A 57,671-nucleotide genomic window follows, 5' to 3' on the forward strand; every position below is an offset into this window, starting at 1 on the left:
CAACGCAGAGAAACTCCGGCGTCAGCCAGCTGATATCGCCAGGAAACGTTGCCCAGGGATGAATATCCCCGATGTAAAAACGCCAGTTCTGCGGCAGCGCGCCCCAGGCGGCGAAATACCAGAACAAAAGCTGTACCAGCAGCGGTGTATTACGAAACAGGGAAACAAATACCGACACCGCGCCCTGGGCGATCCGCGATGGGCTCAGACGCATGGCCAGCAGCAGCACCACCAACAGTGTGCTGAACAGGCTGGCAATCAGACTGACGTAAAAGGTGGTTAAAAAACCGGAGATAATCCATTGCAGAGGCTGCCCGGTCAGCACGCCTGCCCAGTCGGGCTGCCAGTTCACAGGCCCACCTGCGATTCAGGATGCAGTGGGAACAACACTTTCTGCAGAAAACGCTTGGCGCGCGGGTGGTTGGGACGGGTAAAGAAATCTTCCGGTTTGGCCTGCTCCAGAATTTCACCGCCGTCCATAAAGATCACCCGGTCAGCGATTTCGCGGGCAAAGCTCATTTCATGGGTCACCACAATCATCGTGATACCGCTGCGTGCCAGTTCGCGCATCACCAGCAGCACCTCTCCGATCATCTCCGGGTCAAGTGCCGAGGTCGGTTCATCAAACAGAATGATGTTCGGGTCAGTCGCCAGCGCCCGGGCAATCGCCACGCGCTGCTGCTGGCCGCCGGAGAGCTGCTCAGGATAATGCTGTGCTTTATCGGCCAGGCCGACGCGCGTCAGTAAGGCCAACGCTTTTGCCCGTGCCTCCGTTTTCTTCCAGCCGTGTACTTTGATCAGCGCCAGGCTGACATTGTCCTGTGCGGTCAGATGGGCGTAGAGGTTGAACTGCTGAAACACAAAACCAATATGTGTTCTCAGTTGCTGAAGTGCTGCCCCTTTCAGTCCACGCGTTGGCTTACCGTCAATCAGGATCTCGCCATCGCTCACGGTTTCCAGCTGGTTAATCAGGCGGATCAGCGTCGACTTACCGGAACCTGACGGGCCACAAACGGCAACGACTTCACCGCTGGTTACGCTGAGATCGACCGTGGTGATCACCTGATGGTGACCAAACGACTTACTGACCTGGCGGAATTCGACGGCGGTACTTTGTCCCGGCGATGAATGTGAAAAAACCGCAGACGCCGCTGCGGTTGATACATTTTCTTGCTGCATGTGTGATACCTGGCTGATTATTTTGCTTCGATTTTGAATAACCGGGGTTGTGGCGATTTAGTTTGCGGGCCAAACCAGGTGTCGTAGATGCTCACCGCCTGACCGTTTTTCTCCAGGTTCAACAGTTCGTCATTGACCACTTTCAGCAGGCTGGCTTCGCCTTTTTTCACCCCTACGCCAATCTCTTCCTTGCTCAGTAACTCAGGCAGTACTTTGTATTTGGCTTTATCCGGTGCACCGTCCAGCAGGCCAGCGAGAATGGTGCTGTCCTGAGTAATTGCCTGCACGTTGCCATTACGCAGGGCAGACAGCGCCAGTGGGATATCGTCATACGACAGCACGCGTGACTGCGGGAAACGGTTATGCAGTTCCTGTTCGCCGGTGGTGCCTTTTACGGCACCAATGCGTGCCGTCGCGTAGCCATCCAGTTTATCCGGTGAACTGACGGGCACCAGGAACTGCTGTCCGGTGACAAAGTAAGGCACTGAGAAATCGATCACTTTTGCACGCTCAGGCGTGATAGTGATATCGGCCACAATCAGGTCCGCTTTACCTGACTGCAACAGGGGGATGCGGTTTGCCGGGTTGGTCGGTACCAGTTGCAGCTTCACGCCCAGGGTTTTTGCCAGAGCTTTCGCGAAGTCGACGTCATAACCGACGATTTCGTGGGTTTTGGCATCCACTGAACCAAACGGCGGATTGGCGTCAAAGGTGGCGACTTTCACCACGCCGGCTTTTTTGATATCCGCCAGCTGGTCAGCATGCACGGCAAAAGTGGTGATGCTGGTCAGTGCCAGCAGCAGTGCAGCAGAAAGGCGGGTTTTATGGAATGAGCGGTTGTTGCGTGTCGCCATAATCATAGTTTTTCCTTATGTATAGTCCGAAAGGGGGAATGACCCCGTTTTCCTGAAGGCAGGTGATACTTATTATTTTCTTTTAGGATTGATAGCGTTACATAAAGGAAAAATGACGGCTACAAACAAAAAGGTCTATCACCTGCTAAATTATGCATAAGTAAAATATCTGTATTGCGTGGGTTGCTCCGGTGTTGGCAGGACGTTAGCGGCAGTGAGTGACTATTCAGGAGGTTTTTAATGTAGTTTAGAGGGCAGCAGAATAAACCTAACGGCAAAGGTGCCAGAAATGAACAGAAAAGTAATGTGGTGCCTGACGCTGGCGCTGCTCACCGGATGCACCGCCTCTGTAGGGCAGAACTTTGATGATACCCAGTTGGCAAAAATCCATCATGACGTGACCACAAAGCAGGAACTGATCACATGGTTTGGTCAGCCCTCTTCAGACACACCTTTCCCGCAGGGGCAGAGCATTCTGATGTGGACCTGGAGCCAGGCAAAAACCGGAACGACGACCGAAGGCAGAACGCTGACGATTCAGCTACAAAATGACAAGGTCAAAAACTATACGGTCAGTAAAACCTGAATGTGTTCATGGTTGCGTTGTTAACGGGCTGAGGCAAAGCGAAGAGGGGAAGAACTGGAGCGGCCAACGGGAATCGAACCCGTGTCATCAGCTTGGGAAGCTGAGGTAATACCATTATACGATGGCCGCAGAGCGGGAGGGATACTACCACAGGTCTGGCTGGAAATGTTGAGTCATATCAAAGATAAATCGGTGGGATAATCATTCTTCAGCCGGAAGGTTGTTTTTTCCCGGAAAAAACGCTGTACGGGTCAATTGAAACTTGGGAGTGCTACGTTGGATTGATGTTGACCCTGAGATCGGATTCCGGGTTGGCTAGACGCAAACTCTGCAACAATTGATTAATTTGAGCAGTGGTAAAGGAATTAGTGTGGTAATGCGTCATTTCATAATGCATCAAAGCATCGAAATTATATGTATAAAGTCGCTGATGTAAGAATGTACACAGTTCTGGTCCCAGCACCTCTACCCGTTTGGAATAGATAGTACGCAGAATTTTAATCAAAGAACCTGACTCATTGGGGGTCTGGCTCAGTACCAATTCCAGGCGTCGTTCATGAAGATCGTCCAGGTAGTTTTCCGGGCTGATCACCTCTCTACTGTGGATGTCATAAAGAATGGCGTCCCATGTCATAAGTGTTGTTTTAAACAGACTGTGCGCGCCTTCAAGAGGAATAATATTTTCTTTAAAGGCCCAGGTATCTGACAGGCACCACACATCAAAATCCATATCGTGATAGTGAAAGCGTATACCTCCTAGCTTAGTACAGGTGAGGTTTTGGACATCGATGGTTGAAAGAACACGTAACAAGTCCTCGTGGTTACTGTCGACCACGATATCGATATCGGAAGTGAAACCTTTGTGACCAAAAAGCCCTATGTCGCGGATCATTCCACCGAAGATCCATGCACGATTGTGTTCGGCCAGCGTGTCAATCAACACTCTGGCCGCCTTTCCTTCATAACCGGAAAGGAAAAAATCGTCGATACGGCGTTTAAGATGCTGTTGGTTTTTGACGACTTTCATATTCATAGAGTGATTTTAACTCATCATGAAGATCCATCAAATAGCTGTCGGTCATCCCTGCAATAGCATCAGTCAGCAACTGTGCTTCTTTGTACAATCCTGGTAACGTATTGTTCGGATCTTCAAAGATTCGCCTGTAGTTTTCTGAAATGCGACCATAAGCGTAACGCCCAAATGGCGTCTCTGAGAGATGCGTAGGTTGGGGTGTGAAACCAGACTCACTTTTTGCCCGCTCTTTTTCCTCCTGAGTAGCCGCTCGGGTTTTATGTCCATGGATCCCCACCCATAGCATATCCATTAAGCCCTGAATATAGTTTGACCCTTTCAGCTCAAGTTCCAGAACAGAACGGTGGCGGTAGCCGCGAGTTTTATCGAATTCTTTTAATGCATCACAGAGCTCGGCACCGCGACTTATTCCCATTAAGTCCTTGATGTCGCATTCGTCACGGAGAAGTGACTGGTGATGATCATGGAAAGCATCGACAGCGGCATTGATCAGGGAGCTCGTTGCGTTAACCCGGAACATTTGCATGCTCATATCATTGAGTTCAGCAGGAGAAAGATCGCTTCCCTTTGTTTTCCATCCCTGATTTTTTTCCTCTGTTTTTTTAATAACGGACTTAATTTCCTCATCGTCACTTTTATCCCAACATTGCAGGAAATTAATCAGATCATGGTAGGAGGCCAGGCCTTTTTTCACTGTATCCTCTGCATCCAGAACGGAATAGGCAATATCATCACAGGCTTCCATAATATAGGTGAGCGGATGGCGTAGCCCTTCACTCAATCCGGTTCTTTCCCAGACTTCACTGACAACGTCAGATTCTGAATAGAAGAAACCTTGTTTTTTCCACGGTGTTTTTTTCCTGGTATAAGAAGATTGTGGATACTTAATTAAGGCCGCTAGCGTGGCGTAGGTCAGATTAAGCCCATACTGGTCGTTGAGAATTTGCAATTTGGTGACCAGACGAAACGTTTGTGAATTGCCATCAAACTTGAAGAAGTCATCATAGATTTGTGGGTTGTCCTCTTTCTTGACCAGATGTGTCAGATGTCGAGTAAACCAGGAACGCATTGCTGCTTCCCCCTGATGGCCATAGGGTGGATTACCCAAATCATGGGCTAGCCCAATGGCTGCAAGGAGAGCCGGGACATCACGTTCCACACAGATGTCCTCCAAGTGACCAAAAATTTCTTTTTTCAGGTCAAACGCCAGCCTTATCCCTATCCCTCGGGCAAAGTTAGCCACTTCATGTGAATGTGTTAAACGGGTACGAACACTGTCATTACGGTCCAGGGGGAAAACCTGTGTTTTATCTGCCAGCCGACGAGTTGGAGCAGAAAAAAGGAGGCGGTCGTAATCACGTTCAATTTCCTGACGTCCTTTGCTTAAAGATAAGGTGTCAGCTTGAGCATGAGATGGATTGCTTTTTTCTTTTTCTTTTTCTTTTTCTTTATCTTTACGGCGTGCAGTACAGAGAAGATTTTGCCATTTCATCATCACATCCTTGATGTTTATATGTAAGGTGAAACTATCAAATACAATGAAAGTGGTCTATTTTTTTTGGTGAGTGACGGTGGTAATTGTAATGATGCGCACATTTATATGTAACGGCGTTATGATATTTCACTATGGTGGCAGTGTGAGTGGTGTGTTATTTTATTACGAATGGAATATAATAAACAACAAAAACAAAAAAACCGACTTCATCTGTCGGCTAAATTTTGCAGATACTCAAGTATTATGCCATCAGGTTTACCTGGTTGCCGTCGTCGACATTTCTGTCTCTCCAGCAACCCCCCGACTTCAATTTCATCGGCAGGGCGGTAAAATACTTTAGCAAAAAACATGAGTATTGCTGTTCATGCCTCATCCCTTGAGGGCTAGAACCATACATACGTTGCCAGACAGTATGCCAGTGTCAGTGACAGCAGAATCAGCTCTGCAGGTTTAATCAGGTACATGACAGGTCCGTACAATTCAGGATGAGTGCTACTTACATCGGTCTCTTTCACTGAAACTTTAGGGATACCTGCCCGGAAATCGGCAAGTTCAGGCAATGTATAGGGTCTGCTAAAGCGACTGGCCACAGACCTGACGCTGTTTGCGGCGCCCTTTATCTTCGTACATGGCGGCATCCGCATCGCGCACGGCGCTGTCCGGGGTGCTGAGCGATGGGTCCACGTGAATGATGCCGATGCTGGCACCAGCATAGTCTATCCTTGTGCCCGAGAGATGATAGCGTCCGCTCAACAGTGCCGAAATACGGTTTTTGAATGTCGTCGCGGCTGCGGTCTGAGCATCTGAGGCATCAAGGGTGGCAATAATAAATTCGTCCCCCCCCAGGCGTCCCAGAACGTCATCCTCGTGCACCAACTCTTTCAAGCGCTCGCCGATGGCCTGCAAAAATTCATCACCGGTTTTGTGCCCGTAACGGTCATTAATCTGCTTGAATCCATCAAGATCGATAAAGGCCATCATCAGATGATGTGTATCGTTACGCGCGTGTGCAAACAGCTTTGGCAGGTTGGCAAACACTGCCCGTCGGTTTGGCAGGCCCGTGAGCTCATCGGTGTGGCTCACTGCCGTAAGCGCAGCGTTGGCTTCCTGCAGCTCTTCCAGCAGCTGTTCTTTACGAATGTACTGGGAAATCAGCTCGGCAAAGAGCTGAAGCACCTGTTCAGCGCGATCTGACAGTTCCCGAGACTCTGAGCTTGCTGCGCATAGCGTGCCATAAATCGCGCCGTCACCCAGCCACACCGGGGTACTGACGTAAGTGGTGATCCCCAGCGCTTTCGCGGCTTCGGAATCCCCCCAGACTGCCGGAACATCGCAGGTATAACTGCGGCCCTCGTCCAGAGCGCGTTTACACAGGGTATCTTCCCAGGGAACAGACAGCCCTTCAGGGATCTGCATTGCTTCGCTGTTGCGCGCATAAACGATGTGTTGCTTGATACCGTCTGCATCAATATGGGTCAGGTAGGTGGACTCCATATCCGTGACCAGCTCCAGCATCTCTAGCAGCTGGCGTACAAAACCTTCGAGCGTTTTTTCCGATCCAAGCGCCGTTGAAATGCGCTCAATCAAATTTTCCTTCATAGGTCAGTTTCCCGGACATGGTGTTGATATTCAAAAAGAGAAAGTGAGGCGTCAAAACAATGTTGTTCGTTATAATTTTTAGTTTTAGGAGCGTATATAAATGTGCTCCGGCCGCTCCGGCCGCTCCGGCCTTGTGTCACTGAGTTTATCATCGGACTGAAAAGAAAAACATTGAGGGGAGAATGCAAATTGAGTAGTTGGGAATAATCTTATGGGTAAAAGGGCCGTCATCATCCGGCCCATCTGAGTTTATCGCAGGTTAACTAACGCCATATCTTGTGGCCCTTTAAACAGGTCGTTTTCCAGCGTGGTTTTCTCATCCTCGACCTGGAAGCGGGTGACCGACTGCTGCAAATTTACCACCTGCTGTTGCAGGGAGCTGGCTGCCGTTGCCACCTCAGAGACCAGTGAGGCATTCTGTTGTGTCACGCCGTCCATCTGATGAATGGCAATATTAATCTGCGAGATACCGCGCGTCTGCTCCCCGGAAGCCAGCATCACTTCATCCATGATGTCCACCACTTCTTTCACGTCGACCATCACTTCATTCATGGTGTTGCCTGCCGTTTTCACCAGCCCGACGCCCTGTTCAATACGGCTGAGAGAGTTATCGATCATCGAACCGATCTCTTTCGCCGCCGTTGCGCTACGCTGGGCCAGTACTCGTACTTCAGAGGCGACGACCGCAAAACCGCGACCGGCTTCGCCTGCACGTGCCGCTTCTACTGCGGCGTTGAGCGCCAGCAGGTTGGTCTGGAATGCAATGCCATCAATCACGCCGACGATATCACCGATTTTGGCCGAACTGTGTTCGATGGCACTCATAGTCGACACGACATCAGAGACAACGCTGGCACCGCGTGAAGCCGAGGCTGAGGCTTTTTGCGCCAGTTCGTTTGCTTTGCGGGTGTTGTCCTCATTGTTTTTAACCGTCGCCATGATTTGTTCCATGCTCGACGCGGTTTCATCCAGCGAGGCGGCTTGCTGTTCGGTGCGGCTGGAAAGATCGATATTGCCGGAAGCAATCTCCTCTACGCCCGCGCCAATCGCATCGGTACCGTTACGCACGACAAGCACCATATTTTCCAGTCCGTCACGCATACGCTGCACGGCGGCAAACAGATGGGCGATCTCATTTTTTCCGCTGGCATCAATACGCGCACGTAAATCGCCTTCAGCAATGCGGTCAAACACGGTAACGGCATTGTTGAGTGGTTTCACTACCAGGTTGGTCATCACTGACCAGGCCAGTCCAGCCAACAGCAGGGCACAGGCGATAGCGCAGTAGAGGATGAACTGCATAGTGCTCACCCGATCGCTGGAGTCTTCATACGCCACATCAATGCTTGAGAGCTTAAAGGCGACCAGCGCTTTTGAGGCTTTATCAAAGGCGGCATAGAGTGCCGTCGACTTCCCGGCGCGCTGGCGATAGTCGTCAAGATTACCCGCTTCCAGCGCGGAAAACGCCGGGTCAATAAAGGTTTTCATCAGGGTATCGCGTGCGGCAGCCATTTCTGTGGCAATCACCTGCTCTTCTTCTGATTGCGGATATTTCAGATAGTCCTGCCATTTCGCCCCGGCACTGTCTACTTTACCTCTGGCTCGTTCTAAGGCGACTTTGGCTTTCTCGGTGTCGCCATTGACCATCAGTGATTCATACAGACGCAAATCTAATCGTCCACGCAGCAGCAGCTCGGAACTTTCATTCAGTGCAACCAGCCCTGGCAGCACTTCGGTATCCACGCGGGCAAAGGATTTATTGCCAGACTGCACCGCAACTAATCCCAGAATACCGACAAAAAGTAATAATGCGGCTAATGAAAAAATCATCATGCTCAGTGCGGTACGGATCTTTATTTTACGAAACATAGCGTATTCCCTGTTGCCGGTTTGATAATGAGGAAAAAGAGTGGTGTCGGAAATAAAGGCATAATAAAAATAAAAGACCGGAGGCGACATGGGTCACTTCCGGTCAGGTACGGCTGTTAATTATTCGCGTGTTCCCTGGTGCTGGCTAAAAATGACTTCAGTTTCTCGTTATAAAATTTTGCCGACATCATGGTGCCATGCCCGCTGGTCTCTGCACTGGCCGGAATAAGCCACAGATCGGCCTTTTTAATCTTGTTTAATTCGCGGCTCAGCGTGCCGGTTTCCACCGGATTACGTTCATCATCTGCCGAATTAATGATCAGCATGGGGGCGGTGATACGGTTTAATGCGAGTTGCGCATTATAATTCGCTGACGAACCCCAGATATAAATAAAATCGTTGGCGTCAGCGGTAAGCGGGGTAGCCAGGCGGTCGTCAACCAGCTTATCGGCCAGCGCACGCGTTGGTGCTTTATGCTGCCAGGCCAGTGTGCCGCCAGTGGTGGCAATACTGAACATAATGCTGGCTGTTTTCAGCGCAGGGGGCTGCTGACGGTAATTGCCCTCAGCCCAGGCGGGATCGCCCTTGATGGACTCAATTAACATACGGCGCATCATCCAGTTACGACCGGACAGCTCAGCAGGCTGCGAAGCCATGGGCACCAGGGCATCCATCATGCCAGGGTATTTTTCACCCCAAAGCCAGGTTTGCATACCCCCCATCGAATACCCCATGACCAGACGTAAATGGGAAATGCCCAGCCCTTCTTTGATTAAACGATATTGCGCGGTGACCATATCGTTATAATCGTAGTGCGGAAACGCCATACGCAAACCGTCGGACGGCTTGGATGATTTTCCGGACCCAATACTTTCCGGCATGATAATAAAATATTTGCTGATATCCAGTGCCTGGCCGGCACCAAATAATTCGCCGCCAAATCCCTCGGCTAATAGTGCTTTTATTGGCTGGTTAGTTCCGTGAAGTAATAATACAGCAGGTTTACTACTGTCGCCCAGCGTGTAGTAATGAATGCGCAGGTCTTTCAGCTTCTCACCGCTGTTAAAGGTGAATTCCGGTGCAACCCAGTCGGCCTCTTTCGGTGATAACACCGTGCTGACTGCCTGTGTTAAAGGTGACAGGCTTAACAGAATAATGCCTGTTAATCCTGATACGATACGGTTAGCCATAAAACAACTCATCGGTAAGCAAGGAGTATTGGATGGCCGATGTTAATGTCAATTGAGATAAATCCCAATAAACATAAACATCATCAATGATAAAAACAGATTATGTTCTGATTGTTGCTGTTTACACGAGATGTTTTCCAGCTAATTTTTATTACGTTAACACATCGGATATTCCACTTTAGTCTTCCCTGAATATTTCTTTAGTCACGCTTTCATCTTACTGTCATTTCACTGTCACTAACTGCCGTGTGGAAAAGCTTAGTGAAATATCTTTGTTCCTGCTGCGCGAAATTTCGGGTATCTCTGTCTGTCACCCGACAGGAGGATGGTATGTTTCAGGCAGCATCATTATTAACCGGGGCCGCAGCGCTGCCGGATGTGTGGCGTTCTGCCATTATCAGCAAGATTGGCCAGGCGAATGTGAAACTGATCCGCATGGGCGGAGAGGGGATACCGGATGAAGTGCATGAGCATTTTGCCGAGCTACTGGTGGTGATTGACGGGCAGATGGATCTGGCGATTGACGGGCAGATCGTGGCGCTGAAAAGCGGGGACTATTTTGTGATACCGCCGGGCAGCCCTCATCGGGTACTGCCCGGCAGCAGCGGCACATTACTGCTGGTCGATGCCGATAAGGCCTTACCAGGCGAGTAGTTTTCCGCTGTAATCAATGTAGTGGTGCCCGCCTTTGCCACGCCAGGCGACCAGCTGATCGGCAATGCCACCCGCGCTTTGCGCCACCGTCAGTGGGGCATTTGTCCCACCCATATCGGTTTGCACCCAGCCCGGGTGAACGCAGAGCAGCGTCTGGCCCTGGGCATCCGTCTTCGCCGATAACCCGCGTGCCAGCATATTTAACGCGCCTTTGCTGGCGGCATACAGAGGATACGTAGCGTCCGGATTCTCATTCAGACTGGCGAGCTGCGAGGTCATCAGCGCCAGAATGCCGCTGCGGGGTTTGAGCTGGGGCAGCAGCGCTTCAGCACAACGCAGCGGCGAGAAGGTGTTGGTCATAAACAGCGCCATCAGCTCCTCGTCGCGGGTACGCGACAGCATTTGGTGCTCCGGGCCATAGACGCCTGCGTTAATAAACACTACATCAAACTGCTGGCCAGCCAACTCCGCCACCAGCGCTTCTCTCTGATCCGCCAGGTTAATATCCAGCGTTAGCCAGTGGATGGACACCGCACTGTCCGGCGTGTCCTTGCGCGTCGTGGCGGTAACCTGCCAGCCGCGATCGGCCAGAGTCGTTGCCAGCCCTAAACCGATGCCGCGCGAAGCGCCAATAATCAAAGCCTGTGGGGTTGTCATGAGAATGCCTTATGTCATGTCGGAAGCGTAGGGATCGTGCGGAAAAGCATAGCAAAAATTCAAGCTGTCAGGTGATTGCCTGTGCTAAGTGAGGCGGACAAGCGAATGCTCATCCACCTCTGACGGTCAGCTCAGGCCCGCCCACCACAGCCGCAGCTGCATGCCCCAGCCACTGGTATAACCGGTAGTGGTGCCCACCACCTTGCCTTTATCAATAATCACCAGCGTTGGGGTCACGCTGATATGCCAGTTGGCAGACAGTCTGCCTTCCGGGTCGTTCACCAGCGGCATGTGATACTGCTTTGCTTGTAAATAGCGCTGCACCTTGTCATTTTCACCGGAACGTAGCGCAATGCCGATAACGTTGCGGCCTTGCTGTGCCATATCAGCCACCGTTGGCGTGGTAAAGCGACAGACACCGCACCAGCTGGCCCAGAAATAGACCAGCAGCGGGCGCTGCTGGCTTAACGCCTTTAGCGTGACCTCATGCCCGTCGAGGGTAAGCAATGGCTGGTCAGCAAAGGCCAGCGGTGCCTTTGGCGCGCGCCAGCTGTCCATCACCCACATCCCCCCGGCCAGCAGCAGCGCCAGTACCAGTATCTCACGTGCCCAACGTTTCAGGCGGCTCATGGCGTTTGTGCCAGCTGCTGTTTCACCAGACGCTCCAGCTCTTCATACGACACGGCGCCAGGCAGCAGACGGTTACCTATCAGCGTGGCTGGCGTGCCTTCAATGCCCAGATGCTGTGCCAGCTTCAGGTTGGTATTCACCGTCTCCAGGCTCTGTTTATCCGGCTGCGTTATCGTCACGCCCAGCTTTTTCTCTGCGGCCTGAATACTGGCGTCATCATGGTTGCCCTTCTTTGCCATCAGACGCTGGTGCAGTGCCAGCCAGCGATCCGGCTGCTGTTGCCACAGCGTCAGTACTTCGCGCGCAGCGGTCATCGAGCTTTCGGCACGGTATGGCAGCGGTTTGATGATCACGGCAACGTCCGGGTACTGCTGCACAATTTTTTCCAGCAGCAGATCGAACTGTTTACAGTAAGGGCAGTTGTAGTCGGTAAACGATACCAGCGTCAGCTTCGCATTCTTTGCACCGAGGCGCGGCGATCCGGCATCGTCATACAGTGCCGCCTTGTTCTGTTCAATCACCTGGCCAGTCACATTGGCCTGCTGCGCCTGTGCCTGTTTATCGTAAGCATTGGCGGCTTCAGCCAGAATCTGTGGATTTTCCACCAGTGTTTCGCGGATCAGTTGCTTAATCCGTGACTCCTGCTCCGGGGTAAACGGGGCCGCAGCCCACAGCGGTGTAGCAACCAGTAACAGGGCAATCAGAGATTTTTTCATTGTTCAATTCCTTTGGCATTATTCAGGGTTTTCAGCAGGGTGGCACGGTCAAGCAGCGGAGAAAGCACCACGCCCTGGGGAGCACCCGGTCCATAAATTTGATTAAACGGCACGGCCACGCTGCCGCGCTGTTGCAGGAAATGGGTGATCGTTTCAGACGGACGACTCCAGTCACCGCGCAGGGTCACCACATCATCTGCTAATAGCGCCTGCTGCACATCATCGCGCAGCAATACGTTGTATTTATTGGCTTTACAGGTCACGCACCAGTCGGCAGTGATATCAATAAACACCCGTTTTTTCGCGCCCAGAGCCTGGCGGATCGCCTGTTCTGTCAGCGGCTGCCAGGTAAGCCGATCCTGCATTCTGTGCTGATCTGATGTCGCGCTGAATGTACCCGCCAGCAACACGCCACCGGCCACCAGCAACAGCACTACCGTGACCAGTGCCGCCCGCCGGAGGCCGAACTGTTTCACCAGTGTGACGAGCAATACCAGTACGATCGCGGTCGCAACAGCCAGTGTGGCGAGCAGGCCAATATGATTCACCAGCAGGCTGATCAACCAGAAACAGGAGGCCAGCATCAGCATTCCCAGGGCGATACGTACTCCATTCATCCAGCGCCCGGGGCGTGGTAGCTTCAGCGCCAGGGCGGGCCAGGCGGCAATCAGCAACCAGGGCAGGCTCATGCCGATGCCGAGGGCGGCAAACATCACCCACAGCAGTGGCAGCGGTGCCGCCAGGGCAAATGCCACCGCAGTACCGAGGAAGGGAGCTGAACACGGGGTGGCCAGCAGCGTGGCAAATGCACCCTGCCAGAAATGTTCGCCAGGACCACGGCCAGAGTACATTGCCAGACGGGTATTCAGGCCTGATGGCAGGCGCAGATAGAGCAGGCCAAACAGGTTGGCGCTGAACAGCAGGGTCACCAGTACCATGAAGCCAATAAACCACGGATTCTGGAACTGAATACCCCAGCCCAGGGCGTGATTACCCAGACGAAGTACCGTCATCAGCAGCGCCAGCACCATAAACGAGGTGATAATTCCGGCACTGGAGGCGATAAACTGGAGTCGCACGTTGCGGCGGTCGCGCTGTGGCGTATTAACAATGCTGCCGAGTTTCATGCCCAACACCGGCAGTACGCAAGGCATCAGGTTGAGAATAAAGCCTCCCAGCAGTGCCGTCAGCAGCATCTGCCACAGCGGCAACACCGGGGAGCGCTGTCCCCATCCTTCATCAACCAACAGGGTAATCTGTTGCGCCAGGCCGTTATCCGCCAGTACCAGAGACAGGTTCTTTCCGGTGATATCGGGTGCGTTGTCACCCCATTCATCGCTGACCGGCACGCGGGCTATCAGCATTGAACCTCTGAGGGTAAAGCGTGGTTCGCCAAAGCTGGCACCCTCCAGCCCGTCAAGGAACAGCGCAGGCTGCTGCCAGCCGTCCTGACGTTCGGCAACAATCTGTAGCTCTCCCTGTTGATAACCCGCGACGAGGGTGTCAGCAAGGCCGCGTTCAATCGGTACGCTGCCCATCGCCTGGGCATAATCATGTTCAAACGACGCATCAACAGATGACGTCATATCAATAGTGAACGGATAGTCGGTGAGGATGCAGACGTTGCTACAGGTGGAGAGCGTCAGCGTTCCGACCAGACTTTTCGGGGCCGGGCCGGACAGTTCAATCGGCAGCGTAACGCGCTGATGATAACCCTGAGTGGTGATCCCCGCGACGTTAAAACGTTGCGGCAAAGGCCAGAACCAGTGTGCCTGGGTTACGGCATTCTGCCAGCGAATGGTCGGGGCAATCCCGCCTTCACCCGGCGATCGCCAGTAGGTTTTCCATCCATCCTGTAACTGAATATCCAGCAAGATGCGAGTGCGGTCGGCCTGTGAGGCATCGGCACGCAGGCGAACCTGAGCGTGACTGTTTTGGGGGTTTTGCAGCCAGCCACTGTCAGCGGCCTGCAATGCGGGCAGCCAGAATAGCAGCAGGAGAGCAAAGCTCCTGATAAGCGTAAACATGTTATTTCTCCGTAAATGATTAAAAGACACCGGTGGAACGGTGTGTCATTCGCGGAAATTACAGTTAATCAGATGGATACGGAGTAGCGGCGCACGACAGGGGCGTGCCGGAGGAAAAATCAATGGGAGAAGACAGCACAGTGCCAGTACTAACAGGAGAATGACCGTGGCAGGCAGGACGCTGTCGAACAGCAGCGGGGCAGCCAGCAGCAGCGTTTTGGCGCTGAGTTCACAAGGGGTTATCGACGCGTCATCTGCGTTGTCCGGGGCGGTATTGCTGAGGCTGAACGACGTGGTTGGAGGCATTTGCAGGGCGTGCAGGCTTGCCATGCGCTGTGCCATACAGACCAGTATGACCAGGCAGGCGAGCGCCAGAAAGCCCATTGCGATGCGTTGTCGTGTTGCCATTACCCGCCCCATTTGAAAAGAGCGACCATCTTAATCAAACGGTCGCGTTTAACAATGGTTACGCATGTAAACTTTTGTCTACCGGGGGATTACACCTTATTGAGCGTGCTCCAGACCAAACTCCCCTGATGGAAGGTGGCGGTGCGTGGTGAAATGCGCGCCACCGCTTCTGCCGAACAGGAGGCATCGACCAGCACAAAACTGGCCTCGTCCTGTTCCACGGGCCAGACGCGCTCGCCTTTATCATTTAGCGGCAGGCGGTTCCCGGTAGCAATTGCCAGCGCGCGCGACAGCGCCAGTTCACCCGGGCGCACATAGAGCTGAGCGTACAGGTTGGCTTTCTCCAGCATGTCGCCCAGGCCATAGGGCGACCAGTGGTCGATCACGCTATCGGTGCCGGTCATCACAAAAACATCGTTATCCTGAAGCTGTTTCAGCGGCATATGCAGCGTGCCAATCGGCACCGTTGAGGCGATGCTGATCTGCTGCGCGGCCAGACGCTGTGCGGTCTCTTCTACCTGCTGTGGTGTGAGGGTGGCCAGTGCAAATGCGTGGCTGATCGTGACTTTGCCCTTCAGCTGCGGCGTTTTTTCCACCCGGTCAATCATATAATTGATGGCGGCCACCCCGGCCGGGCTGGTTTCATGCAGATGGATATCCACGCCTTTGCCATAGTCGACGGCGATCTGAAACATCGTATCGAGGGATTTTTCCATATCGCCATCAACGCTGGTGGGATCCAGCCCGCCGACGTAGTGCGCTCCGGCCTGCATCGCTTCGCGCATCAGTGGTTCAGATTTTGACAGCAGCAACCCGTGCTGGGGGAAGGCGACGATCTCGCAGGTAAAACCGGATCGACGGCGTTCCAGTACCGCCATCAGGTTTTCCAGATTTTTCAGTCCGGAAACCGGCTCGATATTGCAGTGACTCCGCGCCACGCTGGAACCTTTTGATTGCAGCAGGTCGATCAGTTTACCCGCCCGCTCCTGTGTGTGGGGCGCCAGCTCTGGCAGCAGGCGATGCTCCAGTGCAATCATCTGTTTAATGGTGGTCCCTGCCGGGCGTGACTGCACGCGCCACGGGCCACCATAGAAGGTCTTATCCAGATGGATATGCATATCGCGCATGGCGGGCAGCAGCAGTTTTCCTCCGGCATCAACCCGCGTCAGGCTGGCATCCGGGCGTACTGCGTTAGCACGTACAGCAACGATCTTGCCGTTATTGATTTCCAGGCAGTGCAACGCGGTGCGGGTGGCGACCACTTCCCCCTCCTGGTAGTGAAAGCCGGTTTCCAGCAGGACGTTATCAAGGTAATAGTGGCGGGCGCCAACGGTGGTCATGGGCGTTTCCTGTTCGGTGAAGACAGACGATCCGGCGGCAATGGCAAGCGGGGGGCCTGCACCGAGGATGGCGCAGGCACCGAGCATTTTACTGCCGTGGCTGAGAAAGGTACGACGCTGCTGATCGGGCTTATTCATCACGGGCTCCTGCATGGATTAACTGTATAGCAATGGCGTCATAACCCAGTGAACGCGCCAGTTGCAGAGGGGTTTTACCGTACTTATCCGTCAGGTGCGGGCTGGCACCGTTATCCAGTAATAGCTGAACGATCTCCTGCTGCTTTGCGCCACCGTCATTCAGCAGGATGGCTTCGAGCAGCGGTGTCCAGCCGAGGAAATTAGTGTGGTTGACGTTGATGGTGGTGCGGGACAGTAACTCGCGCACGATCTCAACATGGCCTTTTTCGCTGGCGGGCGTCAGGCCAATGCCGCCAAAGCGTGTCACCCGGGTGAGGTCGGGTGCCGCAGGCAGCAGCAGGCGCAGCAGAGTGAGATCGTTATTCAGGCAGGCGAGCAAAAACGGATTCAAACAGGTATCGTCCTGCTGATTAATATCGGCGCCCGCCTCGATCAACCAGGCGACGCAGGCATAGTGCTGGTGCTGTGCCGCCAGCGTGATGGCGCTGGTGCGCTGCGCGGTGGTGACGTTGAGATCCACGCCCTGATCCCGACACTGCTGCAAGATATCCTGCTCGCCCTGTTGGGCAGCACGGAGGAAGCGTGCCTGTAGTGTGTCGTTGGAGGTGGAAAAGTCAGGATGTGCAAATGACATACAGATTCCCGGATAAGCAAGTGATGGTCCAGGAAACGACAATAGCAGCCAGTGAAAGACGGTGATATCCGTGTAAAAATAATTCACCTGAAAGGCCTTTCTTGTTGAATAATAATCAATGAAACCGGAACACGAGGGAATGTGCGATGAACTCCATTTTTAGTGAAGAGAATTTGCAGGTGTTTGTCACCGTGGTGCAGTGTGCCAGCTTCAGTAAGGCGGCGATTGAGCTGGGGGTCACCACTTCAGCGGTCAGCTACACCATTAAACGCATTGAAACCGGGCTGGGTGTTCCGCTGTTTGTGCGCCATCCCCGCCGGATTGAACTGACGGAGTCCGGCGACTACTTTTATCGTAAGGCGCTGACGCTACTTAACGATTTCGGTGCCATTCAATACGGTGTCGATGCTATCGCCCAGGGCGTAGAGGCCAGGGTGCGTATTTGCATCAACCATCTGTTGTATACCCCGCATCACACTGCCCGGCTGCTACAGCTGCTGAAAAAGCAGTTCCCCACCTGTCAGGTGACGGTCACTCAGGAAGTGTATAACGGCGTCTGGGATGCGTTTATCCATCACCAGGCAACGCTGGCGATGGGGGCACCGGATGTGCCGCTGGACAGGGATGGCATTGACTGTCTTGATATCGGCTATGTGCACTGGCAGTTTGCGATCGCGCCCCATCATCCGCTGGCCGCATTGCCTCAGCCCATCAGTGAAGGTCAGATGCGGCGCTATACCAATATTATGGTGGCCGACACGGCACAGATGCTGAACCAGCGTGTTGGCTGGCTGCTGCACGGGCAGGAGGCGGTTCTGGTGCCTGATTTCAACACCAAATGTCAGTGTCAGATTCTGGGGGAGGGCATTGGCTTTCTGCCGGACTATATTGTGCGCGACGCCGGGGAGAAGCTGGTAACGCGTGAGGTGATGAACCCCCGCCAGGATTCACGGCTGCTGTTGGCTATCCGCCAGCCCGCCAGCGGACAGGTCGCATTGTGGATAAAACAGCAGTTTGCCCCAGATGGCGTGCTGAGTGAGCTCTATCAGGATTTACTGCATCGCGAAGATAAAACAGACGGAATGTAAAAACTGTGTTAACGTCTTGCCCGTACCAATAAAAATTCCTCTTAAAATAAAAATATGTAGGTCTATTATCCAAAATATTAAATATCAGTGTCCGTCTTGTCACGGATGTCAGTACCGCTTCTCGCCTTTCAGTATCACCGCAAAAAATCCCCATGGTGCCAACTGTATTTTCTGTAAATCCCAGATGGTTTGTCTGCCTGCCACTGCGATACAGAACTAAACCCGTCGAGCGTTTTCCCCTGGCCTGTTGTTGATGTTAACCTTAGCGGCTTATCACTGTTAAATGTCGACATCTCAGGGCCGTATGATGACTACCTCAACCGCAAAACTTCTCTCTCTCTGTAGTGACAGCCTGGCTGCCGCCCCACAGGACATGCACTTCAGCGCCACGGTTAATCCCGCCCTGCTCGAAGAACTGCGTCAACTGCTGGCGATTAAAAACGGCTGCTATGGTTTTGTTTCTGCGCTGCATATCTTTCCCTGGCAGGCAACGGAGAGTGAACCCGGTCTGCAACAGTGGAACCAGCCTGACCTGTGGATTTCAGCGTTTCAGGATATGGCGCTGGATGCGCTGTTCTTTGCTGAAGATATCTTTGGCGTGCAGTTTTGTCTGCGGCAGGACGGGGTGTTCAGCTTTGAGCCGGAAACCGGCGAATTCACCTGGCTGGCGGCAAGTCTGGAGCACTGGAGTGCCCTGATTCTGGAAGAGTACTCAGTGTTAACGGGTTATCCGCTGGCGCTGGACTGGCAGGATCAGCACGGGGCATTACCGGCGGGTTATCGCCTGGTGCCGAAAACACCGTTTATTGTTGGCGGTGAGTTCGTGCCGGATAACCTCCAGGCGGTACGTAGTGAAGATGCCATGCGTACCCGCGCGCAGTTTGCCGTGCAGATCAGAGATCTTCCTGAAGGCACGCGCATTGCCGTCAGCCCGTCAGATCCGGAAAGCTGATCTCAGCTTCCCGGCATTGCCGCGCCGGAGGCGATAAACCACACCAGAAACGCCATCGCAGCAACAAAAATCAGGCCAGGGGCAATTGCTCTTTTATTCACGGCATAACACCTTTCACAATGGGATCGGGGGAAAGCCGGGAGCCAGGCTTTCGGGCGGCGCTGAGTGTAACATAATCAGCCCGCCCTCAGGCATGTTGTTCAGCCCTGTTTCACTGTGCGGTTTTGTGGCAAAATGATAGCGCAAACATTTTAGTTATCGGATGCCAGATGGAAAATCCTGACCCTGCCACGGTAAAAACCCCTACGCTTGAGGATGTTGCCCGTGTCGCGGGATTATCTCCGATGACCGTCAGCCGTGCCATTAACAAACCGCAGGTGGTACGGCCTGCCACCGTTGCCAGGGTGATGGAAGCGATTCAGATCACCGGCTATATCCCCAATATGCTGGCAGGGGGGCTGGCGTCCAAACGTAGCCGCCTGATTGCCGTAGTGATTCCGCAAATTAACAACAGTATGTTTGTCGATACCGTACAGGCGATCAGCGATCGTCTGGCCTTGCGTGGCTACCATATGCTGCTGTGTGTCACCGGATACTCTCCGGACAGCGAAGCGTCTATTGTTGCCACCATCCTTTCGCGCCGCCCCGACGGCATGATACTGACCGGCATTCATCACAGTCCTGAACTGCGCAAAACCATTCTCAATATTGGCCTGCCGGTGGTGGAAATCTGGGATCTCACGCCAACGCCGCTGGACATGCTGGTCGGGTTTTCTCATGAAAAAGTCGGCACCCAACTGGGTCACTACTGTCTGCAACAGGGCTACCTGAGCCTGGGTCTGGTGTGGGCCGGCGATCGTCGCGCCAGGCAGCGGCGTAAAGGGCTATCCGATGTGATGCAGGGGCTGCCAGGAAGCCGTATTCGCGGGGTCAATGCCCCGGTGCCAACGTCGCTCGGTGCCGGTCGACAGGGTTTGCATCAGTTACTTGCTCAGGGGGATAAGTTCGATGCGATTATCTGCAGTTCTGACACCTTAGCGCAGGGCGTGATCATGGAGGCTGAAGCACGTGGGCTGAGTGTACCGGATCAGCTTGCTGTTATCGGCTTTGGCGATTTAGCGTTCGCCGCGGCCAACCGGCCCGCGATCACGACAGTAGCTATCGACAGGGTAAAAATGGGTGAAGATGCCGCGATGCTGCTGGCTAATAAAATAGAAGGCGTCATGCCCGCAGAGGCGGTGGTCGATTTAGGGTTCACCATGGTGGTTCGTGACTCCGGTTAACGTCTGGCAGGCAGTGTTACGCTGGAATGAAACAATCATTATATGACTTTATTTTGTGTGGGTATTATTTCCCACTGTAATCAAATAAGCGCCGTTTTACGGCTTTTTTTTCTTTTACTATCCCTGAATTTCCGATAAATCCCCGGCTTTAATCCCTTCTCTTCATAATGGCATTGTTATGAAATGTTAGAAGAAACACTTCATCTTAAGTTTAAATATCACCACTTCAATTGTTACATTTTGACACTTTTGTATCGTTAACATTGCGGCAATGTAAACAGATAAAAACAGTTCTTTAACCTTAATGACACGTGCTCCATCGGTGTCTTTTTCTGAGTGTGTGAGAGTCGTCAAAATGCTCCTTCAAAAAGAAACTACCCGCCGTAAGTTTTTACTCGGGTCGCTGTTGGCATTGCCGTTAGGTGAGATGGTCTTTAAAGGCCTGACCGCCGCACAGGCAGCCGAGATGGCAGCGCCGGAACTGGCAGATTATCAGCCGATCTTCTTCAGCCAGGATGAGTGGCAGTTTATTCTTGCCGCCTGTGACTGTTTGATCCCTGCCGGAGGCAAAGGCAAAGCGCCGGGCGCGCTGGAAACCAATGTGCCGATCTTTATCGATCAACAGATGCATGGCGATCTCGGTGATGAGATCTATATGAAAGGGCCGTTTGATACCAAAGCGCCTGCCACCATGGGTTACCAGATCCCGTTCCGCCCGCAGCAGATCTATAAAACCGGTATCAAACTGGCTAACCAGTGGTGCCAGCAGACCTACCAGAAACCGTTCCATCAGTTGTCATCGCAGGATAAAGACAGCGTTCTGACCCAACTGCAAAAAAACGATATCCACTTCGCTGAGCTGGGCGAAGCCGACCTGAAAGCCTCTCAGTTCTTCAGCGGGCTGCTGTCCGATGCCAAACACGGCTATCTCTCCGATCCAATGTACGGCGGCAATAAAGGGATGAAAGCGTGGATTGCTATCGGCTTCCCGGGCGCCCGTGCCAGTTATCTGGAATGGGTGAAGCAGCACAACATTCCCTATCCACTTGGCCCGGTCAGCATCAAGGGCGAACGCGCCTGAGTTCACTGAGACTTTTTTCGTATTTTTGTAAATGACACCCAAAATATTTCGTGTTGCAGGAAGGCGGCAATTGAATGAATCCCTGGGAGCTTACTGAAGTAAGTGACCAGGGTGAATGAAGGCAGCCAACGCATCTGCGGCGCGAAAAATGAAGGGTTGAAAGGGTTGAATATGTCACAAATTAATAAAGAAGAAGTCGACGTTGTCGTTGTCGGCCTGGGATGGGCTGGCTCGCTGATGAGCATTGAGCTGGCGATGGCCGGACTGAAAGTGCGGGCGCTGGAGCGCGGAGCCGATCGCGGTTACGAAGAGTTTGCCTACCCCAAGCCAGCCGATGAATATGCCTACGCCGTGCGTAACAAAGTGATGGCCACGCCAGCAGAAGCGGCGGTGACGGTGCGTTACAACATGAGCCAGACCGCGCTGCCAACGCGCAAATGGGGCGCTTTTTGCCCGGGTAACGGCGTGGGCGGTTCGGGTTTGCACTGGACTGCGGTATTGATCCGTCCGACACCGACCGATCTTAAACTGAAAACCTATGCTGACCAGGCCTACGGACCGGGCGTGTTGCAGGACGATATGCGCATTATGGACTTCCCGTTCAGTTGGGAAGAGATCGAACCCTATTACGAGAAGTTTGAGATGATCTGCGGCCAGTCCGGTTTAACCGGCAACCTGCGCGGGCAGATCCTCGAAGGGGGCGATCCGTTCGAAGGCCCGCGTGCTAATCCGTTCCCGCTGCCGCCGCTGGATGACACGCTGAACAACACAATGTTTGTTAAGGCGGCGAAGAAGCTGGGGTATCACCCGTTCCCCAACCCGTCAGCCTGTGTTTCCCGTGCCTGGACAAACCCGTACGGTAACCAGATTGCGCCGTGTAATTACTGCGGCTATTGCAGTAAATACCCGTGTCTGAACTACTCTAAGGCCTCACCGCAGACGGCGGTGATGGATGCACTGAAGCGCATGGATAACTTCTCCTACGAAGTCCACGCCAACGTGATGAAAGTGGTGCTGCATGATGATAAGAAAACCGCGAAAGGCGTGATCTACATCGATAAAGACGGCAACGAATGCTTCCAGCCTGCAAAGATTGTGGTGCTGAGCAGCTTCCAGTTTTGCAATGTCCGCCTGATGCTGCTCTCCGGCATCGGCCAGCCTTATAACCCGCTGACGGAAGAGGGCGTGATTGGACGTAACTACGCTTTCCTCAGCAACGGCGGTGCCACGCTGTTCTTCAAAGATAAAAACTTCAATCCGTTCGCTACGGCGGGGGCCACAGGGCAGATGTTTAACGACATCTCACCGGGCAACTTTGATGGCCCGGGGTTGGGATTCATCGGCGGAGCCAAGATCCACAGTTCACAGGCCACCGGTACGCCGATCAGTACCGCACTGCCAAAAGGGACACCGGCCTGGGGCGCAGGCTGGAAAGAAGGGATGGAAGAGTGGTACGGCCACTCGATGAAGATCAGCATCACCACCACCTGCATGTCGTATCGCGATATCTACCTCGATCTCGACCCGAACTACACCGATGACTATGGCTATCCGCTGCTGCGTATGACGTTCGACTGGAAACAGAACGAGCTGAAATTACAGCAGCACCTGAAAGGCATCGTCAGCAACATTACTAAAGAGCTTAACCCGGACAGTTACAGCGAAAGCTTCCTGCCGATGGATGCCCACTTTGACCTGACCAAATACGTCTCCACCCATAACGTTGGTGGCGCGGTGATGGGCGATAACCCGAAAACCTCGGCGCTGAACAAGTACCTGCAGAGCTGGGATGTGCATAACGTCTTTGTGCCGGGCGGCAATGCTTTCCCGCAGAACTTCCAGGCGAATCCGACCGATACCATCGGGGCGATCACGCTGATGGCGGCGCAGGCGATCAAAGAGATTTACCTGAAAAACCCCGGCCCGATGGTGCAGGCATAAGGAGATGACGATGATCAATTTCAAACGTTTACTGCTTGCGAATGCCGTCCTGCTGGCAGGCACTTTTGCTTCGATGGCCCAGGCCGATGATAGTCTGGTGAAACAGGGCGAGTATATTTCCCGGCTTGGCGACTGCGGTGCCTGCCACACTATTCCGGGTAAACCGGCGTTCTCCGGTGGGCTGGCGATTGAGTCGAACCTCGGTACGATTTACTCCACCAATATTACCCCGGATAAAGCGCACGGCATCGGCAACTACAGTGAGCAGCAGTTCTCGGATGCCGTGCGTAAAGGCGTGTTGCCTGACGGGACGCGTCTCTATCCGGCGATGCCTTATCCGGCTTACGCAAAAATCACCGACGCGGATATGCATGCGCTGTACACGTACTTTATGCAGGGAGTGAAAGCGAGTGACGAGCAGCCGCCAGAAACCGATCTCAGCTTCCCGTTCAGCCAGCGCTGGGGCATGCGTTTCTGGAACTGGGCTTTTGCCAGCGATAAGCCCTTCCAGCCGATTGGCGGCGCAACAGCAGAAGTGAATCGCGGTGCGTATCTGGTCGAAAGCCTCGGCCACTGCGGCAGCTGCCATACGCCGCGTGGGTTGGCGATGAATGAGAAAGCGCTCGACAGCAGCGACAGTACATTCCTCTCCGGCGGTAGCCTGAACGGCTGGGAAGTGCCTTCTCTGCGCGGTCTGCCGCGCTGGAGCGAGCAGGAAACCGTCGAATATCTGGCGACCGGGCGTAACGATAAAGCAGCGGTAGGCGGTGAGATGACCTCGGTGATCGAGCACAGCACGTCGTGGATGACCGAAGCGGATCTGAAAGCCATCAGCGCCTATCTGAAGTTTATTGGCGGTAATCCGGCAGCACCCGCGGCGGCAAGTACGACAGTCAGTGCTACGGAAGCGAAACTGACTGCGGCGAAGAACCTCACCCCAGGTGAGCGTCTCTATCTGGATAACTGTGGTGCCTGCCACTTTGTCACCGGTAAGGGCGCACCACGTATCTTCCCTGAGCTGGATCAGGCGACTATCGTCAATGCTGGCGACCCGACCGGGCTGATCCACACCATCCTGGCCGGGGCACAGCAGCCCTCTACGGCAAAAGCCCCCTCCACGCTGGTAATGCCAGGCTTTGCCGGCCGCCTGAGCGATGATGAGGTGGCGCAACTGGCGACCTTTATTCGTCAGGGCTGGAGTAATAAGGCGGATGCGGTGAGCGCGGATCAAGTCAAAGAGGTCAGGGAGAGTCTGAAAAAATAGCGTGACGTAAGCGCTTCAACATCCCCTTTATTCTCTTGCCTGACAGGCCGACCTTCAGTGATGGTCGGCCTGTGATCGTGATCTGCCCCCTCGAACAAAATCCTTGCACCCCCTCCACGAACATTGCACGATAAAGCGAAATAACAATCATTATCACCAGTAACTTACCCTCACTTATCCCCTGATAACGGGCGGTCACGCACAGGAACGACAATGACAACGCTCAACAATAGCCTCATCCCCGACTGGCAGCGGGCAGGAGAAGCTGCCGCGGCGCAGTTGCCTGACAGCCAGCGGCGTGCGTCGCTGGCTGCTTTTCTCGCCGAAAGTGAAAGTCTGGCACCGCTACTGATGTTACAAACCCTGCAACGCCTGGGATTTTGTGATGCAGGAAGCTGGCACATTGCATCACGCAGCCAGCAGCTGCGGATTGCGGATTGCTACAGCGAACTGCTCCAACACTGGCATCAGGTGCTGGAAGAGGAGGGGATGCTGGAATGTGAGGATGAGCGCTGGTCGCTGGCAGACTGCGCTCCTGCTGAGATGCGGCTGGAACAGGGAATTGATGACGCCCGGCATCGCCTGCGTCAGTTGATGGCCTGGCTTGACGATGCTGAACCGCTGGCCGAGGCGTTGTTCAGCCAGCATGAATGCATCGATGACTGGCTGCGCACGCCTTCTCTGGCTTTGCAGCCAGCCAGCCTGACAGGCCTGCATCAGTTACATCACCATGCGGGGATTATTGATGATTACTTTACCGGGATCATCGCCAGCGTGCTGCCCTGCCTGCTGGATGCGTGCGATACACCCCGCTTATTGACGCTGGGTGCGTGCGCTGCCATTGACGATCTCGCTGGTGCAGTATGGATAGCGGCTGAACCCGGGCAGTCCCTCAACAGCCAATTGCCACAGGATGCCCGGCATGATGCCGTCCTTGCCAGCGATCTGCTGGTGCAGCCTGACGCCGCCCGTCGCCTGTCGGAACTGCATACCTGGCTGAAAGCGAATGCGACGTTAATTCTGGTGGAAAATACCGGTGAGCATCTGCTGCATCGTGTCACGCCTGCGGCCGTGCAGGCGCTGGCGTATGGGCAACCCGCTTTCCGCGGGGGGAGCGGTGCGGAAGCGCACTGTCATCAGGTGCTGCAACAGTCTGGATTTGAATTACTTCAGGTGTGGCCGCAGGCGGCGTCACCCATGGCATTCTGCGGACAGCGCCTGCTGGTGGCGCGCCGCTGTGCCGTCGTTCCCGGTGAAAGCGTCTATACTGGTAGCTGATGTTAAATAACCGGAGGATAACAATGACCATTCATAAGAAAGGACAGGCGCACTGGGAAGGCAATATCAAGCAGGGGAAAGGCACCGTCTCAACCGAAAGTGGGGCGTTAAGCCAACAGCCTTATGGTTTCAATACACGCTTTGAAGGTAAAGCGGGGACCAACCCCGAAGAGCTGATTGGGGCCGCACATGCTGCCTGTTTCTCCATGGCGCTATCGCTGATGCTGGGCGATGCGGGCCACACACCTGAAAGCATTGATACCACCGCTGATGTCTCCCTGGACAAAGTGGAGGGCGGTTTTGCCATCACCAAAGTGGCCCTGCAAAGTAAGGTGAAGCTTCCAGGTATTGAGAAAGCGGCTTTTGATACGATTATTCAGCAGGCAAAAGCGGGTTGCCCGGTGTCAAAACTACTCAGTGCTGAGATTACCCTCGACTATCAGCTGGAAAATTAAGTCTGAACCCGAGGTTCTCACCGCGTGAAGGTAAGGAATCTGTTAAGGCTGTGAAAAAAACACGCTAATTAGCCCCGTTTAGGAGTTCGTGAGATAGGGAAGTGTTGTGGTATCCCCGATATTGATGTTGCGGCAGTTCGCAGGTCGTGAGCAACTGAGGATATCAAGATGAAAAAAACAACACTGACTTTGATGATTAGTCTTTTCACAGCAAGCAGCCTTTTCTCCACCCTGTCCCATGCAGAGGGGCCGGGCAACGGCCCGGATCAACAGTGGCATCAGGATCGCGGGCGCGACAACCGCGGAGACGACCGTCGTGGTGGCGGCGATCATGATAACTATCGTGGCCATGACGATCGGGGTCATGGCGATCGTGGCCGGGGTGGCCCTGATGAGCGTGACCATTTTGCCTGGAACGGTCATGATTTCCGTCGTGGTCATCCTGCTCCCGAGCGCTTTCGCGGGGATGATTACCGCGTTGATGACTGGCACCATCGTGGCCTGTATGAACCGCCACGCGGCGAACACTGGGCCTATGTTGACGGTAATTACGTGCTGATTGCGGCGGCCACCGGGGTGATCACCTCGATCATTCTCGGCAACGTATTAGGCCATCGTTAATCTACCGCTGTCGGTGGCACCCGCCACCGACATTCACCTTCCCCCCTCTTATCCTGATTGCTTACTTTAAACCGTAAATTATTCATTTAATTCGTGTTTATATTTTTCTCGTTGCATGGCGTTACATTCCATTTTCCCGGCGCAGGCCGCAAAATATCCCCTCATCTGGCTTGTTATCGCTCCCTGACTTCACTTATTATTGGCCCTCTCAGTATGAAAAACATTCATATCAGGGAGAAAAAGAATGGATACTCGTGTAGGAAAACTGGAAGGACATGTCGGTAATTTACAGAAGGATGTTGGCTTGCTACAGCAAGATGTTGGTCTGTTAAAGCACGATGTCAGCCGACTTAAAGACGATGTGCACATCCTGAAAGAGGATGTCAGTGAACTGAAGAAGGATGTCGGCACACTGAAAATCGATGTGGCGGTGATCAAGTCCAACTATGCCACCAGGGAGGATATTATGCGGCTTGATAAAAAGATCGACCTTAAAATGGAAAGTCTGCGTACCGAACTGCATCAGTCACTGGCACTGCAAACTAAGTGGTTTGCCTCCTCGCAGCTTGGACTGCTTGCCCTGGGCCTTGGGCTGGCAAAACTGCTGTTTTAATTCTTCATTGCTCATCATTTATCTGCATACTTGCCTCTGTGTACTTAACACTCCTGAATTTAAGCTTATAGACGTCTGGACATGTAGCCATCAATTTATGTAGCATGCAGAGATTAGAAAATTCTGAATGGGAACAGGCCAATGACGCAGCATATAAAGATTCTGGACGGAGGAATGGGACGCGAACTGGCCCGGGTGGGTGCACCATTCCGTCAACCTGAATGGTCGGCACTGGCCCTGTATGAAGCCCCTGAGCGCGTGCGCGAAGTGCACGACAGCTATATTGCTGCCGGGGCAGGCACCATCACCACCAACAGCTATGCGGTTGTTCCTTTCCATATTGGTGACGAACGCTTTGCCGCTGATGCTCAGCGCCTGGCCACCCTGGCAGGGCAACTGGCCCGTCAGGCCGCCGATGCCGCAGTGCATCCGGTACAGGTTGCTGGCAGCTTACCTCCGGCCCTGGGATCCTACCGTCCCGATCTGTTTAACGCGCCACTTGCGCTGGAGATCCATCGCGTGCTGGTCAACGCCCAGGCACCTTATGTGGATATCTGGCTGGGTGAAACCATCAGTTCGATTGCCGAAGCCGAGGCTATTCACGAAGCGATATCCGGTCAGCCCCAGCCTTTATGGCTGTCATTCAGTCTGCACGACGATCCTGACCAGCCGCAGGCCGACAGTACATTGCGTTCAGGGGAAAGCGTCTCCGCCGCTGTCACCCGAGCGGTCGAGCTGGGGGCGGCCAACGTCCTGTTTAACTGTAGCCACCCGGAAGTGATGATCTCTGCTGTACAGCAGGCGGCGACGACCCTGAAACGCCTTGGCTCCCCGGCGGGTATTGGCGTTTATGCCAATGCGTTTGAGCACGGCAGCAACGGTGGCGGGGCGAACGAAGGTCTGAGTGGTTTACGTAAAGACACTCACCCGGAAGGCTATCTGCACTGGGCACAGGAGTGGGTGGGCGCGGGTGCTACGCTGGTGGGGGGCTGCTGCGGGATTGGCCCTGAACATATTCAGCGTCTGGCCTCTGCGCTGAAGTAAATACGCTATTCTTTACCGCTTCGGCGGAAAAAAATAATAAAAAACCAGGAAAAAACAACATCATGAATCGTCGCGACTTTATTAAAACTACCGGTGCGCTCTCCGTTGCGGCGGCCTGTTCCGGTCTGCCATTACAATCGCTGTGGGCGGCTGAAGCCGCACCGGCCACCCCCAAAAAAGGGGGGCATCTGATTGTCGGTATGGATAACGCTTCCAGCACTGACCGCATCGATCCGGCATTCTGGTTTGAATCCTATATGTATTTTGTCGGTTCACAGCTGTTTAACTGCCTGGCCGAAGTGGATGAGCAGGGCAAAATCACCCCCTCACTGGCGGAAAGCTGGGAAACCCACGATGGCAGCAAAACCTGGGTGCTGAATATCCGTAAAGGGGTTCAGTTCCACGATGGCCGCACGCTGACGGCGAAAGACGTGGTTTATTCACTGAATCATCACCGTGATGAGAAATCGAGCTCATCGGTCAAAGGCTATCTGGAGCCGGTCGTCTCGCTGGAGGCTACCTCACCTGACCAGGTGACCATCAAGCTGAAAGAACCCAATGTGGAGTTTATTGCGCTGCTGAGCGATGTCCATTTTGCCATCACCGCAGAAAACGAGAACTTTGATAAAGGCATCGGGACGGGCGCGTTCATCCTCGAAAGCTTTAAGCCTGGCGTGCGCACGCTGGTGAAGCGTAATCCAAACCACTGGAACCCGGCGCGCGGTCACGTTGACTCCGTTGAAACACTGGCAATGAATGACTCCACGGCACGAGTGGCGGCCCTTGCCAGCGGTTCTGCGCACATCATCAACCGTGTGAATCCGCGCATTGTTGATCGCCTGAAAAACATGCCGACTATTCAGCTGCTGCGCTCACGCGACAGCCAGATTTTCACTTTCCCGGGCCTGGCAACTGCAGCTCCCTTTAACACCCTGGATGGCCGCCTGGCGCTGAAATACGCCATCGACCGCGAACAGATCATTAAAACCGTGCTGGGTGGCTACGGTACTGTTGCGAACGATAACCCGATTTTCCCGTCCAGCCCGTACTTTGCTAAAGACATTCCGCAGCGTCCGTATGACCCGGAAAAGGCGAAATATCACTGGCAGAAAAGTGGCTTCAGCGGTCCGCTGGTGTTGTCGGTGGCTGAAGCTGGCTTCCCGGGTGCGGTCGATGCTGGCCAGCTGTATCAGAACTCGGCTGAACGTGCTGGCATTCCGCTGAAAGTGGAACGCGTGCCGGACGATGCCTTCTGGGATAACGTCTGGATGAAGAAACCTTTTGTTTCGTCCAACTGGTCGCTGCGTCCGACGGCCGATGCGCTGCTGTCGCTGGTGTTCACCAGCAATGCCCCGTGGAACGAGTCGCAATGGAAAGAGCCTGCGTTTGACCAGTTAGTCACTGCTGCACGTGGTGAGCAAGATGAGCAGAAGCGCCGTCAGATCTATCATGACATTCAGGTGATGCTGGTGGAGAAGGGCAGTGAAATTATCCCTCTGTACGCCGATGCGCTTGATGCATCCAGTACCAAAGTGAAGGGCTTTGTTGCTATCCCTGGTTTTACCATGAGCGGTAACCGTGCCGCTGAAAAAGTGTGGTTTGCATAACAGCGAATGAGTCATTTTAGTGAACGTCGGGGGAAGGGTCACTTTCCCCTGTTAAAACTGACGGCCCTGCGTTTGCTGGCCGGTGTGGTGATGCTGCTGGTGGTATCGATACTGATTTTTGCTGGCATCCAGTTGCTGCCGGGCAGTGCCGCCACGGCGATCCTCGGTCAAACGGCCACGCCACAGGCGGTGGCCGCACTCAATCAACAGCTGGGGCTGGATCAGCCTGCGCTGGGCCGCTATCTGGCCTGGTTGGGCGGCGTGCTGCACGGCGATTTTGGTCACAGCTTTACCAGCCGTGAAGCGATCGCCCCGGTGCTGCTTGATCGTCTGGCCAATACCCTGTCGCTGGCCTTTTTCACCGCCATTGTCGCGGTGCCGCTGGCACTGACGATTGGCTTTATCTCCGCGCGCTACCAGGGAAGCTGGATCGATCGGCTGCTGAATCTGTTTACTCGCGCTGCCGTTTCGCTGCCGGAATTTTTCTCCGGCTATCTGCTGATCCTGATCTTCTCTATCACCCTGTTCTGGTTGCCGAGTAACAGCAGTATTGCTGACGATATGCCGCTGGGCGATCGCCTGCTGGCCATTGCTTTGCCGTGTATGACGCTGATCTTCGCCATTCTCGGGCATATGAGCAACATGACGCGTGCCGCGCTGGTCAGTGCGCAGAATGCCGCGTATGTCGATACCGCCCTGATGAAAGGGTTATCGCCCTCCGCCATTCTGTTCCGTCATGTGTTACCGAACGCCTGGGGGCCCATCATTAACGTGATTGTGCTGAACCTGGCCTGGCTGATGGTCGGTGTGGTCATTGTTGAAAACGTCTTCGTTTACCCTGGTCTCGGCCAGTACATGGTGGACAGTATCAGTAAGCGTGATATCCCGGTTATCCAGGACTGTGCACTGCTGCTGGCGGGTATTTATATCCTGCTGAATCTGCTGGCCGATGTTGTCGCCCTGCTGGCAAACCCGCGCCTGCGCCACAGTCGCTAACGAATAGTCATGCTATACCCCTGACGGTACTGATTGAGGCTGGCAGGGTTTTACAAGGAACTGATGTGGATGTTTAGGCTGAAACTTGCTGTGTTGCCCGGTGCCATCGGGCTGGTGTTGTTTGTACTGGTGGCACTTCTGGCTCCGTGGCTGGCACCGTATGCGCCCGGCGACGTGGTGGGCAGCGCCTGGAGTGGCGTGACGCCGGAAAACTGGCTGGGCACCGATAACCTCGGGCGCGATCTTCTCTCTCGTCTGATCTGGGGTACCCGTACTTCACTGAGCGTCAGCGCGGTGGCTACGCTGCTGGCCTTTGCCATCGGCACCTTCCTCGGTTTTATTGCGGGCTATTACCGTGGCTGGGTCGATCAGGTGATCTCGCGCGTTAATGATATTTTGATGGCGATCCCAACGCTGATTTTAGCCCTGGTTGTGCTGGCGATGCTGCCAAAAACCATTCCGGTGATTGTGGCGGTGCTGGGCATCCTTGAGTCTACCCGTGTGCTGCGCGTATCACGTTCGCTGGCGCTGGATATCGCGGCACAGGAATTTATTGAAGTCGCCCGTTTGCGCGGCGAACGGCTGGGCTGGGTATTGTGGCGTGAGATCCTGCCAAATGCCTTTACCACGCTGATTGCGGAATTTGCCCTGCGCTTTATCTTCATTCTTTTATTCCTGTCGGCACTCTCTTTCCTGGGCTTAGGGATCCAGCCGCCAACCGCCGACTGGGGTGGCCTGGCGCGTGATAATAAAGATGGCATCCTGTTTGGCGTCTGGGCGGCACTGATCCCCGGCGCGGCAATTGCCCTGCTGGCACTGGCATTAAACAGTGTTGCTGACTGGCTGTTAAGCCAGCATAGCCGTAGCTGGCAGGAGTAGAAGATGAGTGAACAACCGCTATTAAGCGTGAATAAACTGCGGGTGACCGCGGGAGATGCCGTCCTGGTTGACGATATCTCCTTTACCCTGCGCAAAGGGGAAGTCCTGGGGTTAATCGGCGAATCAGGTGCCGGGAAATCGACCATCGGCCAGGCCGTTTTGGGGCATTTTCGCCACGGAATGACCCTGAGCGGTGGGCGAATCCAGTTTGCCGGGCAGGAACTGACTGCGCTATCGGAACGCCAGTGGCGCAAAGTCCGCGGGGTGAAAATTGCCTACGTGGCGCAGTCGGCCAGCGCCGCCTTCAACCCGGCGAAGAAAATCGGTGAGCAGGTGATTGAAAGCACGCTTCGTCACCGGGTGATGAACCGACAGGCCGCCATTCGCCGCGCGATTGAGATCTTCGCCCAGCTACAACTGCCGCAGCCGGAGGTGTTTTTCCACCGTTACCCGCATCAGGTGTCCGGTGGGCAGCTTCAGCGGGCGATGATTGCGATGGCGATCTGCGCCGGGCCGGAACTGATTGTGTTTGATGAGCCGACCACGGCGCTGGACGTGACCACTCAGCTGGAAGTGCTCAAGGCGATTCAGCAGGTTATTCGTCAGACCGGCGTGGCGGCATTGTATATCAGCCACGATCTGGCGGTGGTGGCCCAGCTCAGCCAGCGCATTATGGTCCTGCGCCACGGCCGTGAAGTGGAAAGCGGTGAGACGGTCTCGCTGCTGACGCAGCCCGCTCAGGACTACACCCGCGACCTGTTGCACAGTCACGGTGAACCGCATCAGCCGCGCAGCGCGACATTGCCGCTGTTGAGCCTGCGCGATATCAGCATTGGCTATCATGGCGACCCGGTACTGCACGCGGTCTCGCTCACGGTCGGACGGGGACGCACGCTGGCGCTGATCGGCGAATCCGGTGCCGGTAAATCAACCCTCGGCCGGGCGGTATGTGGCCTGGTGGCACCGTCAGAAGGGGACATCACCTTTAACGGTCAGCGGCTGCCCCCACAGCTACGCCACCGTTCTCGCCAGCAGATGCAAACCATCCAGATGATTCATCAACATCCCGATACGGCGCTTAATCCCCGTCTGACGATTGGTCTGCAAATTGAACGTGCCATGGTCTGTCTGACGTCGCTGACGGCACAGCAGCGCCAGGCGCGGGTGGGGGAGCTGCTGGAGAAAGTCGGCCTGTCGCCACTGCTGGCCGCGCGCTACCCCCATTCGCTGTCCGGCGGGCAGAAGCAGCGTGTTTGCATCGCACGGGCGCTGGCGGTAGAGCCGGAGCTGATTGTCTGTGACGAACCCACCTCGGCGCTCGATCCGCTGGTGGGACGTGAGGTACTGGCGCTGTTGAAAAAACTGCAACAGGAAACCGGCGTTTCACTGCTGTTTATCACCCACGACCTGCATGTGGTCAGAGCCGTAGCCGATGAAGTCATGGTGTTACGTTATGGCAGCGTGGTGCGCCAGGGACGTCTGGAGCAGGTATTCACCGCACCGCTGGATGATTATACCGCGCAGTTGCTGCGGGCAGTGCCGGAAATGCGCCCCGGCTGGCTGGAGGAAGCCAGCGTGGCTGTAACCCAAATGTAAAAATAAAACGTAAACCAACGGTAAATGAATAAAGTTACGCCGCTGGTTTACCGATAACCCTGTGCTGATGGACGACAAAGATCGTCCAATTTATCTGTAAACACACCGGGGATTTCCATGACCATAACGAAACGGCTGTTCTTGATTTTCACCTTACTGGCGCTGTCATTAATCGCGCTGTCGGCGTATTCCCTCTCAGCGTTAAGCGGTTTCCAGTCCCGTTTTGAATTTGTGCAGGTTAACGCCATTCCCAGTATTAAAGACCTCGACAAAACAATCGGTGCTGCCAGCGAACTGCGTCTGGCGTTGTATGAACATCAGAGTGAAAATAACGACAGCAAGCAGCCCGCCGTTGAAACGAAAATAGAACAGATTGTTGGCCAGCTAAAAACGCTGACCGATTACTACATGGCCAATGACATTTCTAACGATACCGACCGCAGCATGACTCAGGATGCACTGAATACCATTACGGCAATTCAGGCCGCGCTTCCTGAGTTTATTACTGCTTCCCGTGCCCATGATGATGCGCGCGCATTGCCGCTGTTACAGGGTGAAAACGGCGTGGGTGCAGCGGTTCGTAAGCTGGCAAACGGTTTACAGGCGCAGATTCAGCTCAACATCGATGCCAGTAATGAGCTGCGTCGTGAGAACACGGAGATCTACGGTAAGGTCTTCTGGGGCATGCTGATTTTTGCCACGGCGGCGATTGTTGTGTTGGGCCTGCTGGCGGTGAAAACCATCTTCAGCGTGCGTAACAGCCTGAACGGGATGCAGAACCTGATGGTGTCGGTCAGCGAGACGCTGGATCTCAGCCAGCAGGCAGATGCCTCGCGTAATGATGAGATCGGTAAAACCGCTGCGGCCTTTAACAGCCTGATGGCGCGTGTTTCTGGCGTGCTTGGCTCTGTGACCTCTTCCGCTCAGTCTGTCAGTTCCGCATCCACCCAGATTGCGGCCGGCAACGAAGATCTTTCTGCGCGTACCGAAGAACAGGCTGCCTCACTGGAGCAAACCTCCGCCAGCATCAGCACCCTGAACGATACGGTCAAACAGAGCGCCGAAAATGCCCGTCAGGCCAGCTCGCTTGCCAGCACCGCTAACGATCTGTCAGTCCACAGTGGGAATGCCGTTACTGCGATGGTCGGCACGATGGATAAAATCAAAATCAGCTCCAGTAAAATTTCTGACATTACCGGATTGATTGAAGGCATTGCTTTCCAGACCAACATCCTGGCGCTGAATGCGGCGGTAGAAGCGGCACGTGCGGGTGAGCAGGGGCGTGGTTTTGCCGTGGTCGCGAGCGAAGTACGTAATCTGGCACAGCGTTCATCGACCGCTGCCCGCGAGATTAAAGATCTGATTGTCACCTCCGCGCAGCTGGTGGAGAGTGGCGCAGTGCAGGCGGCCGACGTCGGTGAGAACATGGCTAAGGTGCAGGGGGCAATTCGTCAGGTGGCGGATATTGTCGGTGAAATGGCTGCGGCGACCTCTGAGCAGAGTCAGGGCATCGAACAGGTGCATCTGGCGATTGGTCAGATGGATAGCGTGACCCAGCAGAACGCCGCGCTGGTTGAAGAAGCGTCGGCGGCATCGCAGTCGTTGCAGGAGCAGGCATCGACCCTGAGCCAGCTGGTATCGGCATTCAGGTTGCAGGCCGATCGCCGTGTTCCGGTCGAAACCCATCAGAAGAAAGTACCGGCCATTGCACCCGCCGCGCGTTTAGCGAAACCTGCGGCGGCAGCTGTGGATGATAACTGGAGTTCTTTCTAAGCGTTGATGGAAAGGGTCGGGCATGCCCGACCCCTACCGGGAGCCGGTATTTGCAGGTGCGGGGATACTCGTCCCCTGGCGGGAGGCGGTATTTGCAGGGGCGAGGATACCCGTCCCCTGGCGGGAGGGGGTATTTGTAGGATCGGGGATACCCGACCCCTGGCGGGAGGGGGTATTTGTAGGATCGGGGATACCCGACCCCTGGCGGGAGGCGGTATTTGTAGGATCGGGGATACCCGCCCCCTGGCGGGAGGCGGTATTTGTAGGATCGGGGATACCCGACCCCTGGCGGGAGGGGGTATTTGTAGGGGCGAGGCACGCCTCGCCCGCTGTTATTACTGGTGTGCAATCACCGAGGCAATTACGCCCGTCGCCACCGCAATCAAGACATAATTGCCGTCAACGTTCATCCAGCGATGACCGGATGGCGGCGATTTCAATCCGCGTTTTTTCCAGTCACTGACCTGATACCCTTTCCCCCGATACTGCTGCGGCAGGGCGTGGCCCCGGCGGAAGTCAGGCTTCTGCTGATGCTCTGCCTGCTGGTGACTACGCTGTTGATGCTGCGATGTATGCTGGGGCCGTGCGTCATGACCTTGTTGCGGGCTTTTCTGCTGTTGTTGATGCTGTGGCTGCTGTGGATGTTTGACCGGCTGCTGCTGGTCTGGGCCATTACCGGGACCCTGAGCAAAGGCACTCAGACTGCTGCTGGCACAAATCATGACCGAGAGGGCAATCGTGGCGATCTTTTTCATCTTATTATTCCTTGCGATTGAATCAATGTTCAGACAGAAGGAATGTGGCGTCTGGCGGGCGGTTGAACAAGGGTAAAAGTCTGAAGTCGCCGGGTTTAACGAAATCTTTAAACTTCCTTAACGCAATGCCGGGCACCTCTCCACAGTGTGCCCGGCATCCGTGCTTAATCTGCGCCCGGGTAGGCCTGCTCCAGCAGCCAGCGCTGTTGTTCCACGCTGTAGGTCACCAGGCTGTTTTTGCTGTTAGAACGGGCCAGAACCCAGTCGATCTCTTGTTTGTTCAGGGCGGGAGGAGATTGCCAGAACGGGTGAATAGCGTTATCGGTCAGCCAACTGGCCAGCCGTCTTGCCGTTGCCCCTTCTCCCAGCGGGAACAGGGCCGCACCCAGCTGCTGCATCAGGGCGATCTGCTGCGGATGTTCGCTCTCATTCAGCAGATGCAGGAACGGCAGCAGCAGGCGACCGCACACTTCCCCATGATGGAAATCCCTGATAGCACCCAGCTCTCCGGCGATACCGTGGATCACGCCCAGCCCGGCCATGCTCAGGCTCTGCCCGCCGAGCCATGACGCCATCATCATCTGTTCACGCGCCTCATTACCAGCTTCATCCTCCTGATTAAGCGCCGCCCAGCCGCGCATAAAGGCCCGCATCCCACTGATGGCGGTCTGTTGGGTAAAGGCATTGCCGTTCTGGGAGAGATAAGCTTCAAACAGGTGCGTAAAGGCATCGATACCGCAGCAGGCCAGCACATGATCTGACGCACCGCGCAGCAGGTCTGGGTCGAGGATCGCTATTTGCGGCACAAAGTTAGCGTGGCGTAATGACGCTTTGACGTTGAGCTTATTTTTGTCGGTGATCACGGCATTTTGCGTCACTTCGCTGCCCGTTCCCGCCGTAGTGGGGATCGCAATCAGCGGAAGTGTGGCACCACTCACGGCGGTATCGCCGACTTTTTCCAGATAGCGCAGGGTATTAAGCGGATGCTGGCTGAGTGCGGCAACCGCTTTGGCAGCATCCAGCACGCTGCCGCCGCCAATAGCGACCACGCGTTTAGCCTTATCACGCCAGCGTGCCACCCAGGCATCGATCTCATCAGGGGAAGCTTCATGACTGACGATTTCCACGCCGCACAGCAGGGGCTCCAGCTGGGGTTGAAGCTGTTGCCAGGCGCTGCCGTTAAGAAACGAACGGCCACAGAACAGCAGCGTGGGCAATAGCGGATCATTCAGCAGCGGGACCAGTTGTTGCAAGCTACCGCGGCCAAAAAAAGTGTGTCGGTTAGTAATCAATTGACGCGTGGACATCGGCAGAAGCTCTCGCAGGTTAAGGGCAGGTAAAGGTGATCGCCTGGTCTTTCGGGGCGTTAATAATCGCGAAACGATGATCGGAAATACGCTGTGCCAGCCAGCCATCCGGCGTGGTGGCTGAGGGAATATAGAGCTGGCGATCGTTGGACTGCAGTGGCCCGCTGTCGAGCCTGAGGTCTGGCAATTCAACGGAGAATGAGCTGAAGCGGTCAATGATCATCGCCTGGGTGGCCCCCTGCGGTTGCCCGGTCAAGGTTTGTATCTCCCCGGGACACGACTGACCTTTATAGTCTGAGGAGCACGCAGCAAGCAGAAAGACCAGCGAAGGCAACAGTATACGGATGGCACGCTGCGGTGAAGGGAGAGAGGGCAACAGCCAGTGTCCTGAATTCGGCATAGTACATCCTGTTAGTGGCGGTTCCACATTGGGTGTGATGCGACTGATTATAGCCCGGCCCGATAATAACGTCATTGTGCAGCCATGCTTCTCTGGATAGTTAGTGTTCACTATCGCTGTATGACACCAGATTCAATAACCCTCTATTTTGTAACGTTAAAATGAATCAATTCAGCCAAAACGTTAACAATAGTTCGCAAGCAAATTAATGAGTGCTACAATCGCCACCGTTTTGTGACATGCATCACATAAGTGCTGGTAGGGACGCGTAACTGCCGCACAGAAAAAGACGTCAGCGCGTAACAGGGAAGCGTTCTTTGTCGATGAACTGAGCAAACCTGACCAGGGGTTATATACTTTTGGCGAGGTTGCCTGGTGAAGACAAAGCCGTGTACGTCAGGGAATGTCGGGCGCTTACCGGGCTGGGCCGGGTAAGACTTTTAGCATTATTTTTACTTATCGAATAATTCCAGTGAATAATAAAACCTCTGCTTACTTTCTGACGCCTCTGTTTCTGATGACGCCTGCCGCTGTCAGCTATGCACAAACGTCTACCGATGCCGCCCCTGTTCAGGGACAGGAATCTTCCCTGATGGTGATTAAACAGCGCTCGGGCCTGTCCGAACTGGATACTCCGGCAGCGGTCAGCGTGGTGGACGGCGACGAGCTGCGCCGTGCCAGCGCTCAGGTGAACCTTTCCGAAAACCTTGGCGGCGTGCCGGGGCTGCAAATTCAGAATCGCCAGAACTATGCTCAGGATCTGCAACTGTCCGTGCGCGGCTTCGGCAGCCGTTCCATGTACGGTGTGCGCGGCGTGCGGCTGTATGTTGATGGCATTCCCGCCACCATGCCGGATGGGCAGGGGCAGACGTCGAACATTGATATTAACTCGGTGGGCAAGGTGGAAGTGCTGCGTGGGCCTTATTCTGCGCTGTACGGCAATGCGTCCGGCGGCGTGGTGAATATTGACAGCGAAACGGGCAGCCAGCCCACCACGCTGGAAGCGGGCACTTACTTCGGCAGCTACGGCTCATGGCGTAACAGCGTCAAAGCCAGCGGCGCCACCGGTGATGGCACCCAGGCGGGGGACGTGAATTACACGATTTCCGGTTCGCGCTTTACCACCCACGGCTTCCGCGACCACAGCGGTACGCAGAAAAGCCTCGGTAACGGTAAGCTCGGCGTGCGTCTTGATGATGTCAGTACCCTGACGCTGATGTTTAACAGCGTCTCCGTGGATGCTAACGATCCCGGTGGTCTGACGGAAGAAGAATATAAAGCCAATCCGCGCCAGTCGCCGCGTGGCGATAACTTTAATACCCGTAAGAGCCTCGACCAGACTCAGGTCGGCCTGCGTTATCAGCGTGAGATGAGTGAAAATGACCAACTGACGCTGACGACCTGGCACGGTGAGCGCCACACTACGCAATATCAGTCGATCCCTTATGGTACTCAGCAGCTCGCTACCTATCCGGGCGGCGTCATTGTGCTGGAGCGTAAATATCAGGGGATAGATACCCGCTGGAAGCACAACGGCGAACTGGGCTCTGTACCGGTGACGCTGATTGGCGGCCTCGACTATGAAACCATGACCGAACGCCGTCAGGGCTTCCAGAACTACAATACGGTCAACGGGGTTAACCAGTTCGGTGAGAAGGGCGATCAACGCCGCAACGAAAAAAACACCATGTGGAACCTCGATCCCTATCTGCAAACCAGCTGGCAGCTGACGCCAAAGTGGACGCTGGATGCCGGGTTGCGCTACAGCACGGTGAACTTTGATTCCACCGACTACTATATAACCAGTGTTAACGGTGATGACAGCGGCAGCGCGCGCTATCACAAGCTGCTGCCGATGGGCTCGGTGAACTATGCGGTGACCGATGCATGGAATCTTTATGCTTCTGCCGGGCGTGGTTTCGAAACCCCGACGATTAATGAGCTTTCTTACCGTTCGACTTCCGGTACGCAGACTGGTCTGAACCTGGGGCTGAAACCCGCCACCAGCGACACCGTTGAACTGGGCAGTAAAACCCGTATTGGTTATGGCCTGCTGACCGCCGCCGTGTTCCAGACCAATACCGATAATGAGCTGGTGGTCGACAGCAGCTCCGGTGGTCGTGCCGTGTATAAAAATGCCGGAGAGACGCGTCGTCGTGGCCTGGAGCTGGGCTTTGATCAGCAGTTCGCGATGGACTGGCACCTGAAGCTGGCGTGGACGTTGCTGGATGCTACGTACCGCAATGAAACCTGTAATGCGAAGAATGTCTGTACGCCTGCGGGCAACCGCCTGCCGGGTATTGCACGAAATATGGGCTACGCTTCACTGGCGTATGCACCGGAAAGCGGCTGGCATGCCGGTGCCGATATTCGTTATATGAGTGACATTCAGGCCAATGATGCGAACGATGCGCAGGCACCGTCCTACGCCGTGACCAGCCTGAACAGTGGCTACCGTTTCAACTGGAGCCAGTGGTCGCTGGACCTGTTTGGCCGCGTCGATAACCTGTTCGACCGTGAGTACGTCGGCTCCGTTATCGTGAATGAAGGCAATAACCGCTACTACGAACCTGCACCGGGGCGTAACTGGGGCGGCGGTGCCACCGTGACGTATCAGTTCTGAGTATTTCGCCGAAGACAATATGGCAATGAATCCAGTAATGGCCTGCTGAAGCGCCTGCAGTGGCGGGTCAATGACACCGTATGGATAGGAAGTATAAAACTAAAAGATTGGGCTCTCGCTTAATCGATGACTTTAAATTTTGGTAAGGTTCAAACTATGCAAAGTAAAGCATCAAGAATACTGATCCTGTTAACAGCGATTTTCGCCACTCTGAGTGGTCTGTATCTGTTAATTGGCGGTATCTGGTTGGCTAAACTGGGTGGCTCGCTCTACTACATCATCGCTGGTGTGGTTCTGCTGATCACAGCTTTTATGCTGTATCGCCGCCGTGGCGCAGCGCTGCTGTTCTACGCACTCTTTCTGCTGGCGACCACTATCTGGTCACTGTGGGAAGTGGGTTCCGACTTCTGGGCGCTGACACCGCGTCTGGACGTCACCTTCTTCCTCGGCCTGTGGATGGTGCTGCCGTTCATCTGGCGTGGCCTGGGTTCAACGGGTGCATTCCCTCGCGTGGCACTTTCAGCCGTGCTGGTGTTTGTGGTCGCGGTGCTGGCTTACTCGGTGTTTAACGACCCGCAGGAAATCAACGGCACGCTGAGCCAGGATCAGGCCGCGGCGGCCCCGGCTGACGACGGTATTCCGGCAGGTGACTGGCCGGCTTATGGTCGTACGCAGGGCGGTACGCGTTACTCCCCGCTGAAGCAGGTTAACGACACTAACGTTGATAAGCTGCAGGAAGCCTGGACCTTCCAGACCGGCGACCTGAAAACACCTAACGATCCGGGTGAGATCACCAACGAAGTCACGCCAATCAAAATCGGCGATGCTTTGTATCTGTGTACTGCGCACCAGCAGCTGTTTGCGCTGGATGCGGCGACGGGTAAGCAGAAGTGGAAGTTTGATCCGAAGATGAAGACGGACCCGACGTTCCAGCATGTGACCTGTCGTGGTGTGTCTTACTACCAGACGCCAGAAGCCGCAGCGACCCCGGCCGGAACTCAGCCTGCGCTGTGCTCACGCCGCGTGTTACTGCCGGTCAATGACGGTAGTCTGTATGCGCTGGACGCTGAAACCGGCGCTCTGTGCCCGGAATTCGGCGACAACGGTAAGCTGAACCTGCAGAGCAATCTGCCTTACAACAAAGTGGGTTCTTACGAACCAACGTCACCGCCAATCATCACCAGCACCACTATTGTGATGGCCGGTGCGGTCACCGATAACTACTCAACCAAAGAGCCGTCCGGTGTGATCCGTGGTTTCGATGTCAACACAGGTAAACTGCTGTGGGCCTTCGATACCGGCGCGAAAGATCCGAACGTGATTGCGGAAGGCGAGCAGCACTACACGCCGAACTCTCCGAACTCATGGGCTCCGGCGTCTTACGATGCCAAACTGGACCTGGTTTACCTGCCAATTGGTGTTTCGACCCCTGATATCTGGGGCGGTCACCGTACCCCGGAAATGGAGCGTTTCGCCACGGGTATGCTGGCACTGAATGCCACCACCGGTAAGCTGGCCTGGTTCTATCAGACGGTTCACCACGACCTGTGGGATATGGACGTTCCGGCACAGCCAACGCTGGCTGATATCAACGACAAAGAGGGTAACAAGGTTCCGGTCATCTACATTCCGACCAAAACCGGTGACATCTTTGTGCTGAACCGTACCAACGGTAAGCCTGTTGTTCCGGCACCGGAAATGAAGGTTCCGGGTGGCGCAGCCAAGGGCGATCACGTTTCCCCTACGCAGCCTTACTCTGAGCTGAGCTTCCGCCCGAAAGCGCAGCTGACCGGGAAAGATATGTGGGGTGCCACTATCTACGATCAGCTGATTTGTCGTGTGATGTTCCACCAGTTACGTTATGAAGGTCCGTTCACTCCGCCATCTGAGCAGGGGACTCTGGTGTTCCCGGGTAACCTCGGTATGTTCGAGTGGGGCGGTATTGCCGTGGATACCGATCGTCAGGTTGCGGTCACGAATCCAATGGCGCTGCCGTTTGTTTCCCGTCTGATCCCTCGTGGTCCGGGTAACCCGATTGAGCCGGATGAGAATGATAAGGGCGGTACCGGTACTGAGTCCGGCGTTCAGCCACAGTACGGCTTGCCGTACGGCGTGACGCTGAATCCGTTCCTGTCTCCGCTGGGCTTCCCGTGCAAACAGCCTTCATGGGGCTACATCTCTGCGGTTGACCTGAAAACCAATGATATCGTGTGGAAAAAACGTATCGGCACCGTGCGCGACAGCTCACCGGTTCCGCTGCCGTTTAAAATGGGTATGCCAATGCTGGGCGGACCGGTGACCACTGCCGGTAACGTGTTCTTCATTGCTGCCACCGCCGATAACTACCTGCGTGCATTCAACGTCTCTAACGGCAAACAGCTGTGGGAAGCGCGTCTGCCAGCGGGTGGCCAGGCGACACCAATGACCTATGAAGTGAACGGTAAGCAGTATGTGCTGATCGTTGCGGGTGGCCACGGTTCGTTCGGCACCAAGCTGGGTGATTACGTGAAAGCTTACGCGCTGCCTGACAGCAAATAACGGCGGTTAACCTCGGGCGAGGCATGCCTCGCCCCTACGAATGATGCAAAGCAAGATCGCTCTTCGTAGGGGCCGGGTATGTCCGGTCTGTTTGACTCGTACCGACGACAATCCTGTAGGGGTCAGGCATGCTTCGCCCCTACGAATGATGCAAAGCAAGATCGCTCTTCGTAGGGGCCGGGTATGTCCGGTCTGTTTGACTCGTACCGACGACAATCCTGTAGGGGTCAGGCATGCTTCGCCCCTACGAATGATGCAAAGCAAGATCGCTCTTCGTAGGGGCCGGGTATGTCCGGTCTGTTTGACTCGTACCGACGACAATCCTGTAGGGGTCAGGCATGCTTCGCCCCTACGAATGATGCAAAGCAAGATCGCTCTTCGTAGGGGCCGGGTATGTCCGGTCTGTTTGACTCGTACCGACGACAATCCTGTAGGGGTCAGGCATGCTTCGCCCCTACGAATGATGCAAAGCAAGATCGCTCTTCGTAGGGGCCGGGTATGTCCGGTCTGTTTGACTCGTACCGACGACAATCCTGTAGGGGTCAGGCATGCTTCGCCCCTACGAATGATGCAAAGCAAGATCGCTCTTCGTAGGGGCCGGGTATGTCCGGCCTGTTTGACTCGTATCGACGACAATCCTGTAGGGGTCAGGCATGCCTGACCCGCAAAGCAAAAGGGCGACTGTGAAGTCGCCCTTTTTTTTATGCCAGCGTTTTCAGCGCCGTAATCTGTTCCCGCCAGCGGGCCAGCGCCGCTACTTCATCGTTCAGACTGAACGTTAACCCACTGGTCACCGTGGCATAAGGTGCCCGATGGGCGATCACCTGCTTAACCTCAGCGCTGAATACCGCCAGTTTAAGATCGGTCAGCGTTTCCGGGCGTGCCTCTGCCAGTGCCTGAATCTCCACCACCGCATCATTGAGCACCAGTGCCAGCGTGATCCTGCCATCCCGCTTCAGATTGCGCGTGGTGGTGGATTCTGGCCAGATGGCAAACAGTAGCGCATTTGGGGAGCAGGCAATGATTTCCCCCAGGCTCAGCTGTGCCGCATACGGCCAGCCATTTTCACCCACGCTGGACAGACGAATCGCCTGATACCGATGGCTTTCAGGTATTGAGCCGTCAAGCAGGGTCAGCAGAGCAGGCGGCAGTGTAGGGTTGTTCATCAGTCGTTCCTTCAGTTGATTAGGGTACGACCATTTTACCACGAACAATCACTTTACCCGTTTTGACTTCACTTTCGGTGGCCCGGCGGACCGCCAGATTGATCACCTGCCAGGCTATCTCATGCAAATCATGGGCAATACACGGGAAGTGGAAGCCGTATATCGGTGCGTGTGAGATCTCATCAATGCTGAACAGCGAAACGTCCTGCATTGGACTCAGCTGATGATCGATGCAGGATTTAATGATCCCCTGCGATATCTGGTTATTACAGCCGACGAAATAGTCCGGTGGGGTGTGGTGGTCAAGATACTCACTGGTGACTCTGGCAGCAACGTCCATCAAAAAATCGGCGTACAGGACCTCGAAGCTGGCGATTTTGCCCTGCAAGGCCGCGCTCAGACCGGTCACGCGCTCGCGTGCCACGTTGGAGTCCTGCGGCCCGGAAACCACCACCACACGCTGCGCCTGCTGTTCCAGCAGATAACGGCCCGCCTGCAGGCCGCAGTCAAGATTATCGATATAGACCCCGCTACAGGCACTGGCATCCAGTTCTCTATCGACCAGAATCACCGGGATATTCAGCGCTTCCAGCCGGTGCAGATAAGCGGGATGGTAGTTGCAGTCTGACGAGATTACCGACAGGACGATGGCATCAACGTTATAGCCGATCAGCTTGTCGATGATACGGTTCTCATGCTCCTGTGACTCCCGGGAGTCAAAAATCAGCGTATCGTAGCCCGCTTTTTCCGCTTCCAGCGTCATCAACCGGGTCAGCCCCCCGAAAAACGGGTTGTTCATATCCGGATTAACAATACCGATGGTTTTACTGTCACGCGCACGCAGGTTACGCGCTGCGGTGTTCACCACGTAGCCCATCTCTGTGGCGGTGGCCAGCACCCGTTTCAGGGTGTCCGGATGCACTTTTTCCGGATGGGTAAAGGCGCGGGAAACGGTGATTTTGCTGACGTTTGCTTCTGCTGCCACGCTTGAGAGCGTGGCTTTAACTTTCCGGCCTGACGGCAAGGTGAACTCCTGGATATCAAATCATTTTGTACCATTGATGTATCATGACAGATCCCCAGACATGATGCGAATCAATCCGCCACAGGCTCAGCCGAGGCGGTTAACGCGCGGGTCCGTAAACACATCAAGGTCATCACGGCTTTCCGAAGAGAATTCCGACACCACTGCACCCTGCTTGCCGGCCTGGAACCAGTGGCGGGTGTTGGGGGCAATGGTGTACTGCTCGCCAGGCCGCAGCAAAATAAAGTGCTGTGCGGTATACCACTGTTCCGCCCCTTCCGGTGGCTGGCAGGTGCCGTTATTCAGGGTCAGGCTCTCATCATCAACAAATAACCACACCTCGCCCCATCGACAGCGGAATGTCTCCTGTTTACCGGGTGTGCCGTTAAACGGCGGGTGCAGATGCTCCGGACAGGTCTGGTGTGGAAACAGTACCAGCTCCTTGGCGCAGTAGCGCGGACTGTTGATATAGGTGAGCAGTTGCAGGCCGGAGAGGGGGTAGTCTGGCAGGCCAAAGGTGGCGATCTCGATCTGCTGCTGCTCAGCCGCGGTGAGCAATATCGACGCTTCCCGCAGGTAGTGAAGGGTCTGGCTGATGGCCTGTTGATATGCGCTCATGATGATCCTCTAATGATTTTGTTGTTATCGATATCATATTTTGTGTGAGTGTTTTTGATCTTTATCGCTTGTCTGATGCCATTATTGCCCCGTTTTTTCTCCCTGAGTTACAAAAATGCTAAAATTTTAACCGTGCTCACACATTTATCACCGCATTTCTTTTACTATCGGCGTCATATTGATGTTAACGATATCATTTTATTATCAACAGGGAGTCATCCATGAAAGCATTGGTACTGCAGCAGGCAGGTAAAATTGCCATCGAGGATCGGGAGTTCAGCGAACATCTGGGCGATACCGATGTGCAGATCAAAATTCACTCTGTGGGTATCTGCGGCAGTGACGTTCACTATTATCAACACGGTCGCATCGGGCCGTTTGTGGTTAACGCTCCGATGGTGCTGGGCCATGAAGCCTCCGGTGTCGTGATGGCGGTGGGGAGTGCTGTTCGCCATGTGCAGCCTGGCGATCGTGTGTGTATGGAGCCAGGTATTCCGGATATGCAGTCGGCACAGTCGCGCGCCGGGATCTACAACCTTGACCCGGCCGTGCGTTTCTGGGCAACACCGCCGGTTCACGGCTGCCTGCGTGAAACGGTGATCCACCCAGCGGCCTTTACCTTCAAACTGCCGGATAACGTCAGCTTTGCCGAAGGCGCCATGGTGGAACCGTTGGCGATCGGCATGCATGCGGCGACCAAAGCCGCGATCAAACCCGGCGATATTGCGCTGGTGATCGGTGCCGGGCCGATTGGCGTGGTCACTGCCCTGGCTGCTCTGGCGGGCGGTTGCTCGGATGTCATTATCTGTGACCTGTTCGACGAAAAACTGCAGGTGGCGGCCAACTATACCGGCCTGCATGCGGTGAACAGTAAAGGGGATGCTCTGGCGCAAAAAGTGGCGCAGTTGACCAGTGGCAACGGCGTTGATGTGGTGTTTGAGTGCAGCGGGGCCAAACCGGCCATCGCCAGCATCAGCCAGCATATTGCACCGGGGGGAACTGCCGTGCTGGTCGGTATGCCGGTGGATGCCGCGCCGATGGATATTGTTGCCGCTCAGGCTAAAGAAGTGACCTTTAAGACCATTTTCCGCTACGCCAATATGTATCCGCGTACCCTGCGCCTGCTGAGTTCCGGCAAGCTGCGTGTGCAGCCGCTGATCACCCAGACCTATAAATTTGCCGACAGTGTGGCCGCCTTTGAACGCGCAGCCGCAGGCAACCCGACCGATATCAAAATCATGCTGGAAATGGAGTAAGTCATGGCGCTGTATGCGGGCATTGACTGTGGTACGCAAGGCACCAAGGTGGTGATTGTTGATGACCAGCACGGCACTATTCTCGGGAGCGGCAGTGCACCCCACGCGCTGATCAGCGACGCATCCGGCAGGCGTGAGCAGCAGGCTGAATGGTGGATTACGGCGTTGAAAGAGGCTTTTCACCAGGCCGTGGCAGCAGCGGGTATCGACCCGGCGCAGATCGCTGCGCTGGCGGTTTCCGGGCAGCAGCATGGCTTTGTGGCGCTGGATGAGGCGGGAGAGGTGCTACATACGGTCAAGCTGTGGTGTGACACCAGCACTGCCGAAGAAAATGCCTGGCTGCTGGCGCAGTTAGGGGGAGAGGAGGGATCGCTGGCGCAGCTGGGGCTCACCCTGGCCACTGGCTATACCGCCTCGAAAATCTTATGGTTCCGTCAGCAGCACCCGGAACTGTGGCAGCGGCTGGCGACCATGCTGCTACCGCATGATTATCTGAATTTTTGGCTGACCGGTGAACGGCGCGCAGAGTATGGCGATGCCTCGGGTAGCGGATTGTTTGATATTCGCCAGCGCTGCTGGGATCGCCGCACCGTCGAGCTGATTGATAACAGCGGGCGTTTATGGCGTGCGCTGCCGCCACTGGTGTCGGCAGAACAGCCTGTTGGCATCGTGTGCGAACGTGCTATTCAGGTGCTGGGGCTGCGTGCCGGTACGCTGGTTGCCAGCGGCGGCGGCGACAATATGATGGCGGCCATCGGCACTGGCAATATCCAGCCGGGCATGCTGACCATGAGTCTCGGCACCTCCGGGACGTTGTTCTCCTGCGCTGACAGCCCGGTGGTGGCGGATTCGGCGATGATCGCCGGTTTTTGCTCCAGCAGTAATGGCTGGTTGCCGCTGATCTGCACCATGAATGTGACCTCGGCCAGTACCGCGGTACAGAACCTGCTGCAACAGGATGTGGTGGCGTTTAATCGTGCGCTGGAAGAAGCGGAACCCGGGGCAGGCGGCATGCTGATGCTGCCGTTCTTTAACGGCGAACGTGTGCCGGAGCTGCCCGGAGCCCGGGCCAGTCTGTACAACCTCGACAGTAATAATTTCACCCCGGCCAACCTCTGCCTGGCGGTAGTGGAAGGGGCGACTTACGGTCTGCGTTATGGACTGGATCTGTTTCGCCAGCAGGGCATTGAGGTCAGTGAAATCCGCCTCACCGGGGGCGGAGCCAACAGCCCGCGCTGGCGGCAGATTGTTGCCGATGTGATGAACTGCCCCGTGGTCTGCCCGCAGGAGAAAGAGAGTGCGGCGCTGGGCGCCGCGATCCAGGCTATCTGGTGCCACCGTCTGGCGTCGGGCAGCCCTCAGCCTGCCGCCGCACTGCTGGCCCGGCTGTGCCAGCAGTTTGTACAGTTGGATGAGAGCACCCGTGCCCGGCCAGACGCTGAACGGCAGCGCCGCTATGCTGACCTTTATCAGCGCTATCTGCATCGGTTGCAGAAAGAATATGAGGTGACGTTATGAGTCAGTTAGCAGATGAATCCCAGGCTGCCATGCTGCTGGAAGTCAGCGGGGTGAAAAAGAGCTTCGGGCCGGTGGTGGCGCTGAAAAATGCAGAGTTCTGTCTGCGTCGTGGTTCGATCCATGCGCTGTGTGGCGGTAACGGTGCCGGGAAGTCGACCTTTCTCAGCATCTTGATGGGATTTATTCAGCCGGACAGCGGCGACATCTTTATCAATGGAAAGCGCTGTGAATTCTCCCACCCGAAAGAAGCGCTTGCCGCAGGGATCGCTATTGTGCAGCAGGAACTGAGCACCATTGCTGACCTGACGGTGGCGGAGAATATCTGGCTGGGTCGCGAGCCGCGTCGCTTTGGCTTTGTCGATTTTGGCCGGATGAACCGACAAACGGCGGAGCTGCTGGCTGACCTGCATTTTACCCTGTCTCCAACGGAAAAAATGCGCAACCTCAGTGTGGCTGAACAGCAGTTGGTCGAGATTGCTAAAGCCCTGTCACACGCCAACGCCGATATCATCATTATGGATGAACCGACCTCGGCCATCGGTGAAGAGGACGTGCAGAAGATCTTCCAGGCCATCACCCGGCTGGCGGAGAAAGGCAAAGGGATTATTTATGTTTCTCACCGCCTGGCAGAAATTTTCCAGATTGCCGACAGCTATACCATCTTCCGTGACGGCAGCTATATCCATGAAGGGCTGCTGGGCGATATCACTCGTGAACAGTTGATTGAGCACATTATTGGCGGCGAATTTGACAGTGAATTTGCCAAGTTCAACCAGCCAGGTGAAGAAGTGATGATGCAGGTGAATAACCTGTGCTGGGGCAAGAAGGTGCGCGATATCAGCCTGACGCTGAGGCGCGGTGAGATCCTCGGGATCTACGGGTTGGTGGGTTCCGGGCGCAGCGAATTTCTCGATCTGATCTTTGGAATCGAACATGCGCACAGCGGCACCATTCAACTGGGGGAGAAGATCCTCGGGCGGCATTCGCCCAGAGAGGCTATCGACAGTGGGATTGCCTATGTCACTGAAGATCGGAAAGAAACCGGGTTGGTGCTGTGCCGTTCGGTGAATGAGAACATTAATATCGCCTCGTTTCCCGCCATCAGCCGCGCCGGGTTTATCAGTGACAGCAAAGAGCGCCAGCGTACCCGTGAGATGATTGCGCGTTTTAATGTGAAAACCCCCGATGGCGACCAGCTGGTGGGCAATCTCAGCGGGGGTAATCAGCAAAAAGTGGTGCTGGGGCGCTGGGCGCTGCTGGAACCTCAGGTGATGCTGCTGGATGAGCCGACGCGCGGGATTGATGTGGGAGCCAAAAAAGAGATCTACCGTTTTATGTCGGAATTCGCGCTCAAGGATCGCGGCATTATTATGGTGTCCTCCGAACTGTCAGAAATTATTGGAATGAGCGACCGTATATTAGTCTTTAAAGATGGCGCGCTGGCCGGAGAACTGTCGGCTGAAAATGCCACCCAGGCTGAATTAATGAAGCTGGCGGTGTAATAATCTTTTTATAACGAGAGAGTAATTGTAATGAATTCGACATCTTCTCTGACTCCAGGGCTGTCTTTCTTTACGCGTAATAAACGCCGGATGCATAAATACGGCATTATTATCGCCTTTTTTGTGCTGTGCCTGATTGTCACCGTAATTGGTGAAGTGCAGGTCGCGAACGGTGCGTGGAGCAGTAATTATTTTCTCAGTCATGAAAATACGCTGATTGTATTACGCCAGGTGTCTATTAATGGCATTCTCGCCATCGGAATGACCTTTGTTATTATTACCGCCGGGGTGGATCTGTCGGTCGGCTCTGTTCTGGCGCTAAGCGGCATTGTCGCGGCGCGCTTTGCCACCACCAACAGCGGGCTGGCCATCGGTGATACGGCACATGCGGTCATTATGCCGTTAATCGTCGCGCTGGGGATCGGCATTGTCTGTGGCCTGCTGAACGGTACGATTCTGGCTCGCTACCGCCTGCAACCGTTTATTGTCACCATGGGAATGCTGTCGGCAGCGCGTGGCCTGGCACTGCTGACCACCGATGGTAATCCGGTATCACAGCTAAACCCTGACTTTCGCGCCCTGGGTAACGGGTATCTGCTGGGCATCCCGCTCCCGGTGATTATTTTTATCGTGTTGTTTGCACTGGCCTGGATACTGCTGAATAAAACGCTGTTTGGCCGCTATGTCTATGCCGTCGGGGGGAATCAAAAAAGTGCCCGCACCTCCGGGATCAGCGTGGTGAAAATCAAAGTGCTGGTCTACACCCTATGTGCCGCGCTGGCGGGGATTGCTGGCCTTATCCTGACGGCACGCACCGGCTCGGCGCAGACCAATGCCGGGGCTGCCTATGAACTGGATGCGATAGCGGCAGTGGTGATTGGTGGCACCAGTATGGCGGGCGGCGTGGGTACGCTGGTCGGCACGCTGTTCGGTATTTTAATTATTGGCGTCATGAATAATGGCCTGGATCTGCTGGGCGTTCAGTCTTATTACCAGCAGATTATTAAAGGGGCATTAATTGTGGTGGCAGTGTTGCTTGACCCGTCGCGTAAACAACAACGCGATTAATCATATTTTCCTGATGACATAAAAATATCACCCTACATAACCAGGAGTTTTCATGAATAAGTTGACTAAAATAGCGTTGCTGACGTCCGGTCTGTTAATGGGCAGCAGCGTGATTGCCCAGGCCGCACCGATTAAAATAGCGGTACTGATGTACGGTATGAAAGCTGAATTTGTACAGCTGATGGAAAAAGCAGGTAAAGAACACCCGGCAGTAAAAAGCGGCGAAGTACAGCTGACGGTGTATGACGGCCGTTACGATCCGCTGGTACAGAATAATCAGGCAGAAACCGCCATTCAGACCCATGTTGATGCCATCATCATCAACCCGATGGACTATGAAGCCAATATTGACGTGGTGACAATGGCCAACGAAGCCAAAATTCCGGTGGTGGTGACCAATGCGCGACTGAATACCGACAAAATGACCTCTGAGGTGGTATCCGATGACGTGCTGGGTGGCTATCTGGAAGCGAAGGCCGTGCTGAAAAAAATCAACTGCAAAGGCAACGTGGTGATTATTGAAGGGCCGAAGGGCGGCAGCGGCGAGATCCAGCGCGGTCAGGGTAACGATAAAGCCATTGCCGAATGTGGCGCCGGGAATGTGAAGGTGCTGGAGCGCAAAACCGCAAACTGGTCACGTGCTGAAGCGCTACCGCTGATGGAGAACTGGCTGCAGAAGCACCGGGGCCAGATTAACGGCGTGATCGCGCAGAATGATGAAATGGCGCTGGGTGCCATTGAAGCGATAAAAGGAGCCAATCTGAATGTGAAAGATTTTGCTATCGCCGGGGTAGACGGTGTGTCTGACGCTATCCGCGCGGTGCAGGCGGGTGAGATGGTGTCCATCTTGCAGGATGCCCACGCACAGATGCAGGGTTCGATTGATGTCGCGGTGCGTGCGGTGAAAGGGGAGAGTTACCAGCCGCAGTCCACTATCTGGAAACAGTACGCCGATAAGATGGCGTGGGATGATGGCAAAGCAAAACGCTACTCCGTACCCTGGACGGAAGTGACTTCGGATAATGCCACCCAGCTGCTGGATGCGCGTAAATAATACCGCTTCGGGTCACCGGCCTTGTGCCGCTGGCCCACTATCATTTCTGTATATCCCAATATGTTTTGCAACAAAATAATGAAGTTTTTTTTATATTTTAGGTTTTTCCTAAGCGAATAAGTACACAACCCCTTTTATAGCTAAACCATCCATCAACCAGACTGATTTAATCTTTCCTCAGTTGGCTTCTCTTAATCTTCCCCTAAGTATTTTCATTTAAGCTCCATATATCCGGATGTTGCTATGCTTTTTTGCTCGCTTTTGACGCTGCATGGCAATGATTGGCGTTTTATTGTTCAAATGAGACGGGGGGGGCATAACGGCCAGTAGAATGAAAAATAGGCAGTGATTCGTTCAGGGTTGAGAGAGGGGAATCGCAGCCTCTGCTATCCTCACTCATCATTCGTGGTGTTAATTGTTTAATGGATGTAATCAATGACAGACTTTTTGCCTTTCTCACGTCCGGCAATGGGTGCGGAAGAACTGGCCGCCGTCGCCGAGGTGTTACGTTCAGGATGGATCACCACCGGCCCCAAAAATCAGCAGCTTGAACAGGCATTTTGCCAGCTTACCGGGAATCGTCATGCGATTGCCGTTAGCTCGGCAACGGCCGGGATGCACGTCACGCTAATGGCACTGGGAATAGGGCCGGGGGATGAAGTGATCACCCCCTCGCTGACCTGGGTTTCAACGCTGAATATGATCGTTCTGCTGGGGGCGACTCCGGTGATGATCGACGTGGACCGCGATACGCTGATGGTGACACCGGCGTTGATTGAGGCGGCCATCACCCCACGGACCAAAGCCATTATTCCGGTACATTATGCCGGAGCACCGGTTGATATCGATGCCATTCGCACGCTGGCTGAACAGCGGGGGATTGCGGTTATCGAGGATGCGGCCCATGCAGCAGGTACTCACTATCGCGGGCAGCATGTGGGTCGCCGCGGTACGGCAATTTTCTCATTTCACGCGATTAAAAATATGAGCTGTGCCGAAGGCGGGCTGGTGGTTACCGATGATGATGCCCTGGCGGATCGCGTGCGCAGTCTGAAATTCCACGGGCTGGGTGTCGATGCCTTTGATCGTCAGACCCACGGTCGTGCGCCGCAGGCCGAAGTGATCATGCCCGGCTTCAAATATAACCTCGCCGATATTAATGCGGCGATTGCGCTGGTGCAGTTGGATAAGCTGACAGCCAACAACGCCCGACGTGAGCAAATTGCGTTGCGTTACCTCGAGGAGCTTTCCGATACCCCGTTCCTGCCTCTGACACAACCTGACTGGCCCCATCACCACGCCTGGCACCTGTTTATCCTGCGCGTTGACCCTGAGCTGTGCGGTATCAGCCGCGATGAACTCATGCAGGCGCTGAAGGAGCAGGGTATCGGCAGCGGGCTTCACTTCCGGGCGGCGCATACGCAGAAATATTATCGTGAACGCTTCCCTCACCTGTCCCTGCCGCAGACCGAATGGAACTCAGAGCGTATCTGCTCGATTCCCCTGTTTCCGGGAATGACTGACGACGATGGCCGCCGCGTGATTGTGGCACTGCGTAAGCTGGCAAAGAGATAAGAGATGACAGAACAACCGATCAACAAACTCTCCGTTGTGATCCCGGTGTACAACGAGCAGGAAAGCCTGCCCGAACTGCTCCGCCGTACGGAGGCTGCCTGCGCGCAACTGGCTATCGATTATGAAATTTTACTGGTCGATGACGGCAGCAGCGATGCGTCGGCCGAGATGCTCACTGCCGCCGCAGAGGCACCGGATAGCCATATTGTGGCGGTGTTGCTGAACCGTAACTACGGCCAACATTCGGCGATCATGGCCGGCTTCAGCCATGTTAGCGGTGACCTGATTATCACACTTGATGCCGACCTGCAAAACCCCCCTGAAGAGATCCCGCGCCTGGTGGAAACGGCCCGGAAGGGCTACGACGTGGTGGGCACCGTGCGGCAAAACCGTCAGGACAGCTGGTTCCGTAAGCGTGCTTCACGCCTGATCAATCATCTGATTCAACGCACCACGGGTAAAGCAATGGGTGACTACGGTTGCATGCTGCGAGCCTACCGACGTCATATTGTCGATGCCATGCTGCACTGCCATGAGCGCAGTACTTTTATCCCTATTCTGGCGAACACCTTTGCCCGGCGGGCCACAGAGATCCCGGTGCTGCACGCCGAACGCGAATTTGGCGATTCCAAATATAGCCTGATGCGCCTGATCAACCTGATGTATGACCTGATCACCTGCCTGACAACCACGCCACTGCGGCTGTTAAGCGTGTTTGGCAGCGTGATTGCGTTGGCGGGTTTTGCAATTTCCCTGCTGCTGATTGGACTGCGCCTGTTCCTTGGCCCGCAGTGGGCAGCAGAAGGGGTATTTATGCTGTTTGCCGTGCTGTTCATTTTTGTCGGCGCACAGTTTATTGGCATGGGGCTGCTTGGCGAGTATATCGGGCGTATCTACAACGATGTGCGCGCCCGTCCCCGTTATTTTATTCAGCGCGTTGTTAGCCGTGACGCCAACTCCACACAGGATAAATCATCATGAAAGCCGTAGTTTTTGCCTACCATGATATGGGCTGCACCGGGATCCGGGCGCTGGCTGAAGCGGGTTTTGACATCTGCGCGATTTTTACCCACGCGGATCATCCCGGCGAGAATCACTTCTTCGGGTCCGTCGCACGTACCGCCGCGCAGTTGGGTGTGCCGGTTTATGCGCCGGAGGAGGTAAACCATCCTCTGTGGATTGACCGCATCCGCGAGATGAAACCTGACGTGATTTTCTCATTCCACTACCGCCAGATGCTGAGCGACGAGATCCTCGCCTGTGCGCCAGTGGGGGCGTTTAATCTGCATGCCTCATTGTTGCCGAAGTATCGTGGCCGCGCGCCACTGAACTGGGTGCTGGTTGACGGTGAAGAAGAAACCGGTGTCACGCTGCATCGCATGGTGAAACGCGCCGATGCCGGGGCGATTATCGCCTGTGAGAAGGTGGCGATTGCGGCGGAAGATACTGCGCTGACGCTGCATTATAAAGTGTGTGAGAGTGCGAAACAGCTGCTGATGCGCAGCCTGCCAGACATTCTGCGTGGCAGTTTTATTGCCGTCGAACAGGATGAACGCAAAGCCACCTATGTCGGACGACGGACCCCGGAAGACGGACGCATCGACTGGCAGCAGCCAGTGCAACGTACCCATAACCTGGTACGTGCGGTCACCGATCCCTGGCCGGGGGCGTTCAGCTATGTGGGGGCCGCGAAGTTTATCATCTGGCAGTCCAAAATCTGCCACAACTGGCCGGTGACAAAGCCCGGTACGGTACTTTCCGTTTCGCCATTTGTGGTCGCCTGCGCAGAGGGTGCGTTGGAAGTGGTAACCGGGCAAAGCGACAGCGGTGTCTACATGCAGGGCAGTCAACTGGCGCAAACCCTTGGGCTGGTGGCCGGTGCCCTGCTGCATAACCAGCCGGTGGTAGCGGCAAAACGCAGAACCCGTGTACTGATCCTTGGTGTCAATGGCTTTATCGGTAACCACCTGACTGAGCGCCTGCTGGCCGATGATCATTTCGAAATTTTCGGGCTGGACATTGGCTCTGATGCCATCAGCCGCTTCGTGGGCCACGAGCGTTTTCATTTTGTCGAAGGGGATATCAGTATTCACTCGGAGTGGATCGAGTACCACATTAAGAAATGTGATGTGGTATTACCCCTGGTGGCGATTGCCACACCGATCGAATACACCCGCAACCCGCTGCGCGTGTTTGAACTGGATTTTGAAGAAAATCTGAAGATCATTCGCGATTGTGTGAAGTACAAAAAGCGCATTATTTTCCCCTCCACCTCGGAGGTCTATGGCATGTGTACGGATGACACTTTCGATGAAGATCACTCGAATCTGGTGGTCGGGCCGATCAATAAACAGCGCTGGATCTATTCCGTCTCGAAACAGTTACTGGATCGGGTGATCTGGGCTTATGGAGAAAAAGAGGGGTTGCGGTTTACGCTGTTCCGGCCTTTCAACTGGATGGGACCGCGCCTGGATAACCTTAACGCGGCACGTATCGGCAGCTCGCGTGCCATTACTCAGTTGATCCTGAATCTGGTGGAAGGATCGCCGATTAAGTTGATTGACGGCGGGCGGCAGAAGCGCTGCTTTACCGATATCCGTGACGGCATTGAAGCGCTGTTCCTGATTATCGAGAATAAGCAGCAGAACTGCGATGGTCAGATTATCAATATCGGTAACCCGGATAATGAAGCCAGTATTAAAGAGCTGGCCGAACAGCTGCTGGCCAGTTTTGAACGGCACCCGCTGCGTCACCAATTCCCGCCATTTGCCGGTTTTCGCGAGGTGGAAAGTAGCAGCTATTATGGCAAGGGATATCAGGATGTGGAGCACCGTAAACCGTCGATCCGTAATGCGAAGCGTCTGCTGAACTGGCAGCCGGAGGTGGCGATGAACTACACCATTGATGCCACGCTCGACTTCTTCCTGCAAACCGTTGAACAGGGCGAGATTGTCGAATGATCAATGTGGGTTTACGCATTGATGTGGATACCTGGCGCGGCACCCGGGACGGTGTGCCGCGCCTGCTCTCCATTCTTGAACGTCAGCAAACCCGCGCCAGCTTTTTCTTCAGCGTTGGGCCGGATAATATGGGCCGCCATTTATGGCGGCTGCTAAAACCGCGCTTTCTGTGGAAGATGCTGAGGTCAAACGCGGCTTCACTCTACGGCTGGGACATTCTGCTGGCGGGTACAGCCTGGCCCGGACGACGTATCGGCCAGGGGCTGGCCGATACGATCCGTCAGGCAAGCTTGCAGCATGAAACAGGGATGCACGCCTGGGATCATTTTGCCTGGCAGACCTGGGCGGGCGTATGGCCTGCAGGGAAGCTGAGTGAAGAGGTCCGCCGGGGCGTTGAGGCACTCAGCGAACTGACCGGGCAACCCGTAACCTGTTCAGCCGCAGCGGGCTGGCGTGCCGATGGCCGTGTCCTCACCGCTAAACAGGCTTTTGATTTTCGTTATAACAGCGACTGTCGGGGCACAGAGCCTTTCCGGCCAATACTGCCAGATGGGCGGCAGGGAACCGTGCAAATCCCGGTGACGTTACCGACGTGGGACGAAGTGGCAGGGACGCGTGTCGATCCTGCGCACTACAACGCGTTCATCCTTGATGAGATCGCTCGCCAGCCGGGCGTGCCGGTTTACACCATCCATGCGGAAGCGGAAGGGATCGTGCTGGCGGACAAATTTGATGCACTGCTGACGGAGGCGCGACAGCGGGGGATTCGTTTCTGTCCATTGGGCGAGCTGCTGCCGCAGGACCTCTCGCAACTGCCGACAGGCAAA

General features: G+C 54.9%; 52 protein-coding genes and 1 tRNA gene (2 of these 53 running past the window's edge). 30 read left to right on the forward strand and 23 right to left on the reverse strand.

The features are described 5' to 3' along the window. The 3 genes in view from LJN55_RS05690 to LJN55_RS05700 are tightly spaced (at most 17 nt apart) and all read right to left on the reverse strand, a layout consistent with a single transcriptional unit that may run on beyond the window. On the reverse strand, window positions 1-352 hold the 5' portion of the coding sequence (locus LJN55_RS05690; RefSeq protein WP_133845693.1) for an amino acid ABC transporter permease. The gene continues 434 nt to the left of window position 1, outside the view; only the first 352 of its 786 coding nucleotides appear in the window; it begins with the start codon at window positions 350-352; its stop codon lies beyond the left edge, outside the window. Next, window positions 349-1,179 (reverse strand): amino acid ABC transporter ATP-binding protein, encoded by an 831-nt coding sequence (locus LJN55_RS05695; protein ID WP_133845692.1) that lies wholly within the window; start codon window positions 1,177-1,179, stop codon window positions 349-351. Before LJN55_RS05695 ends, LJN55_RS05690 begins: the two co-directional genes overlap by 4 nt. Window positions 1,180-1,196: 17 nt before the next feature. Further along, on the reverse strand, window positions 1,197-2,039 hold the full coding sequence (locus tag LJN55_RS05700; protein ID WP_159337480.1) for an ABC transporter substrate-binding protein: 843 nt from the start codon (window positions 2,037-2,039) through the stop codon (window positions 1,197-1,199). Between the two features lie 283 nt (window positions 2,040-2,322). On the opposite strand from LJN55_RS05700, the gene LJN55_RS05705 reads away from it, so the two are divergent. Continuing rightward, window positions 2,323-2,619: a hypothetical protein gene (locus LJN55_RS05705; protein WP_159337479.1), complete on the forward strand. Its 297-nt coding sequence runs from the start codon at window positions 2,323-2,325 to the stop codon at window positions 2,617-2,619. A gap of 55 nt (window positions 2,620-2,674) precedes the next feature. Here LJN55_RS05705 and LJN55_RS05710 read toward each other — a convergent pair. The 6 genes from LJN55_RS05710 to LJN55_RS05735 form a co-directional block, all read right to left on the reverse strand. Next, window positions 2,675-2,748: transfer RNA gene (locus tag LJN55_RS05710), tRNA-Gly, on the reverse strand. Between the two features lie 142 nt (window positions 2,749-2,890). Beyond that, window positions 2,891-3,652 carry a hypothetical protein gene (locus LJN55_RS05715; RefSeq protein WP_227535833.1) on the reverse strand — a complete coding sequence of 254 codons (762 nt, stop codon included), beginning with the start codon at window positions 3,650-3,652 and terminating at the stop codon, window positions 2,891-2,893. Then, window positions 3,615-5,147: a dGTP triphosphohydrolase gene (gene dgt, locus LJN55_RS05720; RefSeq protein WP_227535834.1), complete on the reverse strand. Its 1,533-nt coding sequence runs from the start codon at window positions 5,145-5,147 to the stop codon at window positions 3,615-3,617. The genes LJN55_RS05715 and dgt overlap by 38 nt, the downstream gene beginning before the upstream one ends. A gap of 573 nt (window positions 5,148-5,720) precedes the next feature. Further along, window positions 5,721-6,746, reverse strand: a complete 1,026-nt coding sequence (locus LJN55_RS05725) for a sensor domain-containing diguanylate cyclase (RefSeq protein ID WP_133845688.1) — start codon at window positions 6,744-6,746, stop codon at window positions 5,721-5,723. A 249-nt stretch (window positions 6,747-6,995) separates the two neighbouring features. After that, on the reverse strand, window positions 6,996-8,615 hold the full coding sequence (locus LJN55_RS05730) for a methyl-accepting chemotaxis protein (RefSeq protein WP_133845687.1): 1,620 nt from the start codon (window positions 8,613-8,615) through the stop codon (window positions 6,996-6,998). A gap of 116 nt (window positions 8,616-8,731) precedes the next feature. After that, window positions 8,732-9,805 (reverse strand): alpha/beta fold hydrolase, encoded by a 1,074-nt coding sequence (locus LJN55_RS05735; protein ID WP_227535835.1) that lies wholly within the window; start codon window positions 9,803-9,805, stop codon window positions 8,732-8,734. A 330-nt stretch (window positions 9,806-10,135) separates the two neighbouring features. Between LJN55_RS05735 and LJN55_RS05740 the strand changes: the two genes are divergently transcribed. After that, on the forward strand, window positions 10,136-10,459 hold the full coding sequence (locus LJN55_RS05740) for a cupin domain-containing protein (protein ID WP_167864107.1): 324 nt from the start codon (window positions 10,136-10,138) through the stop codon (window positions 10,457-10,459). On the opposite strand, the gene LJN55_RS05745 is transcribed toward LJN55_RS05740, so the two are convergent. From LJN55_RS05745 to LJN55_RS05775, 7 genes are all read right to left on the reverse strand, one after another. Then, the gene (locus LJN55_RS05745) at window positions 10,445-11,116 is read right to left on the reverse strand and encodes an SDR family oxidoreductase (protein ID WP_227535836.1); all 672 of its coding nucleotides are present in this window, start codon (window positions 11,114-11,116) and stop codon (window positions 10,445-10,447) included. The two genes, LJN55_RS05740 and LJN55_RS05745, sit on opposite strands and share 15 nt — an antisense overlap. A gap of 126 nt (window positions 11,117-11,242) precedes the next feature. Continuing rightward, window positions 11,243-11,746: a protein disulfide oxidoreductase gene (locus tag LJN55_RS05750; protein ID WP_133845683.1), complete on the reverse strand. Its 504-nt coding sequence runs from the start codon at window positions 11,744-11,746 to the stop codon at window positions 11,243-11,245. Further along, the gene (locus tag LJN55_RS05755; RefSeq protein WP_227535837.1) at window positions 11,743-12,462 is read right to left on the reverse strand and encodes a DsbA family protein; all 720 of its coding nucleotides are present in this window, start codon (window positions 12,460-12,462) and stop codon (window positions 11,743-11,745) included. The genes LJN55_RS05750 and LJN55_RS05755 overlap by 4 nt, the downstream gene beginning before the upstream one ends. After that, window positions 12,459-14,489: a protein-disulfide reductase DsbD family protein gene (locus LJN55_RS05760; RefSeq protein ID WP_227535838.1), complete on the reverse strand. Its 2,031-nt coding sequence runs from the start codon at window positions 14,487-14,489 to the stop codon at window positions 12,459-12,461. The genes LJN55_RS05755 and LJN55_RS05760 overlap by 4 nt, the downstream gene beginning before the upstream one ends. 45 nt (window positions 14,490-14,534) lie before the next feature. Further along, window positions 14,535-14,897: a copper resistance protein gene (locus LJN55_RS05765; protein WP_133845680.1), complete on the reverse strand. Its 363-nt coding sequence runs from the start codon at window positions 14,895-14,897 to the stop codon at window positions 14,535-14,537. An 89-nt stretch (window positions 14,898-14,986) separates the two neighbouring features. Next, window positions 14,987-16,375 carry an amidohydrolase family protein gene (locus LJN55_RS05770; protein ID WP_227535839.1) on the reverse strand — a complete coding sequence of 463 codons (1,389 nt, stop codon included), beginning with the start codon at window positions 16,373-16,375 and terminating at the stop codon, window positions 14,987-14,989. Then, window positions 16,368-17,009, reverse strand: coding sequence for an ankyrin repeat domain-containing protein (locus tag LJN55_RS05775; RefSeq protein WP_133845678.1), 642 nt, complete (start codon window positions 17,007-17,009; stop codon window positions 16,368-16,370). Before LJN55_RS05775 ends, LJN55_RS05770 begins: the two co-directional genes overlap by 8 nt. A gap of 146 nt (window positions 17,010-17,155) precedes the next feature. Between LJN55_RS05775 and LJN55_RS05780 the strand changes: the two genes are divergently transcribed. The 3 genes from LJN55_RS05780 to LJN55_RS05785 all read left to right on the forward strand — a co-directional run bounded on the left by LJN55_RS05780 (window position 17,156) and on the right by LJN55_RS05785 (window position 19,049). Beyond that, window positions 17,156-18,097 (forward strand): LysR family transcriptional regulator, encoded by a 942-nt coding sequence (locus LJN55_RS05780; RefSeq protein ID WP_167864109.1) that lies wholly within the window; start codon window positions 17,156-17,158, stop codon window positions 18,095-18,097. Beyond that, entirely contained in the window at window positions 18,045-18,317 is a 273-nt protein-coding gene (gene ymcF / locus LJN55_RS24110) for a cold shock small protein YmcF (protein WP_456075896.1), read from the forward strand. The genes LJN55_RS05780 and ymcF overlap by 53 nt, the downstream gene beginning before the upstream one ends. 84 nt (window positions 18,318-18,401) lie before the next feature. Beyond that, window positions 18,402-19,049 carry an SMI1/KNR4 family protein gene (locus tag LJN55_RS05785; protein ID WP_212813857.1) on the forward strand — a complete coding sequence of 216 codons (648 nt, stop codon included), beginning with the start codon at window positions 18,402-18,404 and terminating at the stop codon, window positions 19,047-19,049. A 2-nt stretch (window positions 19,050-19,051) separates the two neighbouring features. On the opposite strand, the gene LJN55_RS05790 is transcribed toward LJN55_RS05785, so the two are convergent. Continuing rightward, on the reverse strand, window positions 19,052-19,150 hold the full coding sequence (locus LJN55_RS05790; RefSeq protein ID WP_227535840.1) for a YoaK family small membrane protein: 99 nt from the start codon (window positions 19,148-19,150) through the stop codon (window positions 19,052-19,054). A 168-nt stretch (window positions 19,151-19,318) separates the two neighbouring features. Here LJN55_RS05790 and LJN55_RS05795 point away from each other — a divergent pair, with 168 nt between their 5' ends. From LJN55_RS05795 to LJN55_RS05860, 14 genes are all read left to right on the forward strand, one after another. Next, on the forward strand, window positions 19,319-20,332 hold the full coding sequence (locus LJN55_RS05795; RefSeq protein WP_133845675.1) for a LacI family DNA-binding transcriptional regulator: 1,014 nt from the start codon (window positions 19,319-19,321) through the stop codon (window positions 20,330-20,332). 355 nt (window positions 20,333-20,687) lie between these two features. Further along, window positions 20,688-21,413, forward strand: a complete 726-nt coding sequence (locus tag LJN55_RS05800) for a gluconate 2-dehydrogenase subunit 3 family protein (protein ID WP_167864110.1) — start codon at window positions 20,688-20,690, stop codon at window positions 21,411-21,413. A 171-nt stretch (window positions 21,414-21,584) separates the two neighbouring features. Continuing rightward, window positions 21,585-23,354: a GMC family oxidoreductase gene (locus LJN55_RS05805; RefSeq protein ID WP_171148761.1), complete on the forward strand. Its 1,770-nt coding sequence runs from the start codon at window positions 21,585-21,587 to the stop codon at window positions 23,352-23,354. 4 nt (window positions 23,355-23,358) lie between these two features. Then, entirely contained in the window at window positions 23,359-24,618 is a 1,260-nt protein-coding gene (locus LJN55_RS05810) for a c-type cytochrome (protein ID WP_171148760.1), read from the forward strand. 213 nt (window positions 24,619-24,831) lie between these two features. Then, window positions 24,832-25,896, forward strand: a complete 1,065-nt coding sequence (locus LJN55_RS05815) for a hypothetical protein (RefSeq protein ID WP_159337467.1) — start codon at window positions 24,832-24,834, stop codon at window positions 25,894-25,896. 23 nt (window positions 25,897-25,919) lie between these two features. Next, complete coding sequence (locus LJN55_RS05820) at window positions 25,920-26,351, forward strand: OsmC family protein (protein ID WP_159337466.1); 432 nt, start codon at window positions 25,920-25,922, stop codon at window positions 26,349-26,351. Between the two features lie 168 nt (window positions 26,352-26,519). Continuing rightward, window positions 26,520-26,972 carry an RcnB family protein gene (locus LJN55_RS05825; protein ID WP_133845669.1) on the forward strand — a complete coding sequence of 151 codons (453 nt, stop codon included), beginning with the start codon at window positions 26,520-26,522 and terminating at the stop codon, window positions 26,970-26,972. Between the two features lie 244 nt (window positions 26,973-27,216). Then, window positions 27,217-27,585, forward strand: a complete 369-nt coding sequence (locus tag LJN55_RS05830) for a hypothetical protein (protein WP_227535841.1) — start codon at window positions 27,217-27,219, stop codon at window positions 27,583-27,585. A gap of 141 nt (window positions 27,586-27,726) precedes the next feature. After that, window positions 27,727-28,629: a homocysteine S-methyltransferase family protein gene (locus tag LJN55_RS05835; protein WP_133845667.1), complete on the forward strand. Its 903-nt coding sequence runs from the start codon at window positions 27,727-27,729 to the stop codon at window positions 28,627-28,629. A gap of 62 nt (window positions 28,630-28,691) precedes the next feature. Then, the gene (locus LJN55_RS05840; RefSeq protein WP_227535842.1) at window positions 28,692-30,236 is read left to right on the forward strand and encodes an ABC transporter substrate-binding protein; all 1,545 of its coding nucleotides are present in this window, start codon (window positions 28,692-28,694) and stop codon (window positions 30,234-30,236) included. A gap of 6 nt (window positions 30,237-30,242) precedes the next feature. Continuing rightward, the gene (locus tag LJN55_RS05845; protein WP_133845665.1) at window positions 30,243-31,232 is read left to right on the forward strand and encodes an ABC transporter permease; all 990 of its coding nucleotides are present in this window, start codon (window positions 30,243-30,245) and stop codon (window positions 31,230-31,232) included. 69 nt (window positions 31,233-31,301) lie between these two features. Then, on the forward strand, window positions 31,302-32,111 hold the full coding sequence (locus tag LJN55_RS05850; protein ID WP_133845664.1) for an ABC transporter permease: 810 nt from the start codon (window positions 31,302-31,304) through the stop codon (window positions 32,109-32,111). 3 nt (window positions 32,112-32,114) lie between these two features. Then, window positions 32,115-33,707: an ABC transporter ATP-binding protein gene (locus LJN55_RS05855; protein ID WP_227535843.1), complete on the forward strand. Its 1,593-nt coding sequence runs from the start codon at window positions 32,115-32,117 to the stop codon at window positions 33,705-33,707. A gap of 117 nt (window positions 33,708-33,824) precedes the next feature. Beyond that, window positions 33,825-35,480 carry a methyl-accepting chemotaxis protein gene (locus LJN55_RS05860; protein ID WP_227535844.1) on the forward strand — a complete coding sequence of 552 codons (1,656 nt, stop codon included), beginning with the start codon at window positions 33,825-33,827 and terminating at the stop codon, window positions 35,478-35,480. A 335-nt stretch (window positions 35,481-35,815) separates the two neighbouring features. On the opposite strand, the gene LJN55_RS05865 is transcribed toward LJN55_RS05860, so the two are convergent. From LJN55_RS05865 to LJN55_RS05875, 3 genes are all read right to left on the reverse strand, one after another. Continuing rightward, window positions 35,816-36,235, reverse strand: coding sequence for an RcnB family protein (locus LJN55_RS05865; RefSeq protein ID WP_133845661.1), 420 nt, complete (start codon window positions 36,233-36,235; stop codon window positions 35,816-35,818). A gap of 164 nt (window positions 36,236-36,399) precedes the next feature. Continuing rightward, window positions 36,400-37,542 (reverse strand): iron-containing alcohol dehydrogenase, encoded by a 1,143-nt coding sequence (locus tag LJN55_RS05870; protein ID WP_133845660.1) that lies wholly within the window; start codon window positions 37,540-37,542, stop codon window positions 36,400-36,402. Window positions 37,543-37,561: 19 nt separating this feature from the next. Continuing rightward, complete coding sequence (locus tag LJN55_RS05875) at window positions 37,562-37,942, reverse strand: hypothetical protein (protein ID WP_133845659.1); 381 nt, start codon at window positions 37,940-37,942, stop codon at window positions 37,562-37,564. 517 nt (window positions 37,943-38,459) lie between these two features. Between LJN55_RS05875 and pqqU the strand changes: the two genes are divergently transcribed. Both pqqU and LJN55_RS05885 read left to right on the forward strand, forming a co-directional pair. Then, window positions 38,460-40,565, forward strand: a complete 2,106-nt coding sequence (gene pqqU, locus LJN55_RS05880) for a TonB-dependent receptor PqqU (protein ID WP_407647797.1) — start codon at window positions 38,460-38,462, stop codon at window positions 40,563-40,565. Between the two features lie 156 nt (window positions 40,566-40,721). Continuing rightward, window positions 40,722-43,103, forward strand: coding sequence for a glucose/quinate/shikimate family membrane-bound PQQ-dependent dehydrogenase (locus LJN55_RS05885; protein WP_227535846.1), 2,382 nt, complete (start codon window positions 40,722-40,724; stop codon window positions 43,101-43,103). A gap of 701 nt (window positions 43,104-43,804) precedes the next feature. Here LJN55_RS05885 and LJN55_RS05890 read toward each other — a convergent pair. The 3 genes from LJN55_RS05890 to LJN55_RS05900 form a co-directional block, all read right to left on the reverse strand. After that, a complete protein-coding gene (locus LJN55_RS05890) occupies window positions 43,805-44,269 on the reverse strand; it encodes a pyridoxamine 5-phosphate oxidase (RefSeq protein WP_227535847.1) in 465 nt (154 codons plus the stop codon). Between the two features lie 19 nt (window positions 44,270-44,288). Beyond that, on the reverse strand, window positions 44,289-45,293 hold the full coding sequence (locus LJN55_RS05895) for a LacI family DNA-binding transcriptional regulator (protein ID WP_227535848.1): 1,005 nt from the start codon (window positions 45,291-45,293) through the stop codon (window positions 44,289-44,291). An 87-nt stretch (window positions 45,294-45,380) separates the two neighbouring features. Beyond that, the gene (locus LJN55_RS05900) at window positions 45,381-45,911 is read right to left on the reverse strand and encodes a D-lyxose/D-mannose family sugar isomerase (protein ID WP_227535849.1); all 531 of its coding nucleotides are present in this window, start codon (window positions 45,909-45,911) and stop codon (window positions 45,381-45,383) included. 221 nt (window positions 45,912-46,132) lie between these two features. Here LJN55_RS05900 and LJN55_RS05905 point away from each other — a divergent pair, with 221 nt between their 5' ends. The 9 genes from LJN55_RS05905 to arnD all read left to right on the forward strand — a co-directional run. Continuing rightward, complete coding sequence (locus LJN55_RS05905) at window positions 46,133-47,167, forward strand: NAD(P)-dependent alcohol dehydrogenase (protein ID WP_159337457.1); 1,035 nt, start codon at window positions 46,133-46,135, stop codon at window positions 47,165-47,167. Window positions 47,168-47,170: 3 nt separating this feature from the next. Further along, complete coding sequence (gene xylB, locus LJN55_RS05910) at window positions 47,171-48,685, forward strand: xylulokinase (RefSeq protein ID WP_171148752.1); 1,515 nt, start codon at window positions 47,171-47,173, stop codon at window positions 48,683-48,685. After that, a complete protein-coding gene (locus LJN55_RS05915; RefSeq protein ID WP_133845653.1) occupies window positions 48,682-50,187 on the forward strand; it encodes a sugar ABC transporter ATP-binding protein in 1,506 nt (501 codons plus the stop codon). The genes xylB and LJN55_RS05915 overlap by 4 nt, the downstream gene beginning before the upstream one ends. A gap of 90 nt (window positions 50,188-50,277) precedes the next feature. Next, the gene (locus LJN55_RS05920; protein WP_374760155.1) at window positions 50,278-51,255 is read left to right on the forward strand and encodes an ABC transporter permease; all 978 of its coding nucleotides are present in this window, start codon (window positions 50,278-50,280) and stop codon (window positions 51,253-51,255) included. A gap of 97 nt (window positions 51,256-51,352) precedes the next feature. Beyond that, entirely contained in the window at window positions 51,353-52,309 is a 957-nt protein-coding gene (locus tag LJN55_RS05925) for a substrate-binding domain-containing protein (protein WP_407647798.1), read from the forward strand. A 435-nt stretch (window positions 52,310-52,744) separates the two neighbouring features. Next, window positions 52,745-53,884, forward strand: coding sequence for a UDP-4-amino-4-deoxy-L-arabinose aminotransferase (arnB, locus tag LJN55_RS05930; protein ID WP_159337453.1), 1,140 nt, complete (start codon window positions 52,745-52,747; stop codon window positions 53,882-53,884). 3 nt (window positions 53,885-53,887) lie between these two features. Further along, window positions 53,888-54,865: an undecaprenyl-phosphate 4-deoxy-4-formamido-L-arabinose transferase gene (gene arnC / locus LJN55_RS05935; RefSeq protein ID WP_133845649.1), complete on the forward strand. Its 978-nt coding sequence runs from the start codon at window positions 53,888-53,890 to the stop codon at window positions 54,863-54,865. Then, window positions 54,862-56,844 (forward strand): bifunctional UDP-4-amino-4-deoxy-L-arabinose formyltransferase/UDP-glucuronic acid oxidase ArnA, encoded by a 1,983-nt coding sequence (gene arnA / locus LJN55_RS05940; RefSeq protein WP_227535850.1) that lies wholly within the window; start codon window positions 54,862-54,864, stop codon window positions 56,842-56,844. Before arnC ends, arnA begins: the two co-directional genes overlap by 4 nt. Further along, window positions 56,841-57,671: the 5' portion of a 4-deoxy-4-formamido-L-arabinose-phosphoundecaprenol deformylase gene (gene arnD, locus LJN55_RS05945; protein ID WP_227535851.1), read on the forward strand. The gene runs 63 nt beyond the window's last position; the window shows 831 of its 894 coding nt (coding positions 1-831); its start codon is at window positions 56,841-56,843; the stop codon falls past the right edge of the window. Before arnA ends, arnD begins: the two co-directional genes overlap by 4 nt.

This window comes from Erwinia rhapontici, from assembly GCF_020683125.1.
Lineage (GTDB): Bacteria > Pseudomonadota > Gammaproteobacteria > Enterobacterales > Enterobacteriaceae > Erwinia > Erwinia rhapontici.

Bases quoted from the DNA above. Each gene is read 5' to 3' on its own strand.
- LJN55_RS05845 (WP_133845665.1), top strand. From the start codon at position 30,243: ATGAGTCATTTTAGTGAACGTCGGGGGAAGGGTCACTTTCCCCTGTTA.
- LJN55_RS05900 (WP_227535849.1), bottom strand. From the start codon at position 45,911: ATGAGCGCATATCAACAGGCCATCAGCCAGACCCTTCACTACCTGCGG.
- LJN55_RS05905 (WP_159337457.1), top strand. From the start codon at position 46,133: ATGAAAGCATTGGTACTGCAGCAGGCAGGTAAAATTGCCATCGAGGAT.
- pqqU (WP_407647797.1), top strand. From the start codon at position 38,460: ATGACGCCTGCCGCTGTCAGCTATGCACAAACGTCTACCGATGCCGCC.
- LJN55_RS05920 (WP_374760155.1), top strand. From the start codon at position 50,278: ATGCATAAATACGGCATTATTATCGCCTTTTTTGTGCTGTGCCTGATT.
- LJN55_RS05700 (WP_159337480.1), bottom strand. From the start codon at position 2,039: ATGATTATGGCGACACGCAACAACCGCTCATTCCATAAAACCCGCCTT.
- LJN55_RS05775 (WP_133845678.1), bottom strand. From the start codon at position 17,009: ATGTCATTTGCACATCCTGACTTTTCCACCTCCAACGACACACTACAG.
- LJN55_RS05825 (WP_133845669.1), top strand. From the start codon at position 26,520: ATGAAAAAAACAACACTGACTTTGATGATTAGTCTTTTCACAGCAAGC.
- LJN55_RS05850 (WP_133845664.1), top strand. From the start codon at position 31,302: ATGTTTAGGCTGAAACTTGCTGTGTTGCCCGGTGCCATCGGGCTGGTG.
- LJN55_RS05820 (WP_159337466.1), top strand. From the start codon at position 25,920: ATGACCATTCATAAGAAAGGACAGGCGCACTGGGAAGGCAATATCAAG.
- arnB (WP_159337453.1), top strand. From the start codon at position 52,745: ATGACAGACTTTTTGCCTTTCTCACGTCCGGCAATGGGTGCGGAAGAA.
- LJN55_RS05810 (WP_171148760.1), top strand. From the start codon at position 23,359: ATGACGATGATCAATTTCAAACGTTTACTGCTTGCGAATGCCGTCCTG.
- LJN55_RS05750 (WP_133845683.1), bottom strand. From the start codon at position 11,746: ATGAGCCGCCTGAAACGTTGGGCACGTGAGATACTGGTACTGGCGCTG.
- LJN55_RS05755 (WP_227535837.1), bottom strand. From the start codon at position 12,462: ATGAAAAAATCTCTGATTGCCCTGTTACTGGTTGCTACACCGCTGTGG.
- LJN55_RS05815 (WP_159337467.1), top strand. From the start codon at position 24,832: ATGACAACGCTCAACAATAGCCTCATCCCCGACTGGCAGCGGGCAGGA.
- LJN55_RS05890 (WP_227535847.1), bottom strand. From the start codon at position 44,269: ATGAACAACCCTACACTGCCGCCTGCTCTGCTGACCCTGCTTGACGGC.
- arnC (WP_133845649.1), top strand. From the start codon at position 53,888: ATGACAGAACAACCGATCAACAAACTCTCCGTTGTGATCCCGGTGTAC.
- LJN55_RS05725 (WP_133845688.1), bottom strand. From the start codon at position 6,746: ATGAAGGAAAATTTGATTGAGCGCATTTCAACGGCGCTTGGATCGGAA.
- LJN55_RS05830 (WP_227535841.1), top strand. From the start codon at position 27,217: ATGGATACTCGTGTAGGAAAACTGGAAGGACATGTCGGTAATTTACAG.
- LJN55_RS05765 (WP_133845680.1), bottom strand. From the start codon at position 14,897: ATGGCAACACGACAACGCATCGCAATGGGCTTTCTGGCGCTCGCCTGC.
- LJN55_RS05740 (WP_167864107.1), top strand. From the start codon at position 10,136: ATGTTTCAGGCAGCATCATTATTAACCGGGGCCGCAGCGCTGCCGGAT.
- xylB (WP_171148752.1), top strand. From the start codon at position 47,171: ATGGCGCTGTATGCGGGCATTGACTGTGGTACGCAAGGCACCAAGGTG.
- LJN55_RS05805 (WP_171148761.1), top strand. From the start codon at position 21,585: ATGTCACAAATTAATAAAGAAGAAGTCGACGTTGTCGTTGTCGGCCTG.
- LJN55_RS05870 (WP_133845660.1), bottom strand. From the start codon at position 37,542: ATGTCCACGCGTCAATTGATTACTAACCGACACACTTTTTTTGGCCGC.
- LJN55_RS05875 (WP_133845659.1), bottom strand. From the start codon at position 37,942: ATGCCGAATTCAGGACACTGGCTGTTGCCCTCTCTCCCTTCACCGCAG.
- LJN55_RS05745 (WP_227535836.1), bottom strand. From the start codon at position 11,116: ATGACAACCCCACAGGCTTTGATTATTGGCGCTTCGCGCGGCATCGGT.
- LJN55_RS05865 (WP_133845661.1), bottom strand. From the start codon at position 36,235: ATGAAAAAGATCGCCACGATTGCCCTCTCGGTCATGATTTGTGCCAGC.
- LJN55_RS05800 (WP_167864110.1), top strand. From the start codon at position 20,688: ATGCTCCTTCAAAAAGAAACTACCCGCCGTAAGTTTTTACTCGGGTCG.
- LJN55_RS05735 (WP_227535835.1), bottom strand. From the start codon at position 9,805: ATGGCTAACCGTATCGTATCAGGATTAACAGGCATTATTCTGTTAAGC.
- LJN55_RS05855 (WP_227535843.1), top strand. From the start codon at position 32,115: ATGAGTGAACAACCGCTATTAAGCGTGAATAAACTGCGGGTGACCGCG.
- LJN55_RS05785 (WP_212813857.1), top strand. From the start codon at position 18,402: ATGATGACTACCTCAACCGCAAAACTTCTCTCTCTCTGTAGTGACAGC.
- LJN55_RS05705 (WP_159337479.1), top strand. From the start codon at position 2,323: ATGAACAGAAAAGTAATGTGGTGCCTGACGCTGGCGCTGCTCACCGGA.
- arnA (WP_227535850.1), top strand. From the start codon at position 54,862: ATGAAAGCCGTAGTTTTTGCCTACCATGATATGGGCTGCACCGGGATC.
- dgt (WP_227535834.1), bottom strand. From the start codon at position 5,147: ATGATGAAATGGCAAAATCTTCTCTGTACTGCACGCCGTAAAGATAAA.
- LJN55_RS05840 (WP_227535842.1), top strand. From the start codon at position 28,692: ATGAATCGTCGCGACTTTATTAAAACTACCGGTGCGCTCTCCGTTGCG.
- LJN55_RS05780 (WP_167864109.1), top strand. From the start codon at position 17,156: ATGAACTCCATTTTTAGTGAAGAGAATTTGCAGGTGTTTGTCACCGTG.
- LJN55_RS05770 (WP_227535839.1), bottom strand. From the start codon at position 16,375: ATGAATAAGCCCGATCAGCAGCGTCGTACCTTTCTCAGCCACGGCAGT.
- LJN55_RS05835 (WP_133845667.1), top strand. From the start codon at position 27,727: ATGACGCAGCATATAAAGATTCTGGACGGAGGAATGGGACGCGAACTG.
- LJN55_RS05730 (WP_133845687.1), bottom strand. From the start codon at position 8,615: ATGTTTCGTAAAATAAAGATCCGTACCGCACTGAGCATGATGATTTTT.
- LJN55_RS05885 (WP_227535846.1), top strand. From the start codon at position 40,722: ATGCAAAGTAAAGCATCAAGAATACTGATCCTGTTAACAGCGATTTTC.
- LJN55_RS05860 (WP_227535844.1), top strand. From the start codon at position 33,825: ATGACCATAACGAAACGGCTGTTCTTGATTTTCACCTTACTGGCGCTG.
- LJN55_RS05695 (WP_133845692.1), bottom strand. From the start codon at position 1,179: ATGCAGCAAGAAAATGTATCAACCGCAGCGGCGTCTGCGGTTTTTTCA.
- LJN55_RS05915 (WP_133845653.1), top strand. From the start codon at position 48,682: ATGAGTCAGTTAGCAGATGAATCCCAGGCTGCCATGCTGCTGGAAGTC.
- LJN55_RS05715 (WP_227535833.1), bottom strand. From the start codon at position 3,652: ATGAATATGAAAGTCGTCAAAAACCAACAGCATCTTAAACGCCGTATC.
- LJN55_RS05760 (WP_227535838.1), bottom strand. From the start codon at position 14,489: ATGTTTACGCTTATCAGGAGCTTTGCTCTCCTGCTGCTATTCTGGCTG.
- LJN55_RS05795 (WP_133845675.1), top strand. From the start codon at position 19,319: ATGGAAAATCCTGACCCTGCCACGGTAAAAACCCCTACGCTTGAGGAT.
- LJN55_RS05925 (WP_407647798.1), top strand. From the start codon at position 51,353: ATGGGCAGCAGCGTGATTGCCCAGGCCGCACCGATTAAAATAGCGGTA.